General features: G+C 59.0%; 57 protein-coding genes and 1 tRNA gene (2 of these 58 running past the window's edge). 27 read left to right on the top strand and 31 right to left on the bottom strand.

Going from position 1 to position 55,527, the window contains the following annotated elements; translation table 11 throughout:
- The 3 genes in view from zwf to CFBP1590_RS21060 are tightly spaced (at most 17 nt apart) and all read left to right on the top strand, a layout consistent with a single transcriptional unit that may run on beyond the window.
- Positions 1-1,170 carry the 3' portion of a glucose-6-phosphate dehydrogenase gene (zwf, locus tag CFBP1590_RS21070; RefSeq protein ID WP_004878578.1) on the top strand. Its footprint begins 300 nt before the window's first position, so only the last 1,170 of its 1,470 coding nucleotides appear in the window; its start codon lies beyond the left edge, outside the window; its stop codon occupies positions 1,168-1,170.
- On the top strand, positions 1,157-1,870 hold the full coding sequence (gene pgl / locus CFBP1590_RS21065; protein WP_058431883.1) for a 6-phosphogluconolactonase: 714 nt from the start codon (positions 1,157-1,159) through the stop codon (positions 1,868-1,870). The genes zwf and pgl overlap by 14 nt, the downstream gene beginning before the upstream one ends.
- Before the next feature lie 17 nt (positions 1,871-1,887).
- Entirely contained in the window at positions 1,888-2,562 is a 675-nt protein-coding gene (locus tag CFBP1590_RS21060) for a bifunctional 4-hydroxy-2-oxoglutarate aldolase/2-dehydro-3-deoxy-phosphogluconate aldolase (protein ID WP_025995019.1), read from the top strand.
- 437 nt (positions 2,563-2,999) lie between these two features.
- Here CFBP1590_RS21060 and CFBP1590_RS21055 read toward each other — a convergent pair whose 3' ends face one another.
- Complete coding sequence (locus CFBP1590_RS21055; RefSeq protein ID WP_073163482.1) at positions 3,000-3,242, bottom strand: DUF3820 family protein; 243 nt, start codon at positions 3,240-3,242, stop codon at positions 3,000-3,002.
- A 218-nt stretch (positions 3,243-3,460) separates the two neighbouring features.
- Here CFBP1590_RS21055 and CFBP1590_RS21050 point away from each other — a divergent pair, with 218 nt between their 5' ends.
- Positions 3,461-3,931: a PA2169 family four-helix-bundle protein gene (locus CFBP1590_RS21050; RefSeq protein WP_025995021.1), complete on the top strand. Its 471-nt coding sequence runs from the start codon at positions 3,461-3,463 to the stop codon at positions 3,929-3,931.
- A gap of 65 nt (positions 3,932-3,996) precedes the next feature.
- On the opposite strand, the gene CFBP1590_RS21045 is transcribed toward CFBP1590_RS21050, so the two are convergent.
- The 5 genes from CFBP1590_RS21045 to CFBP1590_RS21025 all read right to left on the bottom strand — a co-directional run bounded on the left by CFBP1590_RS21045 (position 3,997) and on the right by CFBP1590_RS21025 (position 12,029).
- The gene (locus CFBP1590_RS21045; RefSeq protein WP_058431884.1) at positions 3,997-5,523 is read right to left on the bottom strand and encodes a sensor domain-containing diguanylate cyclase; all 1,527 of its coding nucleotides are present in this window, start codon (positions 5,521-5,523) and stop codon (positions 3,997-3,999) included.
- 199 nt (positions 5,524-5,722) lie between these two features.
- Positions 5,723-7,087, bottom strand: coding sequence for a heavy metal sensor histidine kinase (locus CFBP1590_RS21040; protein WP_029241973.1), 1,365 nt, complete (start codon positions 7,085-7,087; stop codon positions 5,723-5,725).
- Positions 7,077-7,754, bottom strand: a complete 678-nt coding sequence (locus CFBP1590_RS21035) for a heavy metal response regulator transcription factor (protein ID WP_057411026.1) — start codon at positions 7,752-7,754, stop codon at positions 7,077-7,079. Before CFBP1590_RS21035 ends, CFBP1590_RS21040 begins: the two co-directional genes overlap by 11 nt.
- Before the next feature lie 10 nt (positions 7,755-7,764).
- On the bottom strand, positions 7,765-10,866 hold the full coding sequence (locus CFBP1590_RS21030) for a multidrug efflux RND transporter permease subunit (RefSeq protein WP_088235853.1): 3,102 nt from the start codon (positions 10,864-10,866) through the stop codon (positions 7,765-7,767).
- Positions 10,863-12,029, bottom strand: a complete 1,167-nt coding sequence (locus CFBP1590_RS21025) for an efflux RND transporter periplasmic adaptor subunit (protein WP_088235852.1) — start codon at positions 12,027-12,029, stop codon at positions 10,863-10,865. The genes CFBP1590_RS21030 and CFBP1590_RS21025 overlap by 4 nt, the downstream gene beginning before the upstream one ends.
- Positions 12,030-12,307: 278 nt before the next feature.
- Here CFBP1590_RS21025 and CFBP1590_RS21015 point away from each other — a divergent pair, with 278 nt between their 5' ends.
- From CFBP1590_RS21015 to CFBP1590_RS20985, 7 genes are all read left to right on the top strand, one after another.
- Positions 12,308-12,694: a hypothetical protein gene (locus CFBP1590_RS21015; RefSeq protein WP_145958183.1), complete on the top strand. Its 387-nt coding sequence runs from the start codon at positions 12,308-12,310 to the stop codon at positions 12,692-12,694.
- A gap of 336 nt (positions 12,695-13,030) precedes the next feature.
- Entirely contained in the window at positions 13,031-13,615 is a 585-nt protein-coding gene (locus CFBP1590_RS21010) for a fimbrial protein (protein WP_029241976.1), read from the top strand.
- 61 nt (positions 13,616-13,676) lie between these two features.
- Entirely contained in the window at positions 13,677-14,423 is a 747-nt protein-coding gene (locus CFBP1590_RS21005) for a fimbrial biogenesis chaperone (protein WP_029241977.1), read from the top strand.
- Positions 14,424-14,502: 79 nt separating this feature from the next.
- Entirely contained in the window at positions 14,503-17,067 is a 2,565-nt protein-coding gene (locus tag CFBP1590_RS21000; protein ID WP_088235851.1) for a fimbria/pilus outer membrane usher protein, read from the top strand.
- On the top strand, positions 17,058-17,837 hold the full coding sequence (locus CFBP1590_RS20995; RefSeq protein ID WP_374729067.1) for a fimbrial biogenesis chaperone: 780 nt from the start codon (positions 17,058-17,060) through the stop codon (positions 17,835-17,837). Before CFBP1590_RS21000 ends, CFBP1590_RS20995 begins: the two co-directional genes overlap by 10 nt.
- A 1-nt stretch (position 17,838) precedes the next feature.
- Entirely contained in the window at positions 17,839-18,843 is a 1,005-nt protein-coding gene (locus tag CFBP1590_RS20990) for a fimbrial protein (RefSeq protein ID WP_088235849.1), read from the top strand.
- 93 nt (positions 18,844-18,936) lie between these two features.
- Positions 18,937-19,167 carry a hypothetical protein gene (locus CFBP1590_RS20985; protein ID WP_029241981.1) on the top strand — a complete coding sequence of 77 codons (231 nt, stop codon included), beginning with the start codon at positions 18,937-18,939 and terminating at the stop codon, positions 19,165-19,167.
- 1 nt (position 19,168) lies between these two features.
- On the opposite strand, the gene CFBP1590_RS20980 is transcribed toward CFBP1590_RS20985, so the two are convergent.
- The 4 genes from CFBP1590_RS20980 to CFBP1590_RS20965 form a co-directional block, all read right to left on the bottom strand.
- Positions 19,169-19,921, bottom strand: coding sequence for a YkgJ family cysteine cluster protein (locus CFBP1590_RS20980; protein ID WP_088235848.1), 753 nt, complete (start codon positions 19,919-19,921; stop codon positions 19,169-19,171).
- 97 nt (positions 19,922-20,018) lie between these two features.
- Positions 20,019-20,342 carry a hypothetical protein gene (locus tag CFBP1590_RS20975; RefSeq protein ID WP_029241983.1) on the bottom strand — a complete coding sequence of 108 codons (324 nt, stop codon included), beginning with the start codon at positions 20,340-20,342 and terminating at the stop codon, positions 20,019-20,021.
- 43 nt (positions 20,343-20,385) lie between these two features.
- Positions 20,386-20,847 carry a GNAT family N-acetyltransferase gene (locus CFBP1590_RS20970; RefSeq protein WP_029241984.1) on the bottom strand — a complete coding sequence of 154 codons (462 nt, stop codon included), beginning with the start codon at positions 20,845-20,847 and terminating at the stop codon, positions 20,386-20,388.
- Between the two features lie 62 nt (positions 20,848-20,909).
- Positions 20,910-21,806 carry a chemotaxis protein gene (locus tag CFBP1590_RS20965; RefSeq protein WP_025995037.1) on the bottom strand — a complete coding sequence of 299 codons (897 nt, stop codon included), beginning with the start codon at positions 21,804-21,806 and terminating at the stop codon, positions 20,910-20,912.
- 453 nt (positions 21,807-22,259) lie between these two features.
- On the opposite strand from CFBP1590_RS20965, the gene CFBP1590_RS20960 reads away from it, so the two are divergent.
- Positions 22,260-22,769: a disulfide bond formation protein B gene (locus CFBP1590_RS20960; RefSeq protein WP_088235847.1), complete on the top strand. Its 510-nt coding sequence runs from the start codon at positions 22,260-22,262 to the stop codon at positions 22,767-22,769.
- A 149-nt stretch (positions 22,770-22,918) separates the two neighbouring features.
- Here the strand turns inward: CFBP1590_RS20960 and CFBP1590_RS20955 are convergent, their stop codons facing one another.
- Positions 22,919-23,203 (bottom strand): hypothetical protein, encoded by a 285-nt coding sequence (locus CFBP1590_RS20955; RefSeq protein WP_145958182.1) that lies wholly within the window; start codon positions 23,201-23,203, stop codon positions 22,919-22,921.
- Positions 23,204-23,231: 28 nt separating this feature from the next.
- Between CFBP1590_RS20955 and cyoA the strand changes: the two genes are divergently transcribed.
- The 8 genes from cyoA to CFBP1590_RS20915 all read left to right on the top strand — a co-directional run bounded on the left by cyoA (position 23,232) and on the right by CFBP1590_RS20915 (position 31,069).
- Entirely contained in the window at positions 23,232-24,173 is a 942-nt protein-coding gene (gene cyoA / locus CFBP1590_RS20950) for a ubiquinol oxidase subunit II (RefSeq protein ID WP_043303141.1), read from the top strand.
- Positions 24,174-24,176: 3 nt separating this feature from the next.
- A complete protein-coding gene (gene cyoB / locus CFBP1590_RS20945) occupies positions 24,177-26,189 on the top strand; it encodes a cytochrome o ubiquinol oxidase subunit I (RefSeq protein WP_025995040.1) in 2,013 nt (670 codons plus the stop codon).
- Positions 26,190-26,191: 2 nt separating this feature from the next.
- Complete coding sequence (locus tag CFBP1590_RS20940) at positions 26,192-26,824, top strand: cytochrome o ubiquinol oxidase subunit III (RefSeq protein ID WP_004878628.1); 633 nt, start codon at positions 26,192-26,194, stop codon at positions 26,822-26,824.
- On the top strand, positions 26,824-27,156 hold the full coding sequence (gene cyoD / locus CFBP1590_RS20935; protein ID WP_004878631.1) for a cytochrome o ubiquinol oxidase subunit IV: 333 nt from the start codon (positions 26,824-26,826) through the stop codon (positions 27,154-27,156). Before CFBP1590_RS20940 ends, cyoD begins: the two co-directional genes overlap by 1 nt.
- A 10-nt stretch (positions 27,157-27,166) precedes the next feature.
- Entirely contained in the window at positions 27,167-28,054 is an 888-nt protein-coding gene (cyoE, locus tag CFBP1590_RS20930; RefSeq protein ID WP_004878634.1) for a heme o synthase, read from the top strand.
- Positions 28,055-28,346: 292 nt separating this feature from the next.
- Positions 28,347-29,231 (top strand): glycosyltransferase family 2 protein, encoded by an 885-nt coding sequence (locus CFBP1590_RS20925; protein WP_043303143.1) that lies wholly within the window; start codon positions 28,347-28,349, stop codon positions 29,229-29,231.
- 41 nt (positions 29,232-29,272) lie between these two features.
- Positions 29,273-29,914: a CatB-related O-acetyltransferase gene (locus tag CFBP1590_RS20920; protein ID WP_088235846.1), complete on the top strand. Its 642-nt coding sequence runs from the start codon at positions 29,273-29,275 to the stop codon at positions 29,912-29,914.
- A 135-nt stretch (positions 29,915-30,049) separates the two neighbouring features.
- A complete protein-coding gene (locus CFBP1590_RS20915; RefSeq protein WP_004878641.1) occupies positions 30,050-31,069 on the top strand; it encodes a branched-chain amino acid aminotransferase in 1,020 nt (339 codons plus the stop codon).
- A gap of 415 nt (positions 31,070-31,484) precedes the next feature.
- Here CFBP1590_RS20915 and CFBP1590_RS20910 read toward each other — a convergent pair whose 3' ends face one another.
- The 3 genes from CFBP1590_RS20910 to CFBP1590_RS20900 form a co-directional block, all read right to left on the bottom strand.
- Positions 31,485-32,456, bottom strand: coding sequence for an ATPase (locus CFBP1590_RS20910; protein ID WP_088235845.1), 972 nt, complete (start codon positions 32,454-32,456; stop codon positions 31,485-31,487).
- Between the two features lie 98 nt (positions 32,457-32,554).
- Positions 32,555-33,343 carry a transporter substrate-binding domain-containing protein gene (locus tag CFBP1590_RS20905; RefSeq protein WP_029241736.1) on the bottom strand — a complete coding sequence of 263 codons (789 nt, stop codon included), beginning with the start codon at positions 33,341-33,343 and terminating at the stop codon, positions 32,555-32,557.
- A gap of 128 nt (positions 33,344-33,471) precedes the next feature.
- On the bottom strand, positions 33,472-34,131 hold the full coding sequence (locus CFBP1590_RS20900; protein ID WP_029241737.1) for a hypothetical protein: 660 nt from the start codon (positions 34,129-34,131) through the stop codon (positions 33,472-33,474).
- A gap of 251 nt (positions 34,132-34,382) precedes the next feature.
- Between CFBP1590_RS20900 and sodC the strand changes: the two genes are divergently transcribed.
- On the top strand, positions 34,383-34,901 hold the full coding sequence (gene sodC / locus CFBP1590_RS20895) for a superoxide dismutase family protein (RefSeq protein ID WP_043303149.1): 519 nt from the start codon (positions 34,383-34,385) through the stop codon (positions 34,899-34,901).
- 215 nt (positions 34,902-35,116) lie between these two features.
- Here sodC and CFBP1590_RS20890 read toward each other — a convergent pair whose 3' ends face one another.
- The 3 genes from CFBP1590_RS20890 to CFBP1590_RS20880 form a co-directional block, all read right to left on the bottom strand.
- Positions 35,117-36,304, bottom strand: coding sequence for an MFS transporter (locus CFBP1590_RS20890; protein WP_088235844.1), 1,188 nt, complete (start codon positions 36,302-36,304; stop codon positions 35,117-35,119).
- 106 nt (positions 36,305-36,410) lie between these two features.
- The gene (locus tag CFBP1590_RS20885; protein ID WP_088235843.1) at positions 36,411-37,130 is read right to left on the bottom strand and encodes a carbonic anhydrase; all 720 of its coding nucleotides are present in this window, start codon (positions 37,128-37,130) and stop codon (positions 36,411-36,413) included.
- A gap of 205 nt (positions 37,131-37,335) precedes the next feature.
- A complete protein-coding gene (locus tag CFBP1590_RS20880) occupies positions 37,336-38,583 on the bottom strand; it encodes a DUF1835 domain-containing protein (protein WP_088235842.1) in 1,248 nt (415 codons plus the stop codon).
- Positions 38,584-38,801: 218 nt separating this feature from the next.
- Here CFBP1590_RS20880 and CFBP1590_RS20875 point away from each other — a divergent pair, with 218 nt between their 5' ends.
- The 3 genes from CFBP1590_RS20875 (at position 38,802) to hmpA (ending at position 41,671) form a co-directional block, all read left to right on the top strand.
- Positions 38,802-39,638, top strand: a complete 837-nt coding sequence (locus CFBP1590_RS20875; protein ID WP_088235841.1) for an AraC family transcriptional regulator — start codon at positions 38,802-38,804, stop codon at positions 39,636-39,638.
- A 48-nt stretch (positions 39,639-39,686) separates the two neighbouring features.
- Positions 39,687-40,256 (top strand): LysE family translocator, encoded by a 570-nt coding sequence (locus CFBP1590_RS20870; protein WP_088235840.1) that lies wholly within the window; start codon positions 39,687-39,689, stop codon positions 40,254-40,256.
- A gap of 230 nt (positions 40,257-40,486) precedes the next feature.
- Entirely contained in the window at positions 40,487-41,671 is a 1,185-nt protein-coding gene (gene hmpA, locus CFBP1590_RS20865) for an NO-inducible flavohemoprotein (protein WP_088235839.1), read from the top strand.
- Between the two features lie 3 nt (positions 41,672-41,674).
- Here hmpA and CFBP1590_RS20860 read toward each other — a convergent pair whose 3' ends face one another.
- The 5 genes from CFBP1590_RS20860 to CFBP1590_RS20840 all read right to left on the bottom strand — a co-directional run bounded on the left by CFBP1590_RS20860 (position 41,675) and on the right by CFBP1590_RS20840 (position 47,238).
- Positions 41,675-42,622, bottom strand: coding sequence for an alpha/beta hydrolase (locus tag CFBP1590_RS20860; RefSeq protein ID WP_088235838.1), 948 nt, complete (start codon positions 42,620-42,622; stop codon positions 41,675-41,677).
- 571 nt (positions 42,623-43,193) lie between these two features.
- Complete coding sequence (locus tag CFBP1590_RS20855) at positions 43,194-44,213, bottom strand: transketolase family protein (RefSeq protein ID WP_088235837.1); 1,020 nt, start codon at positions 44,211-44,213, stop codon at positions 43,194-43,196.
- Complete coding sequence (locus CFBP1590_RS20850; protein ID WP_088235836.1) at positions 44,210-45,058, bottom strand: transketolase; 849 nt, start codon at positions 45,056-45,058, stop codon at positions 44,210-44,212. The genes CFBP1590_RS20855 and CFBP1590_RS20850 overlap by 4 nt, the downstream gene beginning before the upstream one ends.
- A gap of 18 nt (positions 45,059-45,076) precedes the next feature.
- On the bottom strand, positions 45,077-46,378 hold the full coding sequence (locus tag CFBP1590_RS20845; RefSeq protein ID WP_025995056.1) for an MFS transporter: 1,302 nt from the start codon (positions 46,376-46,378) through the stop codon (positions 45,077-45,079).
- A 110-nt stretch (positions 46,379-46,488) separates the two neighbouring features.
- Positions 46,489-47,238, bottom strand: coding sequence for an SDR family NAD(P)-dependent oxidoreductase (locus CFBP1590_RS20840; protein WP_004878689.1), 750 nt, complete (start codon positions 47,236-47,238; stop codon positions 46,489-46,491).
- A 188-nt stretch (positions 47,239-47,426) separates the two neighbouring features.
- Here CFBP1590_RS20840 and CFBP1590_RS20835 point away from each other — a divergent pair, with 188 nt between their 5' ends.
- Positions 47,427-48,344 carry a LysR substrate-binding domain-containing protein gene (locus CFBP1590_RS20835; RefSeq protein WP_088235835.1) on the top strand — a complete coding sequence of 306 codons (918 nt, stop codon included), beginning with the start codon at positions 47,427-47,429 and terminating at the stop codon, positions 48,342-48,344.
- Positions 48,345-48,352: 8 nt separating this feature from the next.
- Here the strand turns inward: CFBP1590_RS20835 and CFBP1590_RS20830 are convergent, their stop codons facing one another.
- From CFBP1590_RS20830 to CFBP1590_RS20810, 5 genes are all read right to left on the bottom strand, one after another.
- Entirely contained in the window at positions 48,353-48,562 is a 210-nt protein-coding gene (locus tag CFBP1590_RS20830) for a hypervirulence associated TUDOR domain-containing protein (protein WP_029241748.1), read from the bottom strand.
- 94 nt (positions 48,563-48,656) lie between these two features.
- Positions 48,657-49,604, bottom strand: coding sequence for a bestrophin family protein (locus CFBP1590_RS20825; protein WP_029241749.1), 948 nt, complete (start codon positions 49,602-49,604; stop codon positions 48,657-48,659).
- Between the two features lie 114 nt (positions 49,605-49,718).
- Entirely contained in the window at positions 49,719-50,246 is a 528-nt protein-coding gene (locus CFBP1590_RS20820) for a BRO-N domain-containing protein (protein WP_029241750.1), read from the bottom strand.
- A gap of 412 nt (positions 50,247-50,658) precedes the next feature.
- Positions 50,659-51,054 (bottom strand): PA0061/PA0062 family lipoprotein, encoded by a 396-nt coding sequence (locus CFBP1590_RS20815; protein WP_240994267.1) that lies wholly within the window; start codon positions 51,052-51,054, stop codon positions 50,659-50,661.
- A 122-nt stretch (positions 51,055-51,176) separates the two neighbouring features.
- Positions 51,177-51,482, bottom strand: coding sequence for a putative quinol monooxygenase (locus CFBP1590_RS20810; RefSeq protein ID WP_088235833.1), 306 nt, complete (start codon positions 51,480-51,482; stop codon positions 51,177-51,179).
- A 519-nt stretch (positions 51,483-52,001) separates the two neighbouring features.
- Between CFBP1590_RS20810 and CFBP1590_RS20805 the strand changes: the two genes are divergently transcribed.
- A complete protein-coding gene (locus CFBP1590_RS20805; protein ID WP_029241752.1) occupies positions 52,002-52,268 on the top strand; it encodes a hypothetical protein in 267 nt (88 codons plus the stop codon).
- Positions 52,269-52,398: 130 nt separating this feature from the next.
- On the opposite strand, the gene CFBP1590_RS20800 is transcribed toward CFBP1590_RS20805, so the two are convergent.
- From CFBP1590_RS20800 to CFBP1590_RS20785, 4 genes are all read right to left on the bottom strand, one after another.
- Complete coding sequence (locus CFBP1590_RS20800; protein ID WP_029241753.1) at positions 52,399-52,809, bottom strand: hypothetical protein; 411 nt, start codon at positions 52,807-52,809, stop codon at positions 52,399-52,401.
- Positions 52,810-52,894: 85 nt separating this feature from the next.
- Complete coding sequence (locus CFBP1590_RS20795) at positions 52,895-53,410, bottom strand: DUF6998 domain-containing protein (protein ID WP_374729010.1); 516 nt, start codon at positions 53,408-53,410, stop codon at positions 52,895-52,897.
- A 44-nt stretch (positions 53,411-53,454) separates the two neighbouring features.
- Positions 53,455-54,267 carry an NYN domain-containing protein gene (locus tag CFBP1590_RS20790; protein WP_029241754.1) on the bottom strand — a complete coding sequence of 271 codons (813 nt, stop codon included), beginning with the start codon at positions 54,265-54,267 and terminating at the stop codon, positions 53,455-53,457.
- Positions 54,268-54,418: 151 nt separating this feature from the next.
- Positions 54,419-54,503: transfer RNA gene (locus CFBP1590_RS20785), tRNA-Leu, on the bottom strand.
- A gap of 117 nt (positions 54,504-54,620) precedes the next feature.
- On the opposite strand from CFBP1590_RS20785, the gene queA reads away from it, so the two are divergent.
- Positions 54,621-55,527, top strand: partial view of a tRNA preQ1(34) S-adenosylmethionine ribosyltransferase-isomerase QueA gene (gene queA, locus CFBP1590_RS20780; protein ID WP_029241755.1) — the 5' portion only. It continues 158 nt past the right edge of the window; the window shows 907 of its 1,065 coding nt (coding positions 1-907); its start codon is at positions 54,621-54,623; its stop codon lies beyond the right edge, outside the window.

Below are 55,527 nucleotides of genomic sequence, written 5' to 3'. Positions count from 1 at the left end.
GCACTGGCCGAGCGCGTGGGTGACGCAGAAACCCTGATCGCCTACTTCGCCACACCCGCATCGGTGTATGGCGCGATCTGCGAGAACCTGGCCTCGGTCAATCTGGCAGACCGCACCCGCGCGGTGCTGGAAAAGCCGATCGGCCACGACCTTGCGTCTTCGCGTCGCGTCAACGATGCCGTCGCGCAGTTCTTCCCGGAAAACCGCGTCTATCGCATCGACCACTATCTGGGCAAGGACACGGTACAGAACCTCATTGCCTTGCGTTTCGCCAACAGCCTGTTCGAAACCCAGTGGAACCAGAATCACATTTCCCACGTGGAAATCACCGTGGCCGAGAAGGTCGGTATCGAGGGCCGCTGGGGCTATTTCGATCAGGCCGGCCAGCTGCGCGACATGATCCAGAACCACCTGCTGCAACTGCTCTGCCTGATTGCGATGGACCCGCCGAGCGACCTGTCGGCCGACAGTATTCGTGACGAGAAGGTCAAGGTGCTCAAGGCACTGGCGCCGTTCACGCCCGAGCGTCTGGCGACCCAGGTGGTGCGCGGTCAGTACACCGGCGGCTACAGCGAAGGCAAGGCGGTGCCCGGTTACCTGGAAGAAGAAAACTCCAACACCCAGAGCGACACCGAAACCTTCGTCGCCTTGCGGGCCGACATCCGCAACTGGCGCTGGTCGGGCACGCCGTTTTACCTGCGCACCGGCAAACGCATGCCGCAGAAACTGTCGCAGATCGTGATCCACTTCAAAGAGCCGCCGCACTACATCTTCGCCCCTGAGCAGCGTTTGCAGATCAGCAACCGTCTGATCATCCGCCTGCAGCCGGATGAAGGCATTTCCCTGCAGGTGATGACCAAGGATCAGGGCCTGGACAAGGGCATGCAACTGCGCAGCGGTCCTCTGCAACTGAATTTTTCCGACACTTACCGCAGCGCTCGGGTCCCCGACGCCTATGAGCGGTTGTTGCTGGAAGTCATGCGTGGCAATCAGAACCTGTTTGTCCGCAAAGATGAAATCGAGTACGCGTGGCAATGGTGTGATCAGTTGATCGCAGGCTGGAAGAAGGCGGGCGATGCGCCCAAGCCTTATGCGGCCGGATCCTGGGGGCCGATGAGCTCCATTGCTCTGATTACTCGCGACGGGAGATCCTGGTATGGCGATATGTGACCTTGAGCTGCCAGCAGGGCTGGTAGCGCGTGAATTCGACAACCCGCAGCAGTTGGCCGATGCGCTGGCTGCGAATGTGGCCGGGCAACTGAACGCGGCCATCGGCGAGAACGGCCTGGCGACCCTGGTGGTCTCCGGCGGCCGCAGTCCGGTGGCGTTTTTCCAGAGCCTGGCGCAACAGCCGCTGGACTGGAGCAAGGTAGTCGTCAGCCTGGCTGACGAGCGCTTTGTGCCGACCGAGCATGCCGACAGCAACGCGGGTCTGTTGCAGCGTCATCTGCTGCAAGGCCCTGCGGCCAAGGCGAAATTCCTTGGTCTGTACAACGTGGCGGGCAGCGTTGAGGAGGCCGCATTGGCGGCCGACAAGGCGCTGGCCGAGCTGCCGCCCATTGACGTACTGATTCTGGGCATGGGCGATGACGGCCACACTGCGTCGCTATTCCCCAACAGCCCGAACCTGACCGAGGCCTTGAGCCTGGACAGTGAACGCCGTTGCCTGCCGATGCTGGCTCCCAGCGTGCCGCATCAGCGCCTGACCCTGACCCGCCGCCTGTTGGCGTCGGCGAAGCGACCAATCCTGTCGGTGTCCGGGCAGGCCAAACTCGACACTCTGCGCGCGGCGCTGGCGGGCGATGATCTCGCCGAAATGCCGGTCCGTGCCTTTCTAGAACCGTCTCTTGAGATTTACTGGTGCCCATAAGCAAAGGAAACGTCGCCATGACACAGAACGAAAATAATCAGCCGCTCAACAGCATGGCGAACAAGATTGTCCAGATCGATGAACTCTGCGCAAAAGCGAAGATTCTGCCGGTCATCACCATTGCCCGTGACGAGGATGTTCTGCCACTGGCCGACGCTCTCGCCGCTGGCGGCATGACCGCTCTGGAAGTCACCCTGCGTTCGGCGTTCGGCTTGAGCGCCATCCGCATCCTGCGTGAACAACGCCCGGAACTGTGCGTGGGCGCAGGCACGATCCTGGATCGCAAGATGCTGGCCGATGCCGAAGCCGCAGGTTCGCAGTTCATCGTCACCCCCGGCAGCACGCAGGATCTGCTGCAGGCCGCCGTTGACAGCCCGCTGCCGTTGCTGCCAGGTGTCAGCAGTGCCTCGGAAATCATGATCGGCTACGCCATGGGCTATCGCCGATTCAAGCTGTTCCCGGCTGAAATCAGCGGTGGGGTAGCGGCGATCAAGGCCCTGGGCGGACCTTTCAACGAAGTACGCTTCTGCCCCACCGGCGGCGTCAACGAACAGAACCTCAAGAACTACATGGCCCTGCCAAACGTCATGTGCGTTGGCGGTACCTGGATGATCGACAACGCCTGGGTCAAGAATGGCGACTGGGGCCGCATTCAGGAAGCGACTGCGCAGGCGTTGGCGTTGTTTGACTGAGTAAGTCTGGAAGACGCGTAAAACGGCGCCAAGACGAAACTGCCTGACTCGACACATACCCCGTGGGAGGCGGCTTGCCGGCGATAGCGTCAGTTCAGTCACCGACGTGGCGCTTCGGAAAACGCATCGCCGGCAAGCCGCCTCCCACTGTAGTCCGTGGTTGCAGCAAGCCTTGGATATAACGCTGAGCGCAAGCATGGGCATGATCGGCGAGCGCGATATCACCCTGATCGTTCCTCACGCTCCGCGTGGGAATGCCGCCCAGGACGCTCCGCGTCCGCTCTCGGGTATGACGCAGCTTCACGTGCTGCATGCGCACCCGTGATGGGCACGATCAATACGAGGCCAGACGTCTGGCCCCGTTCAAAGAAGTTGTTGTTGGTTGTATGGCTTTGCGGTGTGCCCTGGTCCGGCGCACCGTTTTTTTTTGCCTCCGCTCAGGCACCGCGGTCCTTGAAGGACTGACGCGGGCGAGTGCGGATCGGGTCCAGTATCTCGCTGAGGCCGTTGTGATCGATCTCCTGCATCAGGGCCAGCAGGCCACCCAGCTCACCTTTCGGAAAGCCCTCACGGGCGAACCAGTTCAGGTAATGGCCGGGCAGGTCGGCGATCAGCCGTCCCTTGTACTTGCCAAATGGCATTTCCTGGGTGACCAGCAGCTTGAGTTTTTCAGGATTCACGGACGGGACCTTCTGTCGTTTCGCTTGAACCAACACGATACGTGCATTCTGCATGCAGGCAAGGTGCGGTTCATGCAGAAATCACGATAATCACTTTGTGAAAATTTCGTAAGCTATTGATTTTAAACGAATAAAATTTTTAAAAAAGCTGGCATGACGACTGCAATGTTCAATGCAGAAGCAACTTTCGTATCAACCTGCCATTAGGAAATTATCAAATGACTGATATCAACAAAGAAACGATCTCTATCCTCAATGACCTGATCGAAACCAGCATTGACGGCGAAGAAGGTTTCAAGACCAGTGCAGAGAATGCGAAAAGCCCACAGGTGAAATCCTTCCTTGCACGTCGTTCGACTGAAGTCGGCGCTGCAGTGCGAGAGCTTCAGCAGCACGTACAACAACTGGGCGGCAAGCCAGAAGATTCGTCCAGCGTATCGGCCGACCTGCACCAGGCATGGGTCAAGCTGAAAACCGCATTCACCAGCAGCGATGACAAGGCTGTGCTGGAAGAAGTAGAGCGTGGCGAAGATGTCGCCAAAAAAGCTTACAGCAAGGCTCTGGAGAAATCCCGCGAGAAGGGCGTTTCCCCGGCAGTGATCGCTGTTATCGAAAAGCAATATCAGGGCGTTCTGAAGAACCACGACGAAGTCAAAGCACTTCGTGACGCAGCCCGCGCCGCCTCGTAATCCGGTAGCTCAGCGGTACTAAGAAAACGCCAGCCAGTCTGGCGTTTTTTTATGCCTCCAATCTCTCAGGCCAGACCTGCAATGTTCGCCGCCGCCACACGCAGCTCGACCCGGTTACGGCCATTGTTCTTGGCCTGATAGAGCGCCTTGTCGGCAATGCCGAAGAACGCCGCCAGCTTGTCACCTGAATGAACCATCTGCGACGCAACGCCAATGCTGACCGTGATTGGCTGTTCATCGCCGGGGAAGGGCGGCATGGATTCGATGGCCTTGCGTACGTTTTCAGCGAGTATCAGCGCGCCGTTGCTGTCGGTTTCCGGCAGCACCACGACAAACTCTTCGCCCCCGTAGCGGGCCGCCATATCACCCGGGCGCCTTATGTTATCTGCAATGGTCTGAGCCACCTTGCGCAGCGCCTGATCGCCGCCCTGGTGCCCATGGCGCTCGTTGAATGCCTTGAAGTGATCAACGTCGATCATCAGCATCGACAGCGGCTTGCCCGAGCGGTGTGCACGCGACCATTCGGTTTCCATCGCAGCGTCGAGCTGGCGTCGATTATCCAGCCCGGTAAGGCCATCGGTCGCCGCCAGGCAGGCCAGTTGGTCTTCGGCTCGCTGGCGTCTGCGTAATTCGCGGCACAGCAGGCCTGTCAGCCACAGTATCCCCAGACACAGCACACTGGTGGCCGAGCCGACCAGCCAGGCATTGCGCCGCCAGACTGCGTACACCTCTGCTTCGGACTGGCCGACCACGACAATCAAGGGCAGATTACCGACCCTCGAAAAGGTGTAGAACCGCTGTGCATTCAACTGGGTCGACCAGGCAGAAAAGCTGCCTTCGCCCTCCTTGAGCATGCGCTGGAAGTTGGCAGTCTGGCTGAAGTCCTTACCGATCAATTCCTGCCCGTCCCTGTCAGGGTGGCGAACAATCAAAATACCTTTGGTATTGATCAGGTTAATACTGCTGTCATTACCCAGCTTCTGACTCATGAACAACTGTTTGAAATACACCAGACGCATGGCAGCACTGGCAATACCCATGAACTCGCCATGGGGTCCTGACATTCTTCGGCTGAAACCGATGCACCAATCCTTGTAACCCCAACGGGTCTTGTAAGGCGGGCTGACATGCAACTCCAGTGACGGGTCAGTGGCATGTTCCTTGAAATAGGAACGGTCCGAAAAGTTATCGTCGCGCGGTATGACCGATAACGAGTCTGCCAATATCTCTCCCCGGTTGTCGAGCAAGACCAAATCACCTTTGTAAGGCGCGGCAGTCGAACGATCAAACAGTACCAACTGACGCAATTCCGGTGAGAGACTCATCAGGTCATGGCGTTGCCAGGCCTTTATCATGCCTTGCAGGGAAGAGTCATACAGTTCGGCGTTGCGCATCACGTCAGCGTCGATCAACTGCACCATGTTGGAGGCGGTACGTGCAGCGGATAGCGCGGTATCACTGCGTTCGCGCACCAACAGTGACGCCACGATGGTCAGAATCGAGAGGACCGACAGCGAGCTGCCGAAAATGAGCATGAGCTCTGACCGGGACCACTTGTAAGACGCGGCTTGTGTGGATGCAGACAACGGCATTGGTGGGTACTACCTGCAAACGAATGATTCTTGATAATTGATGTGGGTCATTAACTTTATTGGCAGTCTTGTAAAGGCCAGCATATATAGCACGCCTGTTGCAGCTCTAATAAGCGCGCCTGAAGAATAAAGACTGTTTTTTAAACCATTCAAGACCGTCAAATACCGAGCGTCAATATTAAGTTTGGCAAACGGATAATCAGTGCGGAAGACGGATGCCGAATGTATTGATGCCCCGGTCGCTGTTCACGAACACCGAGCCGCCGTGCATCAGGGCGATGGCTTTGACGATGGCAAGTCCCAGACCATGGTTGGCACCGCTGTTGCTGCGCGATGCATCGACCCGGTAGAAGCGCTCGAACAGCCGGGGAAGATGTTCTTCCGGGATCGGTGCACCCGGATTGGCCACGCCGATGCTGACGTGATCCTCCTGCGCCTGGATACTCACGCTGATCCTTTCCCCGGCCTCTGTGTGCTGTACGGCATTGTGCAGCAGGTTGATCAGTGCCCGGCGCAGGTGGGCCTTTTCAATCGGTACGCTGGCGTCACCTTCGACCTGCACCTGAACCTGTGCGTCTTCGAGGATGAAATCCAGATAGTCCAGCGTGGTGGCGACTTCCCCGGCCAGTGATGCCCGAGTCAACTCCTGAACCCGGGTGCCCTGATCGGCACTGGCCAGAAACAGCATGTCGTTGATGATCGAACGCAGCCGTTCGAGTTCTTCGAGGTTCGATTGCAGCACTTCGAAATAATGCTCGGCCGAACGGCCCCGGGTCAGGGCGACCTGAGTCTGACCGATCAGGTTGGTCAGCGGCGAGCGCAGTTCATGGGCGACATCGGCGTTGAACGACTCCAGCCGCGAATACGCCTGCTCGACGCGCTCAAGGGTTGAATTGAACGAGGCCACGAACTGCTCGAGCTCGGGCGGCAATGGCGACAGTTGCAGACGCCCTGACAGCCTTGGCGGGGCAAGTTTCTGCACTTCAAGCGACAGCGTTGCCAGCGGACGCAAGCCAATGCGCGCAACCCAGTAGCCCAGCGCCGAGGCCAACAGAATGCCCAACGCTGCGAAGCTGACCAGTGCGATCAGTAGCGAGTGCTGCGCATGCCAGAACGTCTCGGTGTCGATGGCGGTGAGAAAACGCAGGGCAGGGCGCTGATCCCTCGGGGCGAATTCGCTGACCAGCACTTTGAACGCGAAGGGATGATCATCCAGCCTGAGGTCGCGCATACCCAGAGGCCCGCTGGCAAATCGGCGAATGGCCGCGTCGGGCTCGCCGAACTCGAAGCGCGGATCATCGCTGACCACCCAGAACCGCAGGCGCTTGTCCTCTTCACTCAGCAGGTTGAGCTTGGTCTTGATCTTGGCCCAGTGTTCTTGCGTGCCGTAACGATTGACCGCCGACTCCAGCACGCTGTAGCGCGCATCCACTTCGGCGCGGGGCAGCAGATCCAGGCTCTTGTCGACCTGCAGGTACAGCGCCCAGCCGATCAACAGGAAGACGCCCAACGCCACGAGCGCAAAAAGACCGCCCAACCGCAGGGCAATCGAGTCAATCCGCACTGCGGTTCTCCAGCACGTAACCCATGCCGCGGATGGTGTGCAGCAACTTCTGCTCATACGGGCCGTCAAGCTTGGCGCGCAGGCGTTTGATCGCCACCTCGACGACATTGGTGTCGCTGTCGAAATTGATGTCCCAGACCATCTCGGCGATGGCGGTCTTGGACAGGATGTCCCCTTGACGTCGGGCCAGCACGCTCAGCAGGGAGAACTCCTTGGCGGTCAGTTCCAGGCGCGCTCCGGCACGGGTTGCCTTGCGACTGATCAGGTCGATCCACAGGTCGGCAATGCTGATCTGCACCGGTTCATGACCCCCGCTGCGCCGGGTGAGCGCTTGCAGGCGCGCCACCAATTCAAGAAACGAGAACGGCTTGCCCAGATAGTCGTCGGCGCCTTCACGCAGCCCGCGGATGCGATCATCGACCTGTTCGCGGGCGGTGAGCATGATCACCGGTGTCTGCTTGCGAGCCCGCAACGCCCGCAGCACGCCGAACCCGTCCAGCCCCGGCAGCATGACGTCGAGCACCATGACGGCGTAATCGTTTTCCAGCCCCAGGTGCAGCCCCTCGATGCCATCGCGGGCCACGTCCACGGCGTAGCCTTGCTCGGTCAGGCCCCGACGCAGGTAGTCTGCGGTTTTTTCTTCGTCTTCGATGATCAGCACGCGCATGAAGCGACTCTCACTCGTGAATGGCCAGTGCGGGCGCAGGCGCGGGATGACGCCGGTGGAACAGCCGCTCCAGTTGCAGGTAAATGACCGGGGTGGTGAACAGCGTCAGCAGCTGGCTCACCAGCAGGCCGCCGACCACGGCGATACCCAGAGGCTGACGCAGCTCCGCACCGACGCCGAAACCCAGCATCAGCGGCAGCGCGCCGAGCAGTGCTGCCAGAGTCGTCATGATGATAGGCCGGAAGCGCGTCATGCAGGCCTCGTAAATCGCTTCCTGTGGCGTCAGCCCTTGCTCGCGCTGCGCCTGCAGGGCGAAATCCACCAGCAGAATACCGTTCTTCTTGACGATGCCGATCAGCAGCACCACGCCGATCAGCGCCATGATCGAGAAATCCTGCCCCATCATCCACAGCAACAGAAGCGCGCCGATGCCCGCCGACGGCAGCGTCGAAATGATGGTCAGCGGGTGCACGAAGCTTTCGTACAGCACACCCAGAATGATGTAAACCGCCACGAGTGCCGCGAGGATCAGCCAAGGCTGATTGGCCAGCGAACTCTGGAACGCCTGCGCTGCCCCCTGGAAGCTGCCGATGATCGACGCCGGCATGCCGATCTCGGCCTTGGCCTCGTCCAGCATGCGCACGGCATCGCCGAGTGCGACCCCGGAGGCGAGGTTGAAGGAAAGGTTGGCGGCGGGGAACATGCCGTCGTGGCTGATCGACAAAGGCCCCATTTGCGGCGCGCCGACCTTGGCCAGTGCCGAGAGCGGCACCATCTCATTGGTCAGCGGCGAGCGCAGGTAGAAGTAAGCCAGACTCTCGGCTTTGCCACGTTGTCGGGCATCGAGTTCGAGGATCACTTTGTACTGGTTGACCTCGGTCTGATATTCGCTGATCTGCCGCTGGCCGAACGCGTCATACAACGCCTGATCCACGTCTGCGGTGGTCAGCCCGAAACGTGCCGCCGCGCTGCGATCGATGTCGATGTGCGTCACGCTGCCGCCCAGTTGCAGGTCGTTGGACAGGTCGCGGAACGCGGGGTTTTCTCGCAGCTTTTCGGTCAGGCGCTGGGTCCAGGTATTGAGCAGCGGCCCGTCGTTGCTCTTGAGTACGTACTGATATTGGCTGCGGCTCGGGCCGGAACTGAGGTTGATGTCCTGTCCGGCACGCAGATACAGGACGATGCCCGGCACCTTGGCCAGCCTGGGACGCAGGCGATCAATGAACTCGCTGACCGACACATCGCGCTCCGAGCGGGGCTTGAGCGAGATCCAGAAACGCCCGTTGGCGATGGTCTGGTTACTGCCTGACACGCCGACCGAATGGGAGAACGCCAGGACCGCAGGATCGGCGCCGACGATCTTCGCCAGCGCGAGGTGTTTTTCCACCATGTCCGGGTAGGAAATGTCGGCCGCCGCCTCGGTGGTGCCCAGCGCGAAAGCGGTGTCCTGCACTGGAAAGAATCCCTTGGGAATGACGATGTAGCCGACCACTGCCAGAGCCAGTGTCAGGCCGAATATGCCCAGCATGATCCGCTGGTGCGCCAGTGCCTTGCGCAGGCCTCGCTCGTAAGTGGCGAGCAGGCGCTCGCCGAAGCCCGGTCGGGAATGCTTGGCGTGCGACGGGGCACGCATGAACAACGCAGCCAGTGTCGGCGCCAGGGTCAGCGAAACCACTACCGAAATCAGGATCGTCGCCGTGGCGGTCAGGGCGAACTCCTTGAACAGACGCCCGACCACGCCGCCCATGAACAGCAGCGGAATGAACGCTGCGATCAACGAGAAGCTGATCGAGACCACCGTAAAGCCGATTTCGCCCGAGCCTTTGATCGCCGCTTCGCGCATGCCTTGTCCGGCTTCCAGGTGCCGGTGGATGTTTTCCACCACCACAATGGCGTCGTCCACGACGAATCCTACGGAGACCACGATTGCCACCAGCGTCAGGTTGTTCAGGCTGAACCCCAGCAGGTACATCATCGCGAAACTGGCAATCAGCGACACCCCCAGCACGGCGCTGACGATAAGCGTCGCGGAGAGCTGACGCAGGAACAGCGCCATCACGGCGACCACCAGCAGCACAGCAATCAGCAGGGTCAGCTCCACTTCATGCAGCGAGGCGCGGATGGTGCGCGTCCGGTCGTTGAGCACCGACACATCGACAGCGGCGGGGAGCATTTCCTGCAGGCGCGGCAGTTCGCGCTGAATGCGGTCCACCGTGTCGACGATGTTGGCGCCGGGCTGGCGGAAGATGGCGATGTTCACGCCTTGCTGGTCGCCGGACCATGCCTTCACATAAGCGTTTTCCGAACCGTTGACCACCCGCGCCACATCACTCAGGTGCACCGGTGCGCCATCCTTGTACGACACGATCAGTTGCGCGTAGTCCTGCGGCTTGAACAGTTGGTCGTTGGAGGACAGGGTCGAAATGCTGTCCTTGCCGTACAGCGCGCCCTTGGCCAGGTTCAGGCTGGTCTGCTGCACGGCCTGGCGGATGTCGGCGAGGGTCAGGCCCAGAGCGGCGAGTTTCTCGGGCGCGGCCTGCACGCGGATTGCCGGGCGCTGCTGACCCGTGATGAACACCTGACCCACACCTTCGACCTGGCTGAGCTGTCGCGCCAGAATGGTTTCGGTCACGTCGCTCAGTTCGGTGCCCGGCATCAGGCTGGAGCTGACACTCAGGATCAGCACCGGGCTGTCGGCCGGGTTGACCTTGCGCCAGGTCGGCAGGTTGGGCATGTCAGCGGGCAGGCGTCCGGCGGCGGTATTGATCGCCGCCTGCACTTCCTGCGCGGCCGTGTCGATGCTCTTGTTGAGGGTGAATTGCAGCGTCAGGTTGGTTGACCCCAGCGCACTGCTGGACGTCATTTGCGTCATGCCTGGTATCGCACTGAACTGCACTTCAAGGGGCGTGGCGACCGACGAGGCCATGGTTTCAGGACTGGCACCGGGAAGCTGGGCGCTGACCTGGATCGTGGGGAATTCCGCTTCCGGCAATGGCGCAACCGGCAAGCGCGGAAAGGCGATGACACCCAGCAACACCAGCGCAAAGGTCAACAGCAGAGTGGCGACCGGATGGTCGATGCACCATGCGGACACCGAACCCCGGCGTTTCATTGCGCGCGCTCCACTTGTGCGGTGCGGTCTTCCTCTACCGCGCCCTTCACCACTTCGATGGTGGTGCCGGGCTTGAGTCGGGACTGACCGTCACTGACCAGTGTGTCTCCTGCCTGCGGGCCGCTGATCAGGGTTTGTTCACTGTCCTGATACAGCACTTTCACGGGCACCACTTCGACCTTTTTATCCGCTGTGACCCGGTACACGAAATGCTGGTCCATGCCGCGCTGTACGACTTGAGGCGCTACCTTCAGCGAATCGCGTTCGATGCCGGTCTGGATCTTTACCGTCACCAGTTGCCCCGGCCACAACCGCTCACCGGGGTTGTTGAACTGCGCTTTGGCGCGGATCGTCCCGGTGGTGGCCGACACCTGATTGTCGATCAGCGACAGTGTGCCTTCGCCCAGTAACAGGCCGTTGGCAGCGCTGTCACCCTGATAGGCCTTGACCACCGCGCTCGTGCGGTCGGCGATCAGCCCTTGCAGGGTGGGCAGCATCTGCTGCGGCAGTGAGAACTCCACGGAAATAGGATCGATCTGGGTGACGGAGAACAGCCCGGCGGCATCCGTGACCCGCATGAAATTGCCTTCGTCGACATTGCGAATGCCGACCCGGCCGCTGACCGGCGAGCGGATCTGTGTGTGAGAAAGCTGGACCTGCGCGGCATTGATGCTTGCTTCGTTACCCTGCGCTGTGGCGCTGAGCTGCCTGACCAGCGCCTGTTGCTGGTCGTAGGTCTGCTTCGAAATACCGTTGTCTTCAGTGAGCTGGCGATAGCGCTTGAGATCAAGCTGGGCGACGTCGAGTTGTGCCTTGCTCTGCGCCAGTTGCGCACGGGCCTGCTCCAGTGACGCGCTGATCGAGCGGTCGTCCAGCGTTGCCAACAACTCTCCGGCCTTGACCTGCTGGCCTTCCTTGACCAGCACTCTGGTCAGAATGCCGTCCACTTGCGGGCGAATCACGACGCTTTGCAGCGACAGCACTGAACCGATGCCGGTCACGAAACGCGGCACGTCTTCGACCTCGACGGTCACGACTTTGACCGGAACGGCGGCTGGCGCGCTTTTGTGGGCCTTGGCAGGGCGTAGCAGGTTCCAGCCGACAATCGCGACCAGGGCAGCGAGGATGACGAAGGCTGTGACGGTGAGGGTCTGTTTACGCATGCGGGGAAGGCGCCGGAAGAGTCAATGTGAAAGGCAGCGAGTTTCAAGTGTTACTTATAGCCTGCAAACACGGTCAGCAGAATGACTTTCAGCTGTCAGGAATGTCAGGAAACACCGATCAAGAAATCCGGCTCCGGGGCGATACAACGATAGAGGGGATGACGTATCGGATCATGAGTGAGTCCTCAGATAAATCCTACATTTTCATGCGCTAACTTCTGTTCTCTGATTTTTCTTCGACTTAACTGTTATCAAGCATTTTATCCGTGAGGTGTGGCATGAACAGCAAGGCATCAGCCGTCAAGAGCGTTCTGCAAATCCTGTCCACGCCTTCCGGTATGGCGACAACTGTGTTTATTCCGTTGCTGCTGGCTTCCAGTCTTTCGCTCGCGCGTGACGGTACCCTGAGTTTTCATGGCAGTGTCGTCAATTCGAGTTGCGAAGTATCGGCATCAGCACCGGGCTCGGCAAATAAGGACCTGCGTTCACTGACAGTTTCGCCGGGCATTACGATACAGATCAGTACAGTGAAAGATGCGTGCGCCGATAACAGCGCTCCCTTTGTTGCCGTCTATCAGGAATTGCCGGCCTTGCCTGTTTCATCGACAGCCGGACAGCCGACGGTGGCGGCTCGTGCCGGCGTGGTAACGCTGACGTATCAATAAACTCCCCTGCCGCTTATCAAATAACCTGTCGCCTCTTCAGCGGCGACAGGTTATTGTCCGACAATGCAGTTTTCCTGCGTACTTTCCTTTTTTGTTATTCAGTATGCCTGCGGCAATCATTTGGTTGATGTATGTGCTTGGGTATTACCTGTAACGCTCTGAAACCGTGGCCTGTACGGTTATTCTGGTTATTCCTACAGATGCATCCTGCGTGGCGTGTGGTCGTGTCCGCTCATTCAAAGTAATCCCCCTGACAGCGGTCAAAAAGTTCGAGACCTATAGTGCTCGCCGTCCGAACATGGGCACACACGAAATAACACAAGGAAGGTAGTTAGCATGAGAAAGCTTTCTCTGACACTGGCAGTCATGGGCGCTATAAGTTTGGGTCTGGCGGGCACCGCCAATGCGGCAAACAACGGCAAACTGATCTTCAATGGCACACTCACCAATATCTCTTGCGATGTGGCGCCGGGCACCGGCGTGAGCGCCGGTAATAATCCGGGTGAGATCAATGTCGATCTGGGCAACGTTTCGTTTTCCGATATCGGCCTCTCCAGCGAAACCAAATATGAAACCGCCACACCTATTCAATTACTGGTCAACTGCAGTGCAGGTGCCGATCAGTACAACATGGTGAAGATGCGGTTCACCGCTCGCAACGGCAGTGGACTGGACAATAACGATTCGAAACTGTTGCGCACCACCGGTGCGGCGGACGGTGTCGGTATCGGTCTTCTCAATGCTTCCAGCGTGCTGATGGACCTGAGTGGCAGCGAAACCATCGACACGTCGCTGGTCAAGGATGGTGTCGGTGGCGCAACTGCCGAGATCAACTTTGGCGCGGTCTACGTGCTCAACGGCACGCCGACCAATCCTGGTAACGCCGATGGCTTCATGCCGTTCGTAATGGATTACGAGTAACGGCCTGACAGGGCGGGCTTCGCTCGCCCTGTTTCATGCTCATCAGAGGCGGGTGCCAAGTATGCTTCTCGACTTTTTTCGTTACATCGTGCTGCTTGCGATGGGATTGACCATGTCTTTCGCTCAGGCCGGCATCGTGCTGAACACGACGCGGGTCATTTATCAGGGGGGCGACAAGGAAGCGAGCCTCGGAGTTCAGAACAGCGGCAGTGGAGAAATCCTTCTGCAGTCCTGGCTTGAGACGCCTGGCGCGGTCGGTACACAGGCTACTCCGGATCTGCCTTTCATTGTCACGCCAGCCCTGGCGCGTATGGCCGGTGGCAGCAAACAGTTGCTGCGCATCATCCATTCCGGCGCCGGCCTGCCGACCGACCGCGAGTCGGTGCTGTGGCTCAATGTTCAGGAAATACCCCAGACCGCTGCAGAAAACACGCTTCAAATCGCGATACGGCAACGCATCAAGGTGTTTTTTCGGCCCCAGGGGCTGGGCGGTGATCCGTTGCAGGCGCCCGAAAAACTGCGCTGGCGCTGGGCCGGAGGTGATGTGCTGTCCATTGAAAACCCAGGGCCCTATCACGTGTCGATGTTGCGGGTTTCGGTTCGTCAGCGCGGCACCGAACTGGCCAGTCTTGACCGCCAGATGCTTGCGCCTCATCAGAGCCTGAGCCTGCCGTTGCGGGGCAAGAGCGCTGCGGTGCCACTGGATCTGAGCTTCATCAGCATCAACGATTTCGGCGGACAGGACCCTTATCAGGCCCGACTCGACGACGGCGGAGTCATTTACGCAAGCAAGGCTGCGGCGCGCTAGCCGGGCCGGTCCTGTCGCCCTGCGTCTGTGCGAAGGATTGCGCGACGTGCGATATATCCGAAGTAGAGTAAAGATCGCTATGGAATGGCACAAAAAAGACATGGGCGTCATTGCACAGTCTGTTCGCCTGTATCCCGGACATTGCTCGAGACCCGGTACCACGTGGGTATCGCGCCGCAGTCGGGTCTGTATCAGTCTGGTGCTGAGCTGTTCTTGCACCGCCTTCGCGGCCGGACCGGATGGCCCGGCTATCACGACCCCGGTCAAGTTCAATACCGCGTTCATTCAGGGCAGCGAGCAGCCCCCGGACCTGAAAGAATTTTTGCGCGCCAACAGCGTTCTGCCGGGTATCTACCGCGTGGACATCTACGTGAACCGGACGTTGAGCGGACGGCGTGATGTGGCATTTTCGAAAAACCGGCGTTCCGGCCAGATCGAGCCTTGCCTGACGCTTGAGATGTTGCAGGGTTTCGGACTCGATCCGGCCCGTTTGCCTGCCACCGGCGAGCCGGACGAAGCGTGTTTCGATCTGCCCGCGCAGGTCGAGTTTGCAAGAGTCGACTACCATCCCGGTGCCTTGCGCCTGAACATCAGTGTTCCGCAGGCGGTGATGGCGCGCAGTGCCCGAGGTTATGTCTCACCGCAGTTGTGGGACGAGGGCGAGCCCGCAGCATTCGTCAATTACAACGCCAATGTCGTCAGACGGCGCAATCAGAACCTCGATTCCGACCAGTACTACATGGGACTGCGCAACGGTGTGAACCTGGGCGCCTGGCGGCTGCGCAACGAGTCTTCACTGCTGTATGGCGCCGATCGCTCATGGCGTTATCGGGGCAATCGCACGTTCGCTCAGCGCGACATCACCGCCCTGAAAAGCCAGTTGACGTTGGGTGAGACATTCAGCGATTCGCAGGTGTTCGACAGCGTTCGCTTCAGAGGTGCGTCGATTGCCTCGGATGACGGCATGCTGCCTGACAGTGAGCGCAATTATGCGCCAGTCATCCGTGGCACTGCCGAGACCAACGCCACGGTCGAGGTTCGCCAGAACGGATTCCTGTTGTACAGCGGCAACGTTTCACCCGGTCCCTTCGAAATCACGGACATTTACCCCAGCGGTTCCAACGGCGATCTTGAGGTCACGATCATTGAAGCCGATGGCCGCCGACGTTCATTCACCCAGGCTTATGCGTCGCTGCCGATCATGGTGCCAGCAGGTGCGTTGCGCTTCAGCCTGGCTGCCGGGCAGATCGACAACGACGGTCAGGATTCTCCGGCCTTCACCAGCGCCGCGCTGATCTACGGTCTGTCAGAACGAATGACCGGCTTCGGCGGATTGCAACTGGCCGAGGATTATCAGGCCACGAACATCGGCACCGGAGTGAACACCGGAATCGGCGCGGTCTCTCTGGATATCACCCATTCGGTCAGTCAGCAGAAGCCGCAGACGCTTGCGGGCCAGAGCCTGCGGGTTCGCTATGCCAATACACTGGATGTGACGGACACCACCCTGGCCATCGCCGGGTATCGCTATTCCACCGAACAATACCGGACGCTCAATCAGCACGTCAGCGAGACGGGGGACCCAGTGAACGGACTCCCGGGCGGCCAGCCCAGGGACCGGCTGGAGCTCAATGTCACTCAGGTGCTGCCAGCGCAAAATGCCTCCCTGAGCCTGACGGCTTCCGAGCAGCGCTACTGGAACCTGCCCGGCAAGACCCGGCAGCTTTATCTGTCGTACAACGCGGCCTGGCGCAGTCTCAATTACAGCCTGTCCGTGGAGCGTAATCAGGATTTCGGCCGTTCGGGTGATGCGACTCCGGACACTCGGATCGCTTTCAGTGTGACCCTGCCGCTGGGCACGAGTCCGGGTTCGTCACGCCTGTCGTTCAATGGGGTGCGCAGCAGTGCGGGCGATTACAGCGTGCAGGCGGGCCTCAATGGTCAGGTAATGGATGATCGCGACACGTTCTACTCCGTGCAGACCGGACGTGACAGCCGTTCCGGGAGTTACGGCGCGGGCAAGGTCAATACCACCCTGCCTTACGGTCGGTTCGAGGCCGGTTACAGCCAGGGCCAGGACTATGACGCGTTGACCCTGAGTGCTACCGGTTCTGTCGTCGCTCACGCGGGTGGCGTCAATCTGGGCCAGCCATTGGGTGAAACCTTTGCGCTGGTGCATGTGCCGGATGTCGAAGGGGCGCGGCTCAGGTCGTTCAACAACGTGGCCACCGCCGCCAACGGTTATGCGGTGATGCCCTATGCGCAGCCGTATCGCACTAACTGGGTCAGCCTGGACACTCGGCAACTGGGCGCCGACATCGATCTGGAAAGCGCCATCACCCAGATCGTGCCTCGACGCGGAGCCGTACCGCTGGTGCGCTTCAAGGCGGCGGTGGGTCGCCGCGTGCAGTTTGAACTGGTGCGCGCCGATGGCAGCAAGGTGCCGCTCGGTGCCAGTGTCGAGGACGGGCAGGGCAGGGCGCTCGCGGTGGTGGACCCGAGCAGTCAGGCGTTGGTGTTGAGTGATCAGGACAGCGGCCGTTTGCACGTTCGCTGGTCGGATCAGCGTTGCGAAGCGCCTTTCGTGCTGCCGCCCAGAGACCCGGCACGGGCCTATGAACGGCTCAAGGTGACCTGCCAATGACCTGCGCTTACCGACTCATGCTTCTGGCGGTGCTGTCGCTGACCAGTGTCTGCGCACAGGGAGCGCTGTCGCTGACCGGAACGCGGCTGATCTTCGATGGCCGGTACCGGGAGGTCAGCCTGGAGGTGCGCAACCCCGGGCAGGACGAGGTACTTGTTCAGGCCTGGCTCAGTGATCCGCTGGATGACGAAACGTCATCGGCATCGACCCGGATTCTGCCCTTTGTGGTGACGCCACCCCTTTCGCGTATCGGTGCGGGCGGCAGACAGGCCGTGCGTGTGTTGTACCAGGGTGCCGGAATGCCCGAGGACCGGGAATCCCTGCTGCACCTGTCGGTGCTTGAAATTCCCAGGCGTGAAAGCGGCAACCGACAACTCACGATCGCCGTACGTCAGCGCATCAACGTGTTTTACCGACCCGTCGGGCTGCCGGGCGATCCGGCCGAGTCCGCCGAGCGGCTGGACTGGGCGGTGACGCATGACGGAACGGGCATGACGCAGTTGCAGGTCAGCAACCCTACGGCTTACCACGTCTCCCTTGAATCCCTGAGCCTGGAGGGTGTTCAGATCAGCGACCACCTGTTGCTGGCCCCCGGTGCGCGGATCGAGTTGCCGGTCCCGGCGAGTGCGCAAGGGTCCGGCCTGCACCGGCTCGCGTTCAAGGCGCTGACCGACTACGGCGGCCAGCGCGGTTACTGCGTGCATCTGAACGGGCAGGCATCGGCCCGCGCCCGTCTTCTGGAAAACCACTCTCTTCAGGAATCCTGCTGATATGAAATCTTTCTTCGTGCGCCGCCGGTTCAGCGCTGCCGCATTGCTGATGCTGCTGAGCCCTGCGCCCGCGTTTGCGCTGGTCTGCAAGACACAGGGTGCGGGCGAAACCCTCGTTCATGCTCAGTTGAGCAGTACGGTGGCCATTCCTGCCACGGTCCCGAACGGCGAAGTGGTCTGGCGCTCCGAGCCCATGAACGTCCAGGTCGAGTGCGCCAAGGATGGTCAGCAGGCACTTCAGGAGGAGATTGCCCTGTACCTGAACCCGGACAACATCATGATCGGACAGGGCATTCGTGCGGGTCTGACCTACAGGGGAATTGATTATGTGCAAGGCAGCGGACGGGTTGCCACCGGGCAGTACCTGCCTGCGTGCCATGAAGGCGATGCGAACATCGACGATTGCCCCAAAATCCGTTTCAATCTGCCGTTTTCGGTGTTCATCCAGAAGTTCGGCGCAACCCCGCCTTCGGGCGTCGCGAGCACTCTGCTTGATTACCGTTTCTTCCAGCTCGACAGCGGTGCCGGTCTGCAACCGTTGCCGGGGCGCAGTCTCAGTTACGTGATCGACAGCCTCACCGGTCTGCGCTTCGTGGCCTGCGACGCCGATTTGCAAGTGATGCCGCAAACCGTGGAGTTCGGTGAGATACCCATCAAGAACGTCGCCGTTGGCAAGGTTTTCGCCACTCAGCCATTTTCACTGCTGACCCGCCGCACCTGTGATTCACCCTTCAGCATCAATGCGCGTTTTCGTCCGGTGAGCGGCATGATTTCGGGCGCGGGCGATCTGTTGCTACCCGCTGGCAATCAGTCGCTGGGCATCCGCATCAGCGGTGCGTTGGGAGGCAAGGCCCTGCGCTACAACGAACCGTTCCACATGGCTGAATTGCTGGACGATACCCAGGCTTCAAGAGCGGATTTCAATGCCGAACTGGTCTGGAACAGCAGTCGGCCGCAGGTCGGGCCCTTTGATGCGCAAATCATGGTGGATCTGTTCTATCGGTGAGGGCGACAGGAGGCTCGGGCGGGCGTTCGAGGTTTGCTGTATGCTGCGCGACCGCGGGCGTTCGCCCGGCCATTTCGACTTTCTGGTGACACCATGACCACTCCTGAACAACCCTCTGTTCAAGAAGCCGCAATCGACTCCGTAGACGCTGCCGACAAGAAGGCTGCGATTGCCCCGTTCAGCTTTCCGTTCAAGCCGTCGGAGTTCGCACAGGCCAAAAAAGACAAGGATCAGGCCTGGTATCAGAAATCGAACAAATCCGGCCATCACAAAACGCCAGGTGCCGCGCCGTCCGGAACCCGTCGTTCCATGGGCAAGCGCTGAGTCAGGCTGCCTGCAGCGGGATGAACAGGTAGGAAACCGGTTCCCTCAGGGTCACGTCGGCACCTGCCGCCTGCAGCGTGTCGATGACCGTCTGGCCTGCGACATGAAATTCCCAGTCGGCTTTTGCCGATAATTTGCTCTCGTGGCTGGCAACCTGCTCGATGGCTGCCGCGAAGGCGACCATGTCCGGCAGGTACGCCACGAAACCGTTGCCCTTGAGGGCCGTGGTGCGAATTCCCAGCGTCTGACAGATTGCCTGCTTGGCCTCGATTTCATCGCGGTCTGCCTGGCGTGACTGCTCGATCAGCGCCATCAGTTGCGTGTCCACCAGCGTGTTGCCAACGATCAGATCGGGACCCTGTTCCCAGGCCTCCGGCGGGCAGCCCTTGGTTTCAGGACGCAGCGGGATGTGCGGATTGATTTCCATCGGATAGATCCGGCACACCAGCGGGCGACGCTCGTAGATGCCGCAGAGGTTCTGGTCGTCAAGATTCCGGCAGCGACCCACGTTGTAGGCGGCGAAGGTGATGGCGACGTAGGCGGTGGTCAGGCCACTGTTCACTTCGGTCGAGCGTCGGGTGGCGTGTGTCAATTGCGCTTCGGGAACGCCATAACCGTTACCGAGAAAGGCTTCGGTCAGCACGATCACCGTACCGCCGTCCGCCGCCCACTGCGTGGCTTCGGTGAGTGTCAGCGGTACGTGATGATCGGTGCAGCAGCCGCCGCAACCTGTGCAGGAAAACTGGGTGTTCATTGGGTCGGTAACCTGTGCATGACGGGCGCCGGGGTGACGACAAGGCTGTCATCGTTCCGACTGATGCAGGCCATGAAGCAAGTTGCGCGCCACAGGTCTAGCGGGCAGGCGACGGGGTGATGCTGTCCCACTCGGTCACGCTGGCCTGTCTGCTTTTACGGTTGTACAGACACAGCTCGGTGCCGGGGCGGTTGTTCATGTGTTTTTGTGGATAGCGACCTTTCAACAGCAGCGCGCTGTAGCCGACCCGGTCATCAAACTGGGCGCTGTTGCCGACGGCTGAAACGTTCTTGAGCTGGCTGGCTTTCAGGCAACTGTCGAGCATCGCCTTGTCCAACGCGCTCCAGGCTTGTGGTGTCGAGGCACTGGCGTGGGTGGCGACTACGGCCAGACCTGCCAGCAACAGAAGGGATGCTTTCATCTCGGTTTCCACGTGAAATGTTTCGGGCGCAAATTATGCCAGATCAGTTCCGCATAACTGCCAGACGAGCGACGTAGGACAAGTCTGATTTTTCATAAAGACGCCTTGCGACCTGATTGTTTTCCATCACTTTCAGATCGACTGCCGCCTCGCCACAACGCTTCAGATGGACGAACAGATGGTGGAGCAACGCCGCGCCGATCCCTCTGTTCCGGTAATCCGGGTACACGGCCAGATCCTTGATGAAGGCGCTGGTCCAGCAGGTAATCACTCCCACCACTCGATCGCTGTCGATTGCCACAAAACAGCGTGACCGATCGAACTCCGGGTTGTGCTCGAAAGCGTCGAGCCAGTCCGGGTGGTGCAGCCACTGCCCGTCCTCCAACAGATGACTCTGCGTCAGAAGGCTGTGAGCCTGAAGACTGTGTCGGGGCGTCAAGCTGACGCAAGTGACGCCCGGCGGCCAGGGCGCGAGCGGTATCGCTGCGGTCAGATCCCGACGCATCAGCCAGCAATGGTCTGGCGAGGCATCGTCGGGATCCGGCGCCGTGGCGAGCGGTCTGTGGATCAGATGCCCTGAGCCACGACCGTGCGGGCGGCCTCGATCAGGCATTTGGTCAGCTCGGGTGAAGAGAACTTGGTCAATACGGCATTGGCGCCGGCGATCCTGGCTTTCTCGCTGTTCATCGCACTGTCCAGCGACGTGTGCAGCAGGATGTACAGGTCGTTGAAGTCCGGCGTATCGCGCAGGGTACGGGTCAGGGCGTAACCGTCCATCTCCGACATTTCGATATCGGACACCACGACATTGATCTGCGCTGCCGTGCCTTGCAGCTCCAGCAGGACATCGATGGCTTCCTTCGCGCTGCGGGCCGTGTGGCAGTTGATGCCCAGATTGCGCAGCGTGATGATCGACTGCTGCAGGGCGACCTGGCTGTCATCGACCACCAGAATGCGCGCTTTAGCCAGCACTTCGGCGTCTTCCCTGGCCAGTTCGGCCGATTGCACGACAATCTGTGCCGGGGCGATGCCGTGGATCACTTTTTCGATGTCCAGCACCTGCACCAGCACGCCGTCGACCTGGGTGACGCCAGTGATGAACGACTTGCTGCTCGAGCCGTAGGGCGGCGGGCGGATATCGGTGGTCAGGCAGTGCACGATCTTGCTGACCGCCTGCACATGCAGACCTTGCTTGGAACGGCTGACGTCGGTGACGATCAGGCAGCCGCCATCCGGGTCGGCAAGCGGCCGCTCGCCGATGGCCCGGCTCAGGTCGATGACCGACAGCGATGAGCCGCGCAGTGTTGCGATGCCTTTGACGTGCGGGTGCGATTCCGGCAGATGAGTCAGAGCAGGGCAGGGGATGATTTCGCTGACCTTGAGCAGATTGATCGCCATCAGCTTGCCGCTGCGCAACGTGAAGAGGAGCAGCGAAAGTGAATCTGCTCGGACGTTCTTGGACATATGAACCTTCTGGCTATAGGTGTTTCGTCGCCTGGAGGCGACAAACATCTTTCTCTGAGAGGTTATCGACCCGCGTCGGTGTGGCTTTAGGATTTTTAAAGGATAGCGCTTTGCAGGGTTAAAACCCGAGGTGCGACAAAATACCGCGCCCTTCTATATATAGAAGGGGTGCGACAAACTGACGCACGCTTCTATATATAAGGAAGAGATTCGATCGCTGCGCAGAAACCGTCCGCACGGCGCGGCGGCAACGCTGCCTCGCAGGTGCACAACCATCCGGCAGGCAGATTCGGCCGTACGGCCGTTGCGCCCTTGAGTTGTCGGGGCCGGAAGATGATTATCGCGTGCGATCCGGGGCGGGCGATTCTACACTGCGCGTCCCATCCTCAGGTGGCTGAGCATGTCGGGCATTCGGGCCCTTCAGCCACTTCATCAGTTCAGTAAGGTGTGTGAATGAGCGACAACCTGATGTACCTGCGACGCGAGAAACGCTTTCTGGTCTTGCTGGGGATTATCTGCCTGTCCCTGATCGGCGGTGCCCTGTACATGCAGATCGTGCTGGGCGAAGCGCCATGCCCGCTGTGCATCCTCCAGCGCTACGCACTGTTGTTCATCGCGATCTTCGCCTTCATCGGTGCCGCCATGCCTGGCCGCCGCAGCGTGACCCTGTTCGAAGTGCTGGTGACCCTGGCTGCGCTGGGCGGTATTGCCGCTGCCGGCCGTCACGCCTGGGTGCTGGCCAACCCTGAGGTCAGCTGCGGGATCGATACGTTGCAGCCAATCGTCGACGGACTGCCGCTGGCGGAACTGTTCCCCACCGTTTTTCAGGTCGGCGGGTTCTGCTCGACGCCTTATCCGCCAGTACTGGGACTGTCGCTGGCGCAGTGGGCACTGGCAGCCTTCGTTCTGACTGCAATCCTGGTCCCGGTCTGTGTGTTTCGCAATCGGCGTAAACCTTACTGAATACAAGGGCTTTCATGAAAATGGCCTCGTGAAATCGGGGCTTTTTTTTGCGCCGTGAAAGCCAATCAGCAGTTATTGTTACCAATATGGAGAATAACTGTTACAAAATTAGGCATAGTCATTAAAAATTTACGTATCTACAATCCCCGTCACTTGTCGTCAGGCTTCACTTGACGATCAGCAATTTTGAGGCCTTTAGCGCCACCTGTGTACCCTGAACAGGCAGCGCAATGCTTGCCTCCGAGGGCGTACAATGGCCGCTGAAGGCGTCTGCCCTGCACATCGGGCAGTTCCAGCAGCTCAAAATAAGAATCCATAGCTAAACCCGGATTTGTCGATACGTCACGTTGGCGTGCTGGCAGGCCCTTGTTCAATTCAAAAAAAATTGCCGGCACTGGCAGGGTGAAGTGTTGGCGGTCGAAACCCAACTGCACCGCGCAAGCTGCTTTTAGAGGTCGTGAAATGAGTAAAAAAAGGTACCCCAGGTTTTTTGGCTTCTTGGCCCTTTTCTGTATGCTTTTGCTCAGTGGATGCGACGGCGTACCTCTGCTCGATCCAAAAGGGCAGGTGGGTATCGAGCAGCGTAACCTGATCGTTATCGCCACATTGCTGATGCTGATCGTCGTGATCCCGGTCATTCTCATGACCCTGATCTTCGCCTGGAAGTATCGCGCCACGAACAAGGCTGCCAAGTACACGCCGGACTGGTCGCACTCCACCAAGATCGAAATCGCGGTCTGGGGCGTTCCCATGCTGCTGCTGGTGTTCCTGGGCTACTACACTTACGTCTCGACGCACGAGCTGGACCCTTACCGTCCGCTTGAGTCCGACGTCAAGCCGGTCACCATTCAGGCGGTCTCCGTAGACTGGAAGTGGATTTTCATCTACCCGGAATACAACATCGCGACGGTCAACAAGATCGTGTTCCCGGCCAACACGCCGATCAATTTCCAGGTCACCTCCGATAGCGTGATGAACTCATTGTTCATTCCGGGTCTGGGCGGCCAGATCTACGCAATGGCGGGCATGCACACCAAGCTGCACCTGATCGCCAACGAAGTTCACGAATTCAACGGTATCTCCGCCAACTACAGTGGCGCAGGCTTTACCGGCATGAAGTTCAAGGCCAACTCCGTGAGCCAGGCCGATTTCGACAACTGGATCACAGAAGTCAGGAACTCGCCGAAGAAGCTTGGCCAGACCGAATACGCTGAACTGCTCAAGCCGAGCGAGCGTAATCCTGTTGAACTGTTTTCTGCGGTCACTCCGAACCTGTTCCAGATCATCATCGACAAGTATGAAGGTATGAATCCAGGCAAGAAGCTTGTTGCAGGTGAGAAAGAAACCGCCAGTAACGAAGGCGCGGAAAAGAGCAAAAATTCAGCTGCTGGGGCAGAGGAGTAAACGATGTTTGGCAAATTAAGTCTGGAAGCGGTGCCGTTCCACGAGCCGATAGTCATGGTGACACTTGCCATGATCGCGCTCGGCGGCCTCGCGGTTGTCGGGTTGATCACCTATTTCCGCAAGTGGACCTACTTGTGGTCTGAATGGCTGACATCCGTCGACCACAAGAAAATCGGCGTGATGTACATCATCGTTGCCATGGTCATGCTGCTGCGCGGCTTTGCCGACGCAATCATGATGCGTACCCAACTGGCCATGGCCCAGAACGGTGCCGAAGGCTTCCTGCCGCCGGAACACTATGACCAGATCTTCACCGCTCACGGTGTGATCATGATCATCTTCATGGCGATGCCGTTCTTCACCGGTCTGATGAACATCGTTCTGCCTCTGCAGATCGGCGCTCGCGACGTTGCCTTCCCGTTCCTGAACTCCCTGAGCTTCTGGCTGCTGGTTGCCGGCATGCTGCTGATCAACCTGTCTCTGGGTGTCGGTGAGTTCGCCAAGACCGGCTGGGTCGCGTATCCGCCGCTGTCGGGGCTGCAATACAGTCCTGGCGTGGGTGTTGACTACTACATCTGGGCGCTACAGTTATCCGGGTTAGGTACGACGCTGACGGGGGTCAACTTCCTCGTGACCGTACTGAAGATGCGTACCCCTGGCATGAAACTGCTGGACATGCCGATCTTCACCTGGACCTGCACCTGGGCAAACATCCTGATCGTGGCTTCGTTCCCGATCCTGACCGCTACCCTCGCGTTCCTGACGCTTGACCGCTACCTGGACTTCCACATCTTCACGAACGAAATGGGCGGTAACCCCATGATGTACGTGAACCTGTTCTGGGCGTGGGGTCACCCTGAGGTGTACATCCTGATCCTGCCGGCCTTCGGTGTGTTCTCGGAAGTCATCTCCACGTTCTCCGGCAAGCGTCTGTTCGGCCACAAGTCGATGATCTTCGCCTCCGGTGCGATCTGCGTCCTGGGCTTCATGGTCTGGCTGCACCACTTCTTCACGATGGGTGCGGGGGCCAACGTCAACGCCTTCTTCGGGCTGGCGACGATGCTCATTGCGATCCCGACGGGGGTGAAGCTATTCAACTGGCTGTTCACCATGTACCAAGGCCGTCTGCGCTTCACTGCGCCGGTACTCTGGACCCTGGGCTTCATGGTCACCTTCTCGATCGGCGGCATGACCGGCGTTCTGTTGGCGATTCCAGGTGCTGACTTCGTACTGCACAACAGCCTGTTCGTGATCGCTCACTTCCACAATGTCATCATCGGCGGTGCGGTATTCGGTTACATCGCCGGCTTCGCGTTCTGGTTCCCTAAAGCGTTCGGTTTCACCCTGAACGAGAAGTGGGGCAAGGCAGCGTTCTGGTTCTGGATCGTCGGCTTCTTCGTCGCATTCATGCCGCTTTACGCGCTGGGCTTCCTGGGCATGACCCGTCGTCTGAACGCTACCGACATGCCAGAGTGGAACATCTACCTGGACGTCGCGCTGTTCGGCGCCGTGCTGATCGCTTGCGGTATCGCTTCGCAACTGATCCAGCTGTTCGTCAGTATCCGTGATCGTGCCAAGAACCCTGATCTGACCGGTGACCCGTGGAATGGCCACACGCTGGAATGGTCGACTTCTTCGCCACCGCCGTTCTACAACTTTGCCGAACTGCCGAAGGCAGACGACATCGACGCGTTCACTGACGCCAAGCGTGCAGGCACTGCCTACAGCGTTCCGGCCAAGTACTCGGCGATTCACATGCCTAACAACACGCCTACCGGCCTGTACATGGGCATGCTGCTGACCGTATTCGGTTTCGCATTCATCTGGCACATCTGGTGGCTGGTCGGCGCAAGCCTGGTCGCGACCATCGCGGTCTTCGTTGCTCACGCTGCACGTGACGACCAGGGCTACATGGTGCCGGCCGAAGAAGTAGCGCGTATTGAAGGTGAGCATCACAAGGTCCTGGCGGCCAACGGTGCATACACTCCTGTCAAGTCCTCGCTGGAACAGGTTTAAACATGTCGAATATTGCAATCAACCCTGGAGCCCACGATCACGGTCACGATCATGATCACGGGCATGACGATCACCACGACAGCGGTGGCATGACGGTTTACGGCTTCTGGCTGTACCTGATGACCGACTGTGTGTTGTTCGCCTCGTTCTTCGCGGTCTATGCCGTGATGGTCAACAGTGTCGCGGGCGGCCCGTCGGGCCAGGACATCTTCCTACTGCCATTCGTGGCCGTGGAAACCGCGTTCCTGCTGGTCAGTAGTATCACTTACGGTTTCGCCATGCTGGCCCTGTACAAGGGCAAGAAAAGCCAGGTACTGGGCTGGCTGGCGCTGACCTTCCTGTGTGGTGCTGCGTTCATCGGCATGGAAATCTACGAGTTCCATCACCTGATCCACGAAGGTTACGGTCCTAGCCGCAGCGGCTTCCTGTCAGCGTTCTTCGCGCTGGTAGGCTTGCACGGCGTGCACGTCACCAGCGGTCTGATCTGGATGACGATCATGATGATTCAGGTCCAGAGAAAGGGCCTGACCAACACCAACAAGACGCGCCTGAGCTGCCTGAGCCTGTTCTGGCACTTCCTGGACGTTGTCTGGATCGGCGTGTTCACTGTTGTCTACCTGATGGGGGCTTTGTAATGTCGAATTCACATCACCCGGCTGAAGACAATAGCCACGGCTCCGTGAAGTCCTACATCATCGGTTTCGTACTGTCGATCATCCTGACGGCCATCCCGTTCGCTCTGGTCATGTCTCCTTCGCTGCCGAAGGACATGACGATCGCGATCATCCTGGCGTTCGCAATCATTCAGATCCTGGTGCACCTGCATTACTTCCTGCACCTGGACTTTACGAGTGTGCAACGCAACAACGTGATGGCCTTCGCCTTTACCACGATGGTTATCGTTCTGCTGGTTGGCCTGTCGTTGTGGATCATCTTCAGCATCCACCGCGAAATGATGGCGCATTGAGGAATACCAGATGTCACTGAAGCACTTTATCCAAATCACCAAGCCGGGGATCATTTTCGGTAACGTGCTTTCGGTGGCAGGTGGCTTTTTTCTGGCTTCCAAGGGGAATATCGACTTCAGCGTGTTTCTGGCTGCAGTCATCGGTACTTCCCTGGTCGTTGCGTCCGGTTGCGTGTTCAACAACTGCATTGATCGTGACATCGATCAGCGCATGGAACGGACCCGTAACCGGGTCCTGGTGCAGGGTCTGGTTTCGTTGAAACTGGCCCTGCTCTACGCGACCGTACTCGGTATTGCAGGCGTAAGCCTGCTGTATACCAAGGCCAATCCGCTGGCTGCACTGTTCGCGGTGATCGGTTTTGTTATCTACGTCGGCTTCTACAGCCTGTACCTGAAACGCAAATCCGTTCACGGCACGCTGGTCGGCAGCCTTTCCGGGGCGATGCCTCCGGTCATCGGCTACTGCGCAGTGAGCAACAGCTTCGATTTCGCGGCACTCACGCTATTGGTGATGTTCAGCCTGTGGCAGATGCCGCACTCGTATGCGATCGCTATCTTCCGTTTCAATGACTATCGTGCGGCGAAGATTCCGGTTCTGCCGGTCAAGCGCGGCATTCTGGTCACCAAGCGCCACATCCTGCTCTACATCCTGGCGTTCCTCGTGGCGACCCTGATGTTGACGGTGGGCGGCTACGCAGGTCTGAACTACCTCGCCGTTGCGGCGGGCATGGGCATGTACTGGTTGTACATGGCATGGAAGGGCTACAAGGCCGTTGACGATACCGTCTGGGCCCGCAAGCTTTTCGTGTTCTCCATCTTCACCATTACTGCGCTGAGCGTGATGATGTCGGTGGACTTTCAGGTCACCAAAGAGCTGTTGGTCACCTACGCGTTCTGACCGATAGCCTGTTTTACGAAAACCCCATTCCATCCGAATGGGGTTTTTTTTCGCCTGGGTTTCGGCTCGCCTGATGCGATAACGGGCTCGGAGGCACGATTTAGACGTGTCGCGGTGATACTGATCACGCAGCCAGGCGGTTCAGCGCCTTTGCGAGTGAACAAATGCTCATGGGCTGGCCTTGGAAAAGCGAGTTCACTTGTCGCATCATGTGCGCCTTGTATTCAAACTGTTACGCAACGCCCTGTATTTCAAAGCCCAAGGCTAGATAATAATTATGGCTGTTACCCCTATGACGTCCTCAACTGTTCAGGACACTGCCCCTAAACCGCTCGTGTCGATCATCGCCCCTTGCTACAACGCCGAGCGATTTCTGGACGCTGCCATTCAGAGCATATTTGCTCAGGATTACGAGAACTTCGAAGTCATCATTGTCGACGACGGTTCGACTGATAACAGTATTGCGATGCTGGAGGCGCTGCAGAGCCAGTATCCGTTCCAGCTCTATCGTCAGCCGAATCAGGGTGTGAGTGCTGCCCTCAATCACGGGCTCAAGTACGCCAAGGGTGTCTACGTATCCACGCCGGATCTGGACGACATCATGCTGCCGTCCTCCGTCAGTGTTCGTGCCCGGTACCTTGATCAGCACCCGAAAGTGGGCTGTGTCGGCGCGCTCATCAGCTACATGGATTGCGACGGCAACGAAACCAAGTGCCAGTCCCGCAATTACATCGAGCGTCTTGGTTTTGACGAAGTGTTGCGCGGCGCCGTGGTCGTAGGGGCACCGGTCGCGCTTTACCGCATGCAGGCCATTCGTGACGCGAACGGCTATGACCCCGAGATCAGGGTTCAGGATTTTCAGATGACCCTGAGAATCGCGTTTCAGGGCTACGAAATTCACGTCATACCGGAAGTGGTGACCCGTTACCGCCGTCACCCCAACAACCTGTCACGCAAATACAAGGTACTGCTTGAGGCTGATCTCAAGACCATCGAGCCTTACCGCGATCATCTCGGTTATCAGAAAGGCCGAACCTTTATTGTCAACAAGGCCCTCAAATACGCGTCGGTTTCAGACAAGCGATATGCCTGGAAACTGCTTTGCTCGATTCCATTGAGGCATGTAGACCGCACCACCTGGCGTCGCTGCAAGCGCCTGCTGCTGAGCTATCGGTAGTTATAGCCAGACCTCTCGCAACCCATTGATCCAGAGTGCTCATGAGATTCATTGAAAGGCTCAAGGCCAGAAAAGTACGCAAGCAGCTTCGCAAGCTGGACAAGCTGGAAAGGGCTGCCGAGAAAATCAGGTTGCGCTATCCGCGCTACGAAGTCGGAGTCGGTACCTACGGCATCCCTGACGTTATCGAGTTCGGCGATGACACGGTTCTGCGAGTAGGGTCCTACACGTCCATCGCCGAAGGCGTCAGGATTCTGCTGGGCGGTGAGCACCGAACCGACTGGATCACCACGTACCCGTTTCCGGCGATGGTCGATCAGGTCAGCGACATCAAGGACTATGCGCCGAGCAAGGGCGACGTGACGATTGGCAGTGATTGCTGGATTTGTGCCGACGCTGTGATCCTTTCCGGCGTGACGATCGGACATGGCGCGATCGTGGGTGCCGGAGCCATGGTCGTGCGCGACGTCGCTCCCTTTTCCGTGGTTGGCGGAAATCCGTGCAAGTTCATTCGCTGGCGTTTCGAGGAAGACGTTCGCGAACTGCTGCTTCAGGCCGCGTGGTGGGACTGGCCCATGGAAGAGGTCAAGCAGGTGGCGCGCACCTTGTGCAGTTCTGACATGGAAGCGTTTCTGGCCTATGTCCGGCAACGTCAGGGCGCTGTGGAAGCAGTTGCAAACTGATAGGCTGGCAGTTGGAACGGATGCAAAAACGCCAGACCGGTTTGTATTTATTTCAAGCCTCAGGTTTCGAATGATCTGGCAGAATACGGCAATGGCCTGACTCGTCCAGGCAGTCGCTAAATGATAGAGGGCGTTATGAGTCACGAAAGCATCAACTGGGACACTCTGGGTTTCGATTACATCAAGACCGACAAACGCTACCTGTCTCACTGGCGCGATGGTGCCTGGGATGCGGGCTCGCTCACGGAAGACAACACGCTGCACATCAGCGAAGGCTCCACTGCGCTGCATTATGGTCAGCAGTGCTTCGAGGGGCTCAAGGCCTATCGCTGCAAGGACGGTTCGATTAACCTGTTCCGTCCCGACCAGAACGCCCAGCGCATGCAGCGCAGCTGTTCCCGTCTGTTGATGCCCCACGTGCCTACCGATGTGTTCATCGAAGCCTGCAAGCAGGTGGTGAAAGCCAACGAGCGTTTCATCCCGCCTTACGGTTCCGGTGGCGCGCTGTACCTGCGCCCGTTCGTGATCGGCGTGGGTGACAACATCGGCGTGCGCACTGCACCTGAATTCATCTTCTCGATCTTCTGCATTCCGGTGGGCGCCTATTTCAAGGGCGGCCTGAAGCCGAACAACTTCGTGATCTCCGGCTACGACCGCGCAGCGCCGAATGGCACCGGTGCGGCCAAGGTCGGCGGCAACTACGCCGCCAGCCTGATGCCGGGTTCCGAAGCCAAGAAACACAGCTTCGCCGATTGCATCTATCTGGATCCGCAGACTCATTCCAAGATCGAGGAAGTGGGTTCGGCCAACTTCTTCGCCATCACCAATGACGATGTGTTCCTGACACCGAAGTCGCCTTCCGTGCTGCCGGGCATCACCCGTCTGTCGCTGATCGAACTGGCAAAATCCCGCCTGGGCCTGACGGTCGAAGAGGGCGATGTGTTCATCGACAAAATCGGCGAGTTCAAGGAAGCGGGCGCCTGCGGTACAGCTGCAGTGATCACGCCGATTGGCGGGATCTCGTACAAGGACAAGCTGCATGTGTTCTACAGCGAAACCGAAGTGGGTCCGGTTACCCAGCGCCTGTACAAGGAACTGACCGGCGTGCAGTCCGGTGATATCGAGCCGCCAGCGGGCTGGATCGTCAAGGTCTGATTCTGGCCTTGATCGTGCCCACCGCTGCGCGCTCGGCGTTATGCACAAGTCGGCCTCGACACTGATCGTGCCCATCGCTCTGCGTGGGCATGCATCGCGTGACACTCCGCGTCACAAATGGCGCAGATTGCGGACTCAGTGAGCCGAGCGCATGACGTGGATAACGCTGGAGCTTGGGCACACATCTGCGCCACATTCGAGAGCGGACGCGGAGCGTCCTGAGCGGCATTCCCACGCGGAGCGTAGGAACGATCAGCGTGATCTCAAGCACGCCGATCATGCCCATGCTTGTGCTCAGCGTTATACCCGAGTCTTACTGAAACCACGGGTACGTATTCAGTCAGATACTTTCGTTTTGGCCCCGTTTTGTGCGTCTTCCCGACTGTGCGTATCACGTGAGCGCGGTTTGAAACGATCAGGCCGCAGGCTCCTTCTCCGGTCCCAGCACAATTGCCAGGTGCCGCAGATCATCCACCTCAACGCTGAAGCTCTTCCCTGAAGGGCCCTTGGTCAGCGTGCCCAGTGCATACACCGTAAAGAACTTCACTTGATCGGCATGGCTCAGCAGTTCGCTGATGTAGCGGCTGGAGCGATAGGCCAGCATTTGCGCAGGCGACACGTAGAGCGTCACCAGCTTGCCCTCCAGCCGGTCAAAGAACTTGAATTTGAAACCCTGCCCGTAGCGCTGTTCCACCAGCCCGCCGCCGTACAGCACACGTCCGTTATCGCCCAACTGGGCGTATTTGATGTGGCGAAAGTACGAACGCAGTGACAGCTCGCCCTGACCCGGAATGCGCAGTTTCAGCAGCTTGAACTCCTCGGGTGAGAGTTCGGCCCTTGCCTGGCGATAGCTGTCCACCAGGCGTTCGAGGTTGTTGGTGCGGGTTTCGCTGTAACGTGGTGCTTTTGGTTCGGCAGGCGGGACAGGTGCAGTGCTGACAGCCGCTGGCGGGGCGGGACTGCCTTCTTTTTCCACGCCGGACTTTTCCTTGGCGGGCTCCTTTATCGTCGGGTCGAACACGTCGATATAGTCGTCCAGCTTGCGCTTGGCCTTGCGCAGCGCCGCTTGAGGGTCATTGGCCTCGACCTGTTCTTCAACGGGTTCGTCTGCATCCGCGTCGACCCACTCACAATCCGGGTGATGGTCGTAATGCGGGTTGGCGCGAAAGTGTGCGGCGACAAAGGTCGGGTTGTCCTGAGGCTTCACGTCGTAGCGAACCCCGGTCACCTTCGCACCCATTGCCCGGCAGGCTTCGTTCGAACACAGGAACTCGAAGCGCTTGCGGGGCGGCTCCTGAGAGAAGTATTCGCGACGGGCGCCTGCGATGGACATTTCCTGCTGCAGTTCGACACAGAACGCGCGGGTGATGGGTTTTGTAGGCTTCATGCTCGCAGTTGCCTTCCAGACAGTTGATTCTGCAACACGCTATTTCAGCCGGGCCCGCCATGCAACCAGTGCCGGACGGACTCAGGCCACGGTGTTGGTTACTGGGCGGGTACGGCCAGCCATTCACTCAGGGCCTGCTGATAGGCGCCTGTGGCTTTACTCAGGTGCAGCCACTGGTCGACGTAGGCCTTCCACGTCACATCGTCGCGTGGCAGCAGGTAGGCCTTCTCGCCGTATTGCATGTACCGCGTCGGATTGACCGCACACAGCCCCGGCATACGCTTCTGCTGATAGAGCGCTTCCGAGGCGTCGGTGATCATCACGTCGGCTTTCTTGTCGAGCAGTTCCTGAAAGATGGTCTTGTTGTCGTGGAACGCGATGGGTGCCTGAGGCAGGTAGGCACGAGCGAACGCTTCGTTGGTGCCGCCTGCGGGTTCGATCAGGCGAACCGACGGTTTGTTGATCTGCTCGATGGTCTGGTACAGCGCCTGGTCTTCACAGCGCACCAGCGGGATCTTGCCGTCGATGTCCAGCGTGTTGCTGAAAAACGCTTTCTTCTGACGCTCCAGCGAAACGGAGATGCCGCCCATCGCGATGTCGCACTTACCGGCAATCATGTCCGGCATCAGGGTTTTCCAAGTGGTGGGTACCCATTGCACGTTCACACCCAGGCTCTTGGCCAGCGAGCGGGCCATGGTGATGTCGATACCTTCGTACTCACCGTCTTCGCGATGAAAGGTGTAGGGCTTGTAGTCGCCCGTGGTGCATACCGACAACTGGCCAGCCTGCAGCACCTTGTCCAGGTGCGAAGACGATTCCTCTGCCTGCGCCATGCCTGTCAGGCCCAACAGAAGGGCAGCCGATACGCTGTAGTTCAGTTTCATCATGAGAGTGGGGGCTCGCGTGTGTCGTCGGTTTTTATTGGTAGCGACAGAGTGCTTCATTTGCAGGCCGGATGTGAAGCAGGAACAAGGCCTTGCGTGCAAAAGAAGCGCGCTCAGGACACAGCAGGTTGTCAGGTATACAACTCTTCCAGTGACATCAGCTGTTCTTCGATAAGGGTCATTTGCGATTCCCAGTCGGCCTGGGTTCTTTTCCAGGTTTCGCCTTCATGGGCGTAGAGGAAGTCGACGATGGTGTGAGTAACCTTGCCTTTGCCTACCGCGCCGAACGCCTCGGCGCTCAGCGCCCGGGCCAGCATGTCCAGTTGTGCAGCATGGTTCAGCCAGTGCCAGTGGTCCTTGATCACCACCTTGTCGAGCAGAATGCATTGCTTCTTGAAGGCCCTGAGTGCAGATCCCAGAGCGCTTGCCGCCAGCAGTGTATTGATCTTGCCGACATCGTGGCCGGACTTCTGATTGGCCGTCGGGCCGAAAAACCATTCGTTGAAACCGATTTCTATCTCCCGGAACGCGACATTGGCGTCCCAGATGATGCTCAAGGCTTTTTGCTGGCGGGTCTCGCGCTTCCACGAGCCGTAGGCCTTGAACACCACACCGGCGATACCGATCACCGCCAGCGCTTCGCTCAGCGAAGACGCCGCCTCGACAATGTAATAGGCATTGGCGGCACTGCCCGGCGATGTGCTGACGGCTGCGCTGTAAAAAACTGCTGCTACAACGACCACCAGCGCAAAACAGGCACTGTAGAACCCGAAAGCGTAGGGGTCTTTCATGGGGTGTTACGGCCTCATCCGTAAATGATCGAAGAGTTTGTGTCAGGTTAGCCGAGGCTGCGAAGGTTTGCAGCGTCGAGGGGCACGCGACGCAGGTCGAAGTTTTTGCATCAAAACCGCACCGACTGTGGTCACACGTGGTGTCGTATCCGAACACGTTGATGAGCACAGCGAAGAAGGCCGCTTGATCGGTGCCGTTTCACGCTCATCACGTTTAACCTCGATTCCTCCATCAAGGACGTACTGACTTTATGAAACCTTATCTTTGGCTGGGCCTGCTGGGCATGTTTTCCGTCGGCGTACAGGCCGCATCGCTGGATGTTCCGATCAATCTGGTCAGCGCTGATGGCGCACCGAAGCCTATCGGTACCGTGGCGGTGAGTGAAACGGAATACGGGCTGGTGTTTACCCCCAACCTCAAGGACTTGCCGGCAGGCGTTCATGGTTTTCATGTTCATGAAAATGGTAGCTGCGATGCGGGCACCAAAGATGGCGTTAAGGTCGCCGCGCTGGCCGCTGGCGGGCACTTCGACCCGGCCAAGACCGGCAAGCATCTGGGGCCATACGCCGACGGTCATCTGGGCGACCTGCCTGCTCTGTACGTCAATGCCGATGGCACTGCGAACTACCCGGTTCTGGCACCGCGCCTGAAGAAAATTTCCGAAATCAAAGGCCATGCGCTGATGGTGCATGCCGGTGGCGACAACCATTCCGACCATCCGAAGCCTCTGGGCGGTGGTGGTGATCGGGCTGCCTGTGGCGTGATCTGATCGCGGTTTCGTAGTTCTGGCTAGAACGCCTGACCTGCAGCAGACGCGTTTGTTTGTGGCAGGTCTGGTGCTGTCGCGCAGCAAACAAGGACCGTAGGAGCGCGCTTGCCCGCGATCGCGTCAGTTCAGTCGCTGATTTTCTGTCTGTAAGATCCTATCGCCGGCAAGCTGCCTCCCACATTCCACTGTGTGCTGTGGAGCGGCGTGAGCATCGCTCACTTCAAATCAGTACGACCTGCAAACAACCGAAGCGCCAGCCCGCCGAGCAGGGCGGTCAGCAGTCCCATTACCGCGATGATCACCCGAATCCCCAAAGGACCAGCCAGCAGCGCGACCAGCAGACCGGCAATCGGTTGTGAAAGGTTGTTCAGCAGCGTCATGACGCCCACGGTCTTGCCGAAATCTTCCCGGGGTATGACCTGTTGGCGGAGGCTGCGCATGTAGACGTTGAACATCTTGTCGAAGCCGACGATGAGCAGAAAGCCCGCCGCGTAGCCACTAAGGGCTGGACTCAAGGCGCAGATCAAGGCCCCGCTGGTAATCATCACGTACGACACCATACCGAGCGCCCGCATCGGTATCACCACCCGTGCCAGGAAAAACAGAATCAGAATGGTCGCCGCTGCACCCGCCATCTGCAGTCCGGCGTAGCGCTCCTGATCGCTGCCGTACTCACCGATGACCATGGCGGCAGAGGTCGCCAGTGTCACGCCGACGATCAGGTTCACTCCGGCCGCCAGGGTAATGATTTTCTTCAGCTCAGTGAGGCGCCGAATGTGCTCGACAGCGATGTTCACTGATCGCCAGACGCTATCGTCCCTTCGCTCGAATACGCAGGGATCGAGACGGCGAGTGCGTTGCCAGATCAGCGCGGCCAGGTCCGCCAGCAGAAACAGAGCCGCGCAAGCCAGCACCACCCAGTGCCATGCCCACGCGTTCAGCAACAGCACGGCCACCAACGGACCAAGCACCAGCCCTGTCTGGTCGGCAATCTGAGAGTAGGACAGCGTGCGCGCATAGCTGTAGCGCGGGAACACATGCGGCATCAGCACTTCACGCGCCATCACGCCCTGAGTGGTCAGCACGCCGCATAGCGCCGACAGCAGGACAAGCCAGACAAGTCCGCCGAAAACCATGTACAGCAGCATCGCCAGCAGGCACAGAAGAGCCCGGTACACCTGACTGATGTGAAGGATTCGGACCGGAGAGAATTTATCGCACAGCGCTCCGCAGATCGGAAACGCCAGAAAGCGTGGCAGCGACTCGGCAAAGAACGCCAGGCCCGCCCATGACGCGCTGTTGGTGGTCTGAAAGACAACCAGTGGCACGATGAAAAGTAGAATCTGATCGGCCAGTCGTGACAGAAACAGAGCGCTGAAAAACGCCAGATAATCCTTGCTCACGCGACACTCCTTTTGGCGATGATTCTCAATGCCACATCAAGGAGGGTGGCGCAATCCATGCGCTTGAATCTATCCGGCATTTGTATCCGATACGGCGGACCCGGTATCAGACGTCGAAGAAATCGACCTTGCCGTTTTCCAGGCTGTAATACGCGCCGACGACCTTGACGGTGCCAGCCTTGATTGGGTTCATCAGGGCTGGCTCGGAAGCCGAGCGCAGACGGGCCACGGTACGCTGGATGTTGCTTTTGACGGAATCTTCCAGAAGGTCTTTGCTTTTCTTGCCCTTGGCTGTCAGGACCGCAGGAATGATCGGCTCGATCATCTGACCGATAGCGCCTTGAAAGACCGTGCCGTCTTCGACCACCGAAACGGCAGCAGCCACGGCACCGCATTTTTCGTGACCCATGACCACGACCAGCGGAACGCCGAGCTGGCTGACACCGTATTCGATCGAGCCCAGTGCGGTGGTGTCGACCGTGTTGCCGGCGTTACGCACGATGAACAGTTCACCCAGCCCACGGCCGAACAGCAGTTCCGGCGGAACGCGCGAATCCGAGCAGGAAATCAGGATGCAGAACGGCGTCTGGCCCTTGGCTATTTCCAGACGGCGATCACGGTTGCCTTCCGTTTTGATGGTGGTGTCTTTCATGAACGCATCATTGCCGTCGCGCAATGCTTTCAATGCCTGGTCGGCAGTCATGTTGGTGCGAGGCGAGGTGGGCGAAGCGGCGTGAGCAATGGAAGGCATTTGCATCAGTGCGGCGGCGGCCGGAAGGCAGCAGGCACCCTGAAGAATCTTGCGGCGTGACAAGGACGAATTCATAAAAAGCCTCAGGCTTGTTAACTGTCGATAAGGGGGCGAATTCAGCGCCCGATGCCATTGTGTTTCGGGCGCAGAATCCGTTCACTTCATACAGTTAATGGAAATTATTTTCCAATTATATTTGTCATCTTTGTCACAAACTCTTCACCGAAAAGTCATCTGGCCCAGCAGTATGTTCCTTCATCCAATCGCACTGTTTACGTCCTCAAACGCGCCATACCGGACGGTTTTCAAGGTTGATCGTCCAGTGAGGCCGACCTGGAACGATGCACACGCCACCCACCCAACGCAGGTGCTGCGCGTGGTCCAGCCAATAAGCGCCCCCGTCGAGTACTCGCTCACCCAAGGCGGTCAGTGCCAAAGTCCGCTGCGGCCATTTCAGGAGCGTTTCTGTTTCTTTCAGCAAAGGAGCCTCCGAGTCGATCAGCGGACGCAGCAGCGCTTGAAACATCATGTCACCTAAAAAGGGCAACGGGTCGCGCTTGTCCATCAGTTCAGCGAAGACGCCACCAAAAGTGGTCGGGCCTGCTTCCTGAAGATACTGCAATGAAAGGCGCTCGGTGAGCGACAGCCCGTCGTCGCTGCCCGGCAGCTCTTGAAGCTGTCGCAACAACGCTGGAGCCAGCAGTCCCAGAGGCAGTTTCGGGTCATGAGCCAGAGCGGCCAGTGCAACAGGCGAGGCATCGCAATAGGCTCGCCATGCCTTGCGAGCGCAGTCCAGCATGTCCTGAGTCACCGGCTTGCGCTGTGGCCACAGCCAGGCAAGAACGTCGGGTGCCAGCTGCCCAATGCCGATGAAACGCTGAATTCCCGGCACCCGGTCCACTTCGATGAGTTCAAGCCGTGGCGGCAGTCGCTCCAGGCTAGCGAGGGTCTTGATCAGAAAGAGCTGGTCGTAAGCATCGGCCTCGCACCACAGGACATTGTGTTGATCGCTGCCCAACTGTTCGAGACGTCCATATTCCTCGTCTGTCCTGCGTGCGACATCGGCGCGATTCATATCAAAGGTTGCGCTGATGAAGTCACTGCGCTGCGCTCGAAATTCTGCGTCCGGCATGTCCTGAACCGGCCCCATGCACAGCGGGTCGCTGAGCATGTGGAACGAGCCTTTGAAACCGGCCAGTTGCAGGCTGTGGGCGATGTCGTTGCCGCACCGCCAGTGCACGGTCCGTGGCTCGTCGCTGGCGTGGAAGTCAGGGTGCTGCGCGGCAAAGGCAACGGCGTCGACATGGGCCTTCAGCTTGGGCCAGCTGCTGAAACCCAGCTGGCGCGCAATCAGCCACTGTGCGTCGCAAAGTGCGGGGGCAAGCGCTCGGCCGGACGTGCCTAGCAGTGCGAGCTGATCGGGGGCATTGCCCTGTTTCAGGCGCTGCAACAGTTCCTTTGCGCGCTTGCGCTGTTGCTCAAGGTTGATGCGGCCGTCCTGGGAACGAAAATCGGTAGTGATGGACATACGAGCTCCTTGTACAAACCTTGTCCGCTTGAAGGTCGGGAGTCGTAATGACAAGAGGGTGAAGCAGTGTCCTGGGCGCAGCCCTTTCCGCGGATGGAGGCGTGGAGGCGCCGGACGCAAATATAGACGACCCCGTGCCTGCGCACAAACCTTCTAGACTTTGCGCCTCTGCCGCGCGATAAAAGCAGACACGCTCACTCAAGCCAATCAAACCGCTCATGAAGTCAGCCAACTGGATCGACCTCACTCAGGACCGGGATACCGGGATCGAGACGTTGCGCGCCCATTTTCGTGGGCACGCCTACGATCCGCACTGGCATGACAGTTATCTGGTGGGCGTCACGGAGCAGGGCGTGCAGCAGTTTCACTGTCGCAGACAACGGCATGCCAGCACCTCGGGCCAAGTGTTCATGCTTGAACCCGGTGAGGTCCACGACGGCGACGCACCAAATGCCGATGGTTTCACCTACCGCATGCTCTATCTGGACCCACACTGGATTGGCCGTGAACTGACGTCATTGTTCGAAGACGCCCCGCAGGGCTTTCAGCCGGGTTTTGCCAGCACGCTGGTGCGTGACCCGCGGCTGGCCCAGTCCATCCTGTTTGCCTTTTCGGCGCTGCATGGCCAGGAGTCGCGCATCATCCGGCAGAGTGCGCTGGACGGTTTGCTGGAACGGCTGACCGCCCACGTGCACTGGCGAGTCAGGCATGAACATGACCCCCGGTTGCCCTTGGTCGCCCTGCGTGCCCGGGATTATCTGCACGCCCATTTTCGGCGTGATCTGGGGCTGGACGAACTCGCGCTGGCCTGTGGCGTGGACCGTTTCAGGCTGACCCGCGCCTTCAAGGCTGCCTTTGGTCTGCCACCCCACGCTTACCTGGTGCAGTTGCGGCTGTCCATGGCGCGCAGGCTTCTGGCCCGTGGCGCGCAGCCTGTGGAGGTCGCCAGCGATCTGGGGTTTGCCGATCAGAGTCATCTGGGCCGCTGGTTTCTGCGCGCCTACGGCCTGACGCCTGCGGCGTATCGCACACGCTGCACAGACCTTCCAGACTGACATCGTTCATTGCGCGAGCATGACGGCCTGTCATTCAGGAGTCCGGTCATGCTTTCGTTTCTGCTGTTCGCGTTCGTCGCCTCAATCACCCCCGGCCCCACCAATCTGCTGGTGCTGAGCAACAGCGCCCGTTACGGTCTGAAAGCCAGTCTGCCGATCATTCTCGGTGCCTGCATGGGCGCCGCAGGGCTGGTGCTGCTGGTGGGCACCGGCGTCGGTCGTTCGTTGATGCAAGTGCCTGCGGTACAGCCGGTCATGGCGGCGATCGGCGTCGGCTGGCTGACCTGGCTGGCGTGGAAAATTTTCAACAGCCCGGCTGACCCCGTGAGCCCCGATGACAGCCGTCCACGCCTCGGATTCATCGGCGCGGCGGGCCTGCAGGTGGTCAACCCCAAAACCTGGATGATGGCGCTGGCTGTCGTCAGTGTGTTCAGCCAGGGAACGGTGGCCCATCTGGCGCTGGCGTTCTTTCTCGTGTCGCTGCCTTGTCTGGCCTGCTGGGCGCTGTTGGGAGCGGGGTCCGCACGTGTGCTCAAGTCCGCGCGCGCCCTGCAATGGCTGAACAGGAGCATGGCGGTGTTGCTGCTGGTGTCTGCCTGGGCAGCTTACCTGCGTTGAACCGTCTGCATTGCAAGGGTGAGTGTGTTCAGATCTGCATCAGGAGCTTCAGTCATTCGCGCAAGCAGTCCGGATAACGTCGGGTCCGAATGACCTGTTCGTCTTGAATAGAGTCATTATGACTCTGTCATTTTGACTGTCATGATCGCTTTGCTCCTGATTTTATTGGGTTTTTTCAGTTGGCACGTGGGTTGCTCTATCCAGGTATCGAAACGTTCTGGAGCTGACCCATGCTGACCGACATTCAACGTGACATCGTCAAGGCAACCGTCCCGATTCTGGAGGTCGGTGGCGAAGCCCTGACCACCCACTTCTACCAGATCATGCTGCGCGACTACCCTGAGGTTCGGCCGCTGTTCAATCAGGCCAATCAGGCCAACGGTGCTCAGCCTCGTGCTCTGGCCAACGCGGTGCTGATGTACGCCCGCAACATTGATCGTCTGGAGAACCTCGGCCCGCTTGCCAGCCAGATCGTCAACAAGCACGTGGCGTTGCAGATCCTGCCCGAGCATTACCCTATCGTCGGAACGTGCCTGCTGCAGGCGATCCGCGAAGTCTTGGGTGCCGAAACGGCTACCGACGAAGTGATCGCTGCCTGGGGCGCGGCGTATCAGCAGCTGGCTGACATCCTCATCGGCGCCGAACATGAGGTGTACGAAAACATCGCCGCCGCTCCAGGCGGCTGGCTTGGCGGGCGGGCGTTCAAGGTCAAAGCGAAGACACCGGAAAGCGACGAGATCACCTCGTTCTATCTCGAGCCTGTGGACGGTCAACCTGTCATCGCTCACAAGGCCGGTCAGTACATTGGCCTGCGCCTGAACGTGAATGGCAATGAAATCCGTCGCAATTACTCGCTGTCGGCTGCATCGACGGGCACCGGCTATCGCATCAGCGTGAAGAAAGAGGTGGGCGGCGTGGCGTCGAACTACCTGCATGAACAGGTACAGGCGGGTGACGAACTGGAACTGTTTCCGCCGTCCGGCGAGTTCACGCTGATCCAAGGTAGCAAGCCGCTGGTGCTGATTAGTGGCGGTGTCGGCATCACGCCCACCCTCGCGATGGCCGAAGCCGCGCTGGAGGTTGGTGGTCGGGACGTGGTGTTCATCCACTACGCGCGCAACGCCGAGGCGCATGCGTTTCAGTCAGTGCTCAAGGATTGGCAGGCACGCTATCCGCAGTTCCGTGCCCATGTTGTCTACAACGACACGGTTGCTGATCCTGCCCAACCCAACATTGTCGGCCTGCCTGCGGTGGAGCATCTGCAACAGTGGTTGCCTGCGAACCGGGACGTCGAAGCTTACTTCCTCGGTCCCAAGCCGTTCATGGCGTTCCTCAAGCGGGCGCTGCATGATCTGGGTATCCCGGACGAGCAGAGCCATTACGAGTTCTTCGGTCCGGCTGAAGCGCTGGTCTAGTGGTTACAGCGTGCCCTTGTCTGCGCACAGGCAGGCGAGGGCGCGGGTGATGTCCTGTTTGAGCTGTTCGGTCTGAAGGCCCGGATACTGATCGAACATGTGCGGCACGCCGGGGTACACGTGCAATTCCACCGGCACGCCGGATCTGGAAAGCGCGAGCGCGAAGGCTACGTCTTCTTCTAGAAACAGGTCGAGCGCACCGACGCTGATGAAGCTTGGCGGCAGCCCGGACAGGTCATTGGCCAGTGCGGGTGAAAACAGCGCTGCCCGATCATCGTCCAGTGCGTATGCACCTTGCAGGCATTCCCAGCAGAACCGGTTCGCTTCGCGAGTCCAGCTCAGGGTTCCGGTGGTGGGGTTGTCCGCTGACGAAGTGGTCGAGCCGGTGCGGTGGTCCAGCATCGGATAGACCATCAGCAGCCCGGCCAGCCGATACTCGTTTCTGTCCCGCGCCATGATCGACACGGCAGCAGCCAGACCACCGCCTGCGCTGTGGCCCATCACCATTACCTTTTGCGTATCCACGCCGAGTGCCAGCCCTTCGTTGAAGATCCAGGCCAACGCCGCGTAGCAATCTTCAAGCGGGATGGGGAAGGAGTGTGCGGGCGCAAGTCGATAATCGACGGCCACGATCAGGACATTCAGCTCGTTGGCCAGATCGGCAAGATAATCGTCAGCCATCTCGGGACGGCCCAGCACGAAACCGCCGCCATGGATGTAAAGCAGCGTGGCGAGTTTTTGCGCAGGCTTGAGGCTGTGTTCCGGGCGATAGATGCACAGCCTGATCTGATCCTTCTGTGTCCAGTACTGCTCGTTCCTCGCCTCGTTTGGCTGTTTCCAGGCATCGTCTACACGGCGTCTGATCGCGGGCAGGTTAGCGAGCGTCCAGACGCTGGAAGGCTCGTCGAGGAAAGCCTTGTAGGCCGGGTCGAGCAGGTGGTGGGTATTCATCGTTCAGTCTCATCAAAAAGCGCAGCAGACACCGGGCTGTTTAAGATGCCCCTATGTCTTGCAGCAAACACCGGACCGTGGGAGGCGGCTTGCCGGCGATGAACGATGACGCGATTTTCCTGACATACCGCGTCGACTGCATCGCCGGCAAGCCGCCTCTTATCAAACAACCTATAACTTACTGAAGAAACTGGGTTTTGTGGGAGCGGACCGGGCGGCGTTCCGTTTGTCCGCGAAAAGGCCGGTACATCCGACGCATATGCGGTGGCTGAAACACTGCATTCGCGGACAAGTCCGCTCCCACGACGCCCGGTGTTTGATGCGCGACAGCGCTACGTCGAAGACGTGGTGGCGCCTCCCAAAAGAACGTGTTCATTCAGCAGATTACGTGTTGTTTGATAAGAGGCGGCTTGCCGGCGATCTGCCGGGAACCGGCAGCAAGGCCTGCGCATGCGGTGTGCCAGATACAACCAAGGGCCGCTGCGCAGCCCATCGCTGCCGTCGTAACCTCCGAGAGCTCCTACGCCCTCCGAGCAGAAGCAGATTTCAGCGCCTCTTCACTCTCCGACCGCTACAACCACGCCTTGATCTGTGCGCAGACCGCTGGTGTGGAAATGCCATAGCGATCGTGCAGCGTCGGCAGGGCACCTGCATCGAGAAACGCATCCGGCAGCGCGATCTGTCTGAAGGTCGGCGTGACGCCATTGCGCAGCAGCACGGTCGCAACCGCTTCACCCAGACCACCGATGATCGAATGGTTTTCCGCCGTCACCACCAGCCGCCCCGGTTTTCTGGCTTCGGCGAGAATGGTCTGTTCGTCCAGCGGCTTGATGGTCGGCACGTGCAACACCGCGACATCGACGCCGTCAGCCTGCAGTTCCTTGGCAGCTTCAAGCGAGCGCATGGTCATCAGGCCGGTGGAGATGATCAGCACGTCGTTGCCGGTGCGCAGGGTCTTGGCCTTGCCGATCTCGAATTGATAGCCGTACTCGTCGAGCACCAGCGGAACGTTGCCGCGCAACAACCGCATGTACACCGGCCCCTGGTGCGCGGCGATGGCTGGCACGGCCTGCTCGATTTCCAGTGCATCGCACGGGTCGACGATCATCAGGTTGGGCATGGCGCGGAAGATTGCCAGGTCGTCCGTGGCCTGGTGGCTCGGGCCGTAGCCGGTGGTCAGGCCGGGCAGTCCGCAGACGATCTTGACGTTGAGGTTCTCCTCGGCAATCGCCATGCAGATAAAGTCGTAGGCGCGGCGCGAGGCGAACACCGCGTAGGTGGTCGCGAACGGCACGCAGCCTTCACGGGCCATCCCGGCAGCGGCGCTCATCAGTAATTGTTCGGCCATGCCCATCTGGTAGAAACGCTCGGGATGCGCCTTGGCGAAAATATGCAGGTCAGTGTACTTGGACAGATCCGCCGACAGCCCGACGATGTCCGAACGCTGATCGGCCAGTGCCGCCAGCGCATGACCGAACGGTGCCGAACGGGTGGTCTGACCTTCAGAGGCAATCGAGGCGATCATTGCCGACGTGGTGAGCTTCTTCTTCACGGCAGGTTTCGCCGCAGGGTTCTGGTTGGCAGTGCTCATACGGTTTGCCCCTCGTCGAGGTTGTTCAGTGCAAGGTCCCACTCGTGTTCGTCGACACGGATGAAGTGAGTCTTCTCACGGGTTTCCAGAAAGGGCACGCCCTTGCCCATTTTCGTGTCGCAGATGATCACCCGAGGCTGTGCGCCGGGATGCTGGCGGGCGGCGTCGAACGCGGCGACCAGCGCTTGCAGGTCGTTGCCGTCGACCCTTTGCGTGAACCAGCCAAAGGCCTGCCAGCGATCCACGATAGGCTCGAAAGCGAGCACTTCGCTGGCATGGCCGTCGGCCTGCTGGTTGTTAACGTCGATGATCGCGATCAGGTTGTCGAGCTTCCAATGGGAGGCCGACATCGCCGCTTCCCAGGTCGACCCCTCGTTCAGTTCGCCATCCGACAGCATGTTGTAAACGAAGGACGCCGAATTCTTTCGCTTCAGGCCCAGGCAGGCGCCGACCGCGATGCCCAGACCGTGGCCGAGCGAGCCGCCGGTGATTTCCATGCCCGGCGTGTAGGCGGCCATCCCCGACATGGGCAGACGGCTGTCGTCCGAACCGTAGGTTTCGAGCTCGTCCAGCGGGATAATTTCAGCCTCGATCAAGGCCGCATACAACGCGATGGCGTAGTGACCGATCGACAGGTAAAAGCGATCACGCTGTTCCCATTCCGGGTCTTCGGACTTGTAGCTCATGGCGTGGAAGTAGGACACCGCCAGCAGGTCGGCTGCGCCCAGCGCCTGGCCGACATAGCCCTGACCCTGAACCTGACCCATGCGCAAGGCATGGCGACGAATGTTGTGGGCACGCTGTGCCAGCGACGTGGATGTGGCAGATAACGCTTGGGTTGTCATGGTGATGACTCCGTGAACTCAACGATTGACCGAGGCGGCAGGGATACGCAGGACCAGAAACGCGCCGATGAACAGCACGCCGGTGATCAGGTACATGCCGATGGCGCTGGAGCCGGTGGTGGTCGTGATCCAGCCGATCAGGTAAGGCGAGCAGAAACCCGCGAGGTTGGCGAAGCTGTTGATGCCGGCAATGCCCGCCGCTGCGGACACGCCGCCCAGCAGGGTGGTGGGCAGCATCCAGAACAGGGACGACGCCGAAAGCACGCCGGCTGCGGCCAGGCACAGGCTCAACACCGAGAGCAGTAGGCTGTTGCCGAAGACCGCCGCCAGGCTCAGGCCCAGCGCACCGGCGATCATCGGCAGCACCAGATGCCAGCGGCGTTCGCGATGCTTGTCGCCGCTACGACCCATCAACAACATGGCGACGATGGCGCACAGATACGGCACGCTGGTCATCAGGCCGATGTGCAGCGGATCGGCCAGCCCGGCGTTGCGGATCAGCGTCGGCAGCCAGAAGGTGATTGCGTACTGACCCATCACCACGCAGAAGTAGATGCAGGCCAGCAGCCACAGACGGCGGTCGCGAACGAATTCACCCACCGAGGCGTGCACGACCTTCTGGCTGTTGTCTTCGGCCAGTTCCTTTTTGATCAGCTCTTTTTCGTCATCGGTGAGCCAGGTTGCCTGATGCACGCCGTCTTTCAGGTACGCCAATACCATCAGGCCGACAATCACCGTGGGAATGGCCTCGATGACGAACATCCACTGCCAGCCTGCCCAGCCATGAAAGCCTGCGAAGGTGCCCATGATGTAGCCCGACAGCGGCCCGCCGATCATCCCGGACAATGGAATGGCGATGAACCACAGCACGGTCATGCGCGCACGGCGGTAGGACGGGAACCAGTAGGTGAGGTAAAGCAGCAGACCCGGTGCCAGACCGGCTTCTGCCACACCCAGCAGAAAGCGCAGGGCGTAGAACTGCCATTCGGTTTCGACGAAGGCGAACAGGGCGGAAATGATGCCCCAGGAAATCATGATGCGCGCGATCCAGCGGCGTGCGCCGACGCGATGCAGAATCAGGTTACTGGGTACTTCACAGAGGAAATAACCGATGAAGAACATGCCGGCGCCGAGGCCGTAGACGGCTTCGCTGAAAGCCAGGTCATTCATCATGGTCAGCTTGGCGAACCCGACATTGACCCGGTCCAGATAGGCGCACAGGTAGCACAGCATCAGGAACGGCATCAACCGCCAGGCGGTCTTGCGGTAGGCATTGGCACGGGCGGTCGAGACCGCGTCGAGGGGCATCGTGGTTATCATGATGGTCTGATCTCTTGTTTTTATAGACCGCCAGGCAACCGGCCTGGCGTGTCATCGATCCAGAGCAAATACGGGCCGTCACACTGTCTGACCGGCCCGCCGATGGGCTGTCAGTGAATCAGCATGCCGCCGTTCACATCCAGCGTAACGCCGGTCAGGTAGGAAGACAGGTCACTGGCCAGAAACAGCGCCGCATTGGCCACGTCCTGAGCCGCGCCCAGGCGACCCAGCGGGATGCCTTCGATGATCGCGTGGCGTCGCTCGTCCTGCATCAGCCCGCCGGTGATATCGGTATGAATCAGCCCCGGCGCGATGGAGTTGATACGAATCTGGTCCGGGCCGAACTCCCGCGCCATGGCCTTGCCCAGGCCGAGTACGCCGGCTTTTGCAGCGCTGTAATGCGGGCCGCCGAAGATGCCGCCGCCACGCTGCGCCGAGACCGACGACATGCACACGATGCTGCCCGAACCCTGCGCGCGCATGGTCGGAATGACCGCCTGCGACATCAACAGTGTGCCGCGCAGGCTGACGTCCAGCACCTTGTCGTAATCGCCCGGGCGGATGTCCAGTGTCTTGATCGGTTGGGTGATACCGGCGTTGTTGACCAGTACGTCGATACGGCCGAAGTGCTCGATGATCTTCGCAACGGCCTGTTTGACCTGGGATTCGTCGGCCACGTTGGCGGCCAGGCCCAGATGGCCTTCGCCCAGCGCGGCGGCAGCGTCGCGTGCGGCGGCTTCATCGAGGTCGAGGATCACGACGCGAGCGCCGTGTTGCGCGAAGGTGACAGCGGTGGCACGACCGATTCCACGTTCGGAGGCAGCACCGGTGATGATTGCAACTTTGCCTTGAAGCAGCATGAGGGGAGTCCTCTGATTGTTTTTATGGGTTCGATTCAAGTGATCGATAGGCTCAGAGTGTTCCCGGTACTGCCTGCGAGCAATAACGCTACCCTCATTGGTCGATGAAAAAAATTCACCTCTCGTCATTTCAGCCGAGCAGTGCTTGAATGCCAAAACCCCACACTTCCTGATGCTTCGGAGCCACCATGCGTGCCGATGACGACCCCCACTCGAACCTGCCACCCCTGAAAGCCATTCAGGCCTTCGAGCAGACGGCACGCTTCGGCAACCTGGCCCGCGCCGCCGAAGTGCTGGACCTGACACCGTCGGCGGTCAGTCATCAACTGGCCAAGCTGGAAGCGATGATCGGACGGCAACTGTTCGTGCGGGCGGCACGCGGCGTCACCCTGACGCCGGTGGGTGAGCAGTACCTGAAAGAGGTTTCCGGGTTGCTGCACAGCCTGGCCGTGGCGACCGAGCGTGCTGCCAGCGACGTCAGCCTTGACTGCCTGCGCCTGCACTCGTCACCCAGTTTTGGACTGTTGTGGCTGATGCCGCGACTGGAAGCGTTTCGTCTCAGCCACCCGGATATTCAGATCAACCTGTCGTGTTCCTACGAATCGCTGCACTTCAGCCGTGACAAGATCGACGTCGATATCCGCCATGGTCGGCCCAACTGGGCAAGCTACGAAGTGCGCACCGTGCGCCACGAAACCTTCGCAGTGCTGGCATCGCCGAAGCTGCTGGAGCGGTATCCGGTCAAAAGCGCAGCGGACCTGCTTAACGGCGAGCTGATTCTTTCCGAAGCCACGTTGTTGAAATGGCCGGAGCTGTTCGCCCAGCATGGTTTGGCGCGCCCGGAAAAACCCTACACGTTGAGTTTTGACCGTTCCTATATGACGCTGGAAGCTGCGAGTCACGGCCTGGGCTTTGCGCTGGAAAGCACGCTGCTGGCGCAGAAATACCTGCAAAGCGGCGCGCTGCTGGAAGTCGCGCCGCACCTGTTGAGTTCACCGGTCGCGGCGCACCATCTGGTATTTCCCAAGGCCCACTCCAGCTTTCCAAGGGTCAGGCGTTTCCTGGAGTGGATGGAAAACGAATTGGGGCACGGGTTCGTGTTCTGAGCCGGGCGTCAGACTTTGTGGAGTGCATCCTCGTGGTGCATCGCCAGATGCCCGGTCTTGTCACTCTTTACTTCATATTGCGGACTGTCTTTCGACGCGGGCCGATGCTTGCCCATGAACTCCACGTCCTTTACATGCACCTTGGTGACCTTGCCCCGGATCTCGCCAGCCTCCGAGTTCCAGCGCACGGCATCGCCAACCTTGAATGAAGTGGTCATGTGTTCTCCTTGAGCGCGTTTCCGAGTTGCTAGTTAGAGCTGGGCGCTTGGGGAGCGTTCACAGGATTATGGGCACAACCACCCTGCGATCAGGTCACGCCGTCGGCTGACGAACCGAGGGCGCAATCGGCCCGATCATCGCTTTCAGGTGTGCCAGCAACGGCCCCTGTTCGGGCTCGTTGTACATCGAGCACAGGTTCTTTTCGATGTTCTGGCACAGCTCTTCCATGCGGATCCGGTGCTGGCTGTTGCCGAACGGCGCTTGCAGATCCGTGCCGATCCGCTCCATGGCCAGCAACAGGCAGCCCACCACCGTCGAAATGAGCGGCGTGAACCAACCCAGGGTCGTCACCATGCTCAGCGGCATGATCACGCAGAACAACGCGCTGAACAGTCGGGGAAAGTAAACATACGGGTAGGGCAGTGGCGTATTGGCAATACGCTCCATGCCGCCCTGGCAGTTGGAAAGGTCCACCAGCGTCGTTTCCAGCCGCGAAAACCGGATGCTGTCCAGCCGACCTTGCGCGAACTCGTCGGCGATGATCGACGCCGAGCCGCTCAGAATGTCGTTGGGAAAGTTATTGCTGTCCCGCGCCCGTTCGATTTCGAACGTAGGCAGCAGACCGTCGAGCCGGGCTTCGCTGACGTCGCCCTTCAAGTGCGCACGCAGCGCTCGCAGATAAGCCACGTGGCGACGAAACAACTCACCCTTGACTGGGTTCTCTCGAGCGCGGCCTTCGCCATCGATCAGGGTCAACACTTGCCGGCCATAACTGCGCGAACTGTTGACCATCGCCCCCCACAAGGTGCGCGCTTCCCACCAACGGTTATAGGCACTGGTATTACGAAAACTGATTAGCACAATCAGCGCCGAACACAGCAGCGTCAGCGGCATCAGCGGGAAATCGATACCAATGCCTTCCATCAGCATGAAATCCATCGTCACGCCCACGTCCCAAAGCAACAGCCATAACAGCGACCAACCCACGTAGGTCAGCGTCCTTCTGAAGCACTTCCATTTCTTTTCAAAGAGACCGGTCATGGCGAAACTCCTGCCCGAGGTGGGTGAATGGCTCGCTACGTAGTTGTAACAAGCCGTGACACAAACCTACGGCACGACGCTTAACGCTCGCTTAATTCATGACCGGTCAGTCATTCAGGGCTGGCGCCTGAATGCATGGGTCCAAAGGCTTCTTTTTGAACGCGGAGCCGCTTCGGGTACGACATTCGGCATATCCCGCAACCGGATCCATGACTCGTCTCGCCAGTGCAGCACGCTCAGGGACGTCCCCGGCCATTTCAGCTGGCTCACCTTCGGGTTATCCAGCGTCACGTTGTGCTGATCCCGAAGCACGGTCAGCACCTCATGCGTCAGCCATTGCCGCAGCGCCCGGTTTTCAGGCACGTAGTGATGAACCAGCAGCGCGAACACGCCCGACTCACTGACCATCAACTGCCTGCACCACTCGCCATTGGCCTGCAGCCAGACCACTCGCCGTTGATCGGCATCCAGCTTGAGCGTGGCGCGCTCATCCAGCGCCTTGCCCATCAAACGGGCAAGGTCTGCCAGACAGAACCACGCCTGCGCTTCAGAAACGGCAGCCCGGAGCATGCGGTGGTGACGAAAGAAAAGGATGGCTTCGAAATGAGCGGTGCAGGGCACGCAAGGGGTAACGTTCAACATGGGTACAGCTCCTGAATAGAGAACTGCCACCGGACGTCGCTAAACGAAAAGGTGGCAGCTGTGCGAAGGTTAGCGAACCGGTATCCAGGAAACCGGCAGGCCCGAAGGCCTCCGACGCACAGCCGCCATAACACATGCTTCAAGTTTTGGCTTGATGCAGGGGAGGACGATGATACGCCTGGATAGAACGGATCGCTAAATCCGGTTGCTGATGGGGCAGCGAACGGCGAGCAGGTTGAACTGTCTGCCTGCCTGAAAATAGAGGCTGATTCGCTGAGTCTTGTAGGAAAGGGATGTGCCCGATAGGAAGAGGTTTTTTTAGTCTAGCGAAGGGGAAGTTTGATGCCTGGATACGCCTCGCAAATGGCCCAGCCCTGCGAGACGTATTCTTGTGATGTGACAATGAATGAGATCAGAGGCAAGGCACCTTGTCCGTCTGCGCCAGCGCCTTTCCCTTGCTATCGAACAGCGTGACTTTGACCTCGGCCCCCGACCTGCTTTCGATCAACGTATAAAGCTCATCGGCGGCAAACGCGCTGTATTCAAGCGTTGCCACGCAACGGCGCTGACTCTTCTGATAACCTCTCGCCACAATACCCAGTTCCATTGAATGCCTGCCGGGCGAAACTTCGAAATGAGTCAGGTTTTCGGCAGGTGTCGCATCAAGACGTCGTGCGATCATCTCATCACCCACCTGAGCTTCAATATGAACGATGGCATTACCTTTGTCAGGCACAGGCGTTCCAGTTGCACATCCAGCCAGGCCTGATATGGCTACAACGAACGCTGCAAGTTTCAAGAGCTTCATGTTAAAACCTTTATATAAAAAGAGTGGGTGTGGCGAGAAATAACTTTTCCATCGTGCGCGTGCATTTCTGACAGGCGTGTCAAAGCCCGGTCGAGCTGTTCAAGTTGCGGGGTATAACGGGGTCAGGCCGTAATATTGATATTGGCTGCGAAGCGAGCGAACGCGATATTGGCCTCGGCGTCGATGAGTTCATCAATGAACTCGGTCATTGCAGCCGTACAGAAATGATCAGTCATTTGTCCTTCATTCGACCAATAACCGCTGACGATCCAGCGGGCGGTGCTCTTTGTGCTCCTGCTCAGCGCATAGCTCAAACAGCCCGGCGCCTTGTTCAATTGCTCGATGTGCTTGAGCAACAATGCCTCGACATCATGTCTCGGACTTTCCAGAAAACTGATCTCCAGAGTATTGATTGAGGTAATAGTCATACGCTGAACCTTTGTTGCCTGTCGAATACTTGATCCTTTACTGGGTGCCTATGCGTTGGACCGTTGCCAGGTATGTGAGCAGGCTACTGGCTTTTCCTCGAAAAGGTTACCCACTCAAAAGCTCATGCAAACATGAGATTTGCTCAGCAATGATCAGGTACGCAGCGGCAAGCCTTCATCCAGAAGCCTTTCCTACCGATCACCCTTGCGGACTGGATGCTCTATGGAGCGCCAGCCGAAAGCGGATAAATGTATCGATTCGTTCTCCATGCAATAGAAAACTCATCACCTGTCGCGCAAGCAGTTCGCCGAAATGCCGGTCAAATCATCCGCGACTCCCCGAAACACCGGTGACCGGTTTTTCAGAGACAGCGACGTGAGTAGGTAGGCAGCAAGGCGCAGCGCAATTGATGAGCTGCTAAAAAACGGAAATTCAGGAAGGAGTATTTGCACGCCACATGCAACGTTAATGGACCAGATTCAGTAACCACTTCCCCCTATCCATTTGGAAAATACCTGATGCGCATGCGTAAGAATCTGGCTGCAAAGATCGGCGGTTTTCTGCTCGCGTCCTTGATCGCAGGCACTTCATTGCCCGCGTTCGCGGCTAACGATTGCGACCTCGACAATGACCACATTACCGACGCCACGTGTGGCGGTAATGACAAGGATCTGGACAACGACCACAGCACCGACGCCGCGTTTGGTGGCAACGACACCGATCAGGACAATGACCACAGCACGGATAAATACAACGTCGGAGCACCGCCACACGCGAAAAAATAGTGATCCGGATCTATCCAGCGTTTGAAAGGGCCTGGTTGGGCTGCGCCTGAAATTATCATGTCTTTGAGGCTGAAACGCGCTTGCTAGGGGCAAGCGCATTTCGTTCAGACAAGACTGTACGCGCTGGCCATCAGACGGAAGGATTCTGGATTTTCCTGGCGATCAAGGTGACGCCTTCGGTGAAGCTGAAACCATACCCGTAGCCATACCCCCAGCCTCCGCCCGGAGCGCCTATTTGTTCGGGGAACTTTACGTTCTCGTACTTGAATTCGTAATTATAGGCACCCGACAGGATCGGCAAGATGGTCTGAATCTCATAACCGTCAGCATTGAGCTGCGCCACCGCTTCTTCGATGTCTTTCGACAGCCGCTCGCCATCAATCTCGCAGTCCGACCAACCGGTTTGCTGCCATTGTTTCTCTTTCCGAGTCTCTTCTTTCGTACCGAACAGCCCCCACGTCATCTCGCCCGTGGGCACTTTGACGGTGACTTCTTCACCGATAGGGCGGAAGTGGGCTTTTACATAAACGATCTTGTTCACTGGGCTGTCCTGAGGTCCATTCTGCGGCGATTATACCGATGGGCAACGTCATGAATAGAACGGGGCGGTTGGGCAGGGCGACAGGTCAGCGCGTCATGTCAGGATTTGGAAGGCTTGCATGGGCCTTCAGTGGAAGGCGATCCAGCGGATTCACTTCCAGCGCCAACAGTTGAATGGCGGCAAGACTCAGCACCTTGGTGCCGGCCCATCCATTTTCCGGCAGCAATCTGCGCACAGGAGCTTCGGGTCCGTTGTAGGCAACCATGGCGGTATTGGATTCAAAGTCGATCCTGAAAAACAGCAGGTAGTCGGCAAAGCCTTTGCCCGGCGTGAATGCAGGGCCTGATCTGGCGCTACCGGTCGCTTTCACTTGCACGGTTTTCCCGGCCCTGGTGAGCGCGTCCACCCCACCTGTGCGTTTCTCGGGGATCAGTAGATCGAAGTGCTCCAACGCCAATGCTTCTGCGATATCGCCCACCAGGCGTCCATCCAGCGTGAACTTCAAGCCTGTGCTTGCATAGTGAGCAGCCAGTGCCTGCTGTGATTTCCAAAGATCACCAATGACTTCGGGCAATGGAAGTAAAACGTGTCTGGTATCCATATCGATTTATTTCTCTTTACTAATGGCGGGTAAAGCCCCGGATGTTATTTGGTCGCCTTTCTGCGCCGTGCATACAGCGCCAGACCAACTGAACCTGGCGTTTCCCTTCCTTGCAGCTCAAATAACTCCGGGTAGCCCTTGACCAACTCGCTCAATTTTTTATAGCCGTGGCTACGGGGATCGAATTCAGGTCTCAGCTTGGTGATGTTCGTGCCAAGCGCGCCCAGATGCACCCAGCCATCTTCGTCGGCTATGTCATCCAGTATTTTCGCGATAAAGGAGACAGGGGCCTTGGGTTTGCTCTTCTTGACTTCAGGCGGGTTCGCGACTTCCTCTGCCTTGCCAATTGCAGGCTGGGCTGTGTCACGGGCATCCGCGCCGTTGGCAACGACGGCCTGAACCTCAGCCCTGAGTAATTCGGTGTAGATGAATTTATCGCAGGCTGACACGAACGACTTGGGCGTCTTTTCCTCACCAAACCCGTAGACCGTCAGACCTTCTTCCCTCAGCCGCGAAGCGAGGCGGGTGAAGTCGCTATCGCTCGACACCAGACAAAAACCATCGAAGCGCCGTGTGTACAACAGATCCATCGCGTCAATGATCAGCGAACTGTCCGTGGCATTCTTGCCTTTGGTGTAAGCGAACTGCTGGATGGGCTGAATGGAGTTTTCCAGAAGCACCTTCTTCCAGCCACCCAGTTGCGGCCCGGTCCAGTCTCCGTAGATTCTTTTGACGTTGGCGACGCCGTACTTGGCGATCTCCTCGAACAGACCCTCGACAATCGCCGATTGGGCATTGTCCGCGTCGATCAGAACCGCCAAATGCTTTTGCGCATGAGAGGAGGGGTTGGCAGCCATGAGGTGTCCCTGAGTCAAAGACCTCAACATAGCTTTAAATCAGGTGCAGGCAAATAGCTATCCTGTCGTTGCAGTAAGGGTCGAGACGATTAAGCCCACTTTCCACCAGGCGAAAAAAAAAGACCTTGAATTTCAAGGTCTTTTTCAATTTTGGTGCCCCGAGGGAGAATCGAACTCCCACTTCTTTCGAAAACGGATTTTGAATCCGCCGCGTCTACCAATTCCGCCATCAGGGCTCAATGGCGGCGAAGTATAGGGATCGGTTTTCCGTTGGTCAACAGGGATTTGCGGTGGTTTTTTACTAATTCCGCCAAACCGGATAAACTTCCCGGCCCTGCTAAACGAACCCCATCATGCGCGTCGCTGACTTTACCTTCGATCTCCCGGATTCCTTGATTGCTCGTCACCCGCTGGCCGAGCGTCGCAGTAGTCGTCTGTTGACCCTGGACGGGGTGAGCGGCGCGCTGGCACATCGTCAATTCACTGATTTGCTTGAGCATTTGCGCCCTGGCGATTTGATGGTGTTCAACAATACCCGCGTCATTCCTGCGCGTCTGTTCGGGCAGAAAGCCTCTGGCGGCAAGCTGGAGATTCTGGTCGAACGCGTGCTGGACAGCCACCGCGTGCTGGCCCATGTGCGCTCCAGCAAGTCGCCCAAGCCGGGCTCGTCGATCCTGATCGACGGCGGCGGGGAGGCCGAGATGGTGGCGCGGCATGATGCGCTGTTCGAGTTGCGTTTCGCCGAAGAAGTGCTGCCGCTGCTCGACCGTGTCGGGCATATGCCGTTGCCTCCTTATATAGACCGTCCGGACGAAGGCGCCGACCGCGAGCGCTATCAGACTGTTTACGCTGAGCGCGCCGGTGCTGTGGCGGCGCCGACGGCGGGTCTGCATTTCGATCAGCCGCTGCTGGAGGCGATTGCCGCCAAGGGCGTCGAGACGACGTTCGTCACGCTGCACGTCGGCGCGGGTACGTTTCAGCCGGTGCGCGTCGAGCAGATCGAAGATCACCACATGCACACCGAATGGCTTGAAGTGGGCCAGGACGTGGTCGATGCCGTGGCCGCGTGCCGGGCGCGCGGCGGACGGGTGATCGCGGTCGGGACCACCAGCGTGCGTTCGCTGGAAAGCGCGGCGCGCGATGGCGTGCTGAAGCCGTTCAGCGGCGACACCGATATCTTCATCTATCCAGGCCGACCGTTTCATGTGGTCGATGCGCTGGTGACCAATTTCCATTTGCCCGAATCCACGCTGCTGATGC

Source organism: Pseudomonas viridiflava (assembly GCF_900184295.1).
Classification (GTDB): domain Bacteria; phylum Pseudomonadota; class Gammaproteobacteria; order Pseudomonadales; family Pseudomonadaceae; genus Aquipseudomonas; species Aquipseudomonas viridiflava.
Note: the sequence above shows the minus strand (reverse complement) of the source record. Positions and strands in the feature narration are given on the sequence as shown.

Coding starts and splice junctions, on each gene's coding strand:
- pgl (WP_058431883.1), top strand. CDS start 1,157: ATGGCGATATGTGACCTTGAGCTGCCAGCAGGGCTGGTAGCGCGTGAA.
- CFBP1590_RS21060 (WP_025995019.1), top strand. CDS start 1,888: ATGACACAGAACGAAAATAATCAGCCGCTCAACAGCATGGCGAACAAG.
- CFBP1590_RS21050 (WP_025995021.1), top strand. CDS start 3,461: ATGACTGATATCAACAAAGAAACGATCTCTATCCTCAATGACCTGATC.
- CFBP1590_RS21045 (WP_058431884.1), bottom strand. CDS start 5,523: ATGCCGTTGTCTGCATCCACACAAGCCGCGTCTTACAAGTGGTCCCGG.
- CFBP1590_RS21035 (WP_057411026.1), bottom strand. CDS start 7,754: ATGCGCGTGCTGATCATCGAAGACGAAGAAAAAACCGCAGACTACCTG.
- CFBP1590_RS21030 (WP_088235853.1), bottom strand. CDS start 10,866: ATGAAACGCCGGGGTTCGGTGTCCGCATGGTGCATCGACCATCCGGTC.
- CFBP1590_RS21025 (WP_088235852.1), bottom strand. CDS start 12,029: ATGCGTAAACAGACCCTCACCGTCACAGCCTTCGTCATCCTCGCTGCC.
- CFBP1590_RS21015 (WP_145958183.1), top strand. CDS start 12,308: ATGAACAGCAAGGCATCAGCCGTCAAGAGCGTTCTGCAAATCCTGTCC.
- CFBP1590_RS21010 (WP_029241976.1), top strand. CDS start 13,031: ATGAGAAAGCTTTCTCTGACACTGGCAGTCATGGGCGCTATAAGTTTG.
- CFBP1590_RS21005 (WP_029241977.1), top strand. CDS start 13,677: ATGCTTCTCGACTTTTTTCGTTACATCGTGCTGCTTGCGATGGGATTG.
- CFBP1590_RS21000 (WP_088235851.1), top strand. CDS start 14,503: ATGGAATGGCACAAAAAAGACATGGGCGTCATTGCACAGTCTGTTCGC.
- CFBP1590_RS20990 (WP_088235849.1), top strand. CDS start 17,839: ATGAAATCTTTCTTCGTGCGCCGCCGGTTCAGCGCTGCCGCATTGCTG.
- CFBP1590_RS20985 (WP_029241981.1), top strand. CDS start 18,937: ATGACCACTCCTGAACAACCCTCTGTTCAAGAAGCCGCAATCGACTCC.
- CFBP1590_RS20980 (WP_088235848.1), bottom strand. CDS start 19,921: ATGAACACCCAGTTTTCCTGCACAGGTTGCGGCGGCTGCTGCACCGAT.
- CFBP1590_RS20975 (WP_029241983.1), bottom strand. CDS start 20,342: ATGAAAGCATCCCTTCTGTTGCTGGCAGGTCTGGCCGTAGTCGCCACC.
- CFBP1590_RS20970 (WP_029241984.1), bottom strand. CDS start 20,847: ATGCGTCGGGATCTGACCGCAGCGATACCGCTCGCGCCCTGGCCGCCG.
- CFBP1590_RS20965 (WP_025995037.1), bottom strand. CDS start 21,806: ATGTCCAAGAACGTCCGAGCAGATTCACTTTCGCTGCTCCTCTTCACG.
- CFBP1590_RS20960 (WP_088235847.1), top strand. CDS start 22,260: ATGAGCGACAACCTGATGTACCTGCGACGCGAGAAACGCTTTCTGGTC.
- cyoA (WP_043303141.1), top strand. CDS start 23,232: ATGAGTAAAAAAAGGTACCCCAGGTTTTTTGGCTTCTTGGCCCTTTTC.
- cyoB (WP_025995040.1), top strand. CDS start 24,177: ATGTTTGGCAAATTAAGTCTGGAAGCGGTGCCGTTCCACGAGCCGATA.
- CFBP1590_RS20940 (WP_004878628.1), top strand. CDS start 26,192: ATGTCGAATATTGCAATCAACCCTGGAGCCCACGATCACGGTCACGAT.
- cyoD (WP_004878631.1), top strand. CDS start 26,824: ATGTCGAATTCACATCACCCGGCTGAAGACAATAGCCACGGCTCCGTG.
- cyoE (WP_004878634.1), top strand. CDS start 27,167: ATGTCACTGAAGCACTTTATCCAAATCACCAAGCCGGGGATCATTTTC.
- CFBP1590_RS20925 (WP_043303143.1), top strand. CDS start 28,347: ATGACGTCCTCAACTGTTCAGGACACTGCCCCTAAACCGCTCGTGTCG.
- CFBP1590_RS20920 (WP_088235846.1), top strand. CDS start 29,273: ATGAGATTCATTGAAAGGCTCAAGGCCAGAAAAGTACGCAAGCAGCTT.
- CFBP1590_RS20915 (WP_004878641.1), top strand. CDS start 30,050: ATGAGTCACGAAAGCATCAACTGGGACACTCTGGGTTTCGATTACATC.
- CFBP1590_RS20910 (WP_088235845.1), bottom strand. CDS start 32,456: ATGAAGCCTACAAAACCCATCACCCGCGCGTTCTGTGTCGAACTGCAG.
- CFBP1590_RS20905 (WP_029241736.1), bottom strand. CDS start 33,343: ATGATGAAACTGAACTACAGCGTATCGGCTGCCCTTCTGTTGGGCCTG.
- CFBP1590_RS20900 (WP_029241737.1), bottom strand. CDS start 34,131: ATGAAAGACCCCTACGCTTTCGGGTTCTACAGTGCCTGTTTTGCGCTG.
- sodC (WP_043303149.1), top strand. CDS start 34,383: ATGAAACCTTATCTTTGGCTGGGCCTGCTGGGCATGTTTTCCGTCGGC.
- CFBP1590_RS20885 (WP_088235843.1), bottom strand. CDS start 37,130: ATGAATTCGTCCTTGTCACGCCGCAAGATTCTTCAGGGTGCCTGCTGC.
- CFBP1590_RS20880 (WP_088235842.1), bottom strand. CDS start 38,583: ATGTCCATCACTACCGATTTTCGTTCCCAGGACGGCCGCATCAACCTT.
- CFBP1590_RS20875 (WP_088235841.1), top strand. CDS start 38,802: ATGAAGTCAGCCAACTGGATCGACCTCACTCAGGACCGGGATACCGGG.
- CFBP1590_RS20870 (WP_088235840.1), top strand. CDS start 39,687: ATGCTTTCGTTTCTGCTGTTCGCGTTCGTCGCCTCAATCACCCCCGGC.
- hmpA (WP_088235839.1), top strand. CDS start 40,487: ATGCTGACCGACATTCAACGTGACATCGTCAAGGCAACCGTCCCGATT.
- CFBP1590_RS20860 (WP_088235838.1), bottom strand. CDS start 42,622: ATGAATACCCACCACCTGCTCGACCCGGCCTACAAGGCTTTCCTCGAC.
- CFBP1590_RS20855 (WP_088235837.1), bottom strand. CDS start 44,213: ATGAGCACTGCCAACCAGAACCCTGCGGCGAAACCTGCCGTGAAGAAG.
- CFBP1590_RS20850 (WP_088235836.1), bottom strand. CDS start 45,058: ATGACAACCCAAGCGTTATCTGCCACATCCACGTCGCTGGCACAGCGT.
- CFBP1590_RS20845 (WP_025995056.1), bottom strand. CDS start 46,378: ATGATAACCACGATGCCCCTCGACGCGGTCTCGACCGCCCGTGCCAAT.
- CFBP1590_RS20840 (WP_004878689.1), bottom strand. CDS start 47,238: ATGCTGCTTCAAGGCAAAGTTGCAATCATCACCGGTGCTGCCTCCGAA.
- CFBP1590_RS20835 (WP_088235835.1), top strand. CDS start 47,427: ATGCGTGCCGATGACGACCCCCACTCGAACCTGCCACCCCTGAAAGCC.
- CFBP1590_RS20830 (WP_029241748.1), bottom strand. CDS start 48,562: ATGACCACTTCATTCAAGGTTGGCGATGCCGTGCGCTGGAACTCGGAG.
- CFBP1590_RS20825 (WP_029241749.1), bottom strand. CDS start 49,604: ATGACCGGTCTCTTTGAAAAGAAATGGAAGTGCTTCAGAAGGACGCTG.
- CFBP1590_RS20820 (WP_029241750.1), bottom strand. CDS start 50,246: ATGTTGAACGTTACCCCTTGCGTGCCCTGCACCGCTCATTTCGAAGCC.
- CFBP1590_RS20815 (WP_240994267.1), bottom strand. CDS start 51,054: ATGAAGCTCTTGAAACTTGCAGCGTTCGTTGTAGCCATATCAGGCCTG.
- CFBP1590_RS20810 (WP_088235833.1), bottom strand. CDS start 51,482: ATGACTATTACCTCAATCAATACTCTGGAGATCAGTTTTCTGGAAAGT.
- CFBP1590_RS20805 (WP_029241752.1), top strand. CDS start 52,002: ATGCGCATGCGTAAGAATCTGGCTGCAAAGATCGGCGGTTTTCTGCTC.
- CFBP1590_RS20795 (WP_374729010.1), bottom strand. CDS start 53,410: ATGGATACCAGACACGTTTTACTTCCATTGCCCGAAGTCATTGGTGAT.
- CFBP1590_RS20790 (WP_029241754.1), bottom strand. CDS start 54,267: ATGGCTGCCAACCCCTCCTCTCATGCGCAAAAGCATTTGGCGGTTCTG.